50 protein-coding genes are annotated in these 57,173 nt (G+C 75.1%); 35 read left to right on the top strand and 15 right to left on the bottom strand.

Annotation, left to right across the window (positions count from 1 at the left end; translation table 11 throughout):
• Positions 1-147: 147 nt before the first annotated feature.
• Positions 148-2,529 carry a M28 family peptidase gene (locus tag LPU61_RS09970; RefSeq protein WP_229404750.1) on the bottom strand — a complete coding sequence of 794 codons (2,382 nt, stop codon included), beginning with the start codon at positions 2,527-2,529 and terminating at the stop codon, positions 148-150.
• A 295-nt stretch (positions 2,530-2,824) separates the two neighbouring features.
• On the opposite strand from LPU61_RS09970, the gene LPU61_RS09965 reads away from it, so the two are divergent.
• From LPU61_RS09965 to LPU61_RS09935, 7 genes are all read left to right on the top strand, one after another.
• Positions 2,825-4,033 carry a PP2C family protein-serine/threonine phosphatase gene (locus LPU61_RS09965; RefSeq protein WP_229404749.1) on the top strand — a complete coding sequence of 403 codons (1,209 nt, stop codon included), beginning with the start codon at positions 2,825-2,827 and terminating at the stop codon, positions 4,031-4,033.
• Positions 4,030-5,823, top strand: a complete 1,794-nt coding sequence (locus tag LPU61_RS09960; RefSeq protein ID WP_229404748.1) for an ATP-binding protein — start codon at positions 4,030-4,032, stop codon at positions 5,821-5,823. Before LPU61_RS09965 ends, LPU61_RS09960 begins: the two co-directional genes overlap by 4 nt.
• Positions 5,820-6,272 carry a response regulator gene (locus LPU61_RS09955; RefSeq protein ID WP_043965367.1) on the top strand — a complete coding sequence of 151 codons (453 nt, stop codon included), beginning with the start codon at positions 5,820-5,822 and terminating at the stop codon, positions 6,270-6,272. Before LPU61_RS09960 ends, LPU61_RS09955 begins: the two co-directional genes overlap by 4 nt.
• On the top strand, positions 6,265-7,113 hold the full coding sequence (locus LPU61_RS09950; RefSeq protein WP_229404747.1) for an inositol monophosphatase family protein: 849 nt from the start codon (positions 6,265-6,267) through the stop codon (positions 7,111-7,113). The genes LPU61_RS09955 and LPU61_RS09950 overlap by 8 nt, the downstream gene beginning before the upstream one ends.
• Before the next feature lie 145 nt (positions 7,114-7,258).
• Positions 7,259-8,272 carry a hypothetical protein gene (locus LPU61_RS09945; protein WP_043966486.1) on the top strand — a complete coding sequence of 338 codons (1,014 nt, stop codon included), beginning with the start codon at positions 7,259-7,261 and terminating at the stop codon, positions 8,270-8,272.
• 36 nt (positions 8,273-8,308) lie between these two features.
• Positions 8,309-9,883, top strand: a complete 1,575-nt coding sequence (locus LPU61_RS09940) for a fused MFS/spermidine synthase (protein ID WP_043965372.1) — start codon at positions 8,309-8,311, stop codon at positions 9,881-9,883.
• A gap of 70 nt (positions 9,884-9,953) precedes the next feature.
• On the top strand, positions 9,954-11,639 hold the full coding sequence (locus tag LPU61_RS09935; protein WP_229404746.1) for a serine/threonine-protein kinase: 1,686 nt from the start codon (positions 9,954-9,956) through the stop codon (positions 11,637-11,639).
• Positions 11,640-11,674: 35 nt separating this feature from the next.
• On the opposite strand, the gene LPU61_RS09930 is transcribed toward LPU61_RS09935, so the two are convergent.
• Complete coding sequence (locus LPU61_RS09930; RefSeq protein WP_229404920.1) at positions 11,675-12,307, bottom strand: TrkA family potassium uptake protein; 633 nt, start codon at positions 12,305-12,307, stop codon at positions 11,675-11,677.
• A 25-nt stretch (positions 12,308-12,332) separates the two neighbouring features.
• Positions 12,333-13,667 carry a TrkH family potassium uptake protein gene (locus LPU61_RS09925; protein WP_043965376.1) on the bottom strand — a complete coding sequence of 445 codons (1,335 nt, stop codon included), beginning with the start codon at positions 13,665-13,667 and terminating at the stop codon, positions 12,333-12,335.
• A gap of 105 nt (positions 13,668-13,772) precedes the next feature.
• On the opposite strand from LPU61_RS09925, the gene LPU61_RS09920 reads away from it, so the two are divergent.
• The 8 genes from LPU61_RS09920 (at position 13,773) to LPU61_RS09885 (ending at position 23,681) form a co-directional block, all read left to right on the top strand.
• On the top strand, positions 13,773-14,933 hold the full coding sequence (locus tag LPU61_RS09920) for a glycerophosphodiester phosphodiesterase (protein WP_077938238.1): 1,161 nt from the start codon (positions 13,773-13,775) through the stop codon (positions 14,931-14,933).
• A gap of 771 nt (positions 14,934-15,704) precedes the next feature.
• Positions 15,705-16,910, top strand: a complete 1,206-nt coding sequence (locus tag LPU61_RS09915; RefSeq protein WP_043965378.1) for a substrate-binding domain-containing protein — start codon at positions 15,705-15,707, stop codon at positions 16,908-16,910.
• Positions 16,911-16,913: 3 nt separating this feature from the next.
• Complete coding sequence (locus LPU61_RS09910) at positions 16,914-17,657, top strand: ABC transporter ATP-binding protein (RefSeq protein WP_043965379.1); 744 nt, start codon at positions 16,914-16,916, stop codon at positions 17,655-17,657.
• Complete coding sequence (locus LPU61_RS09905; RefSeq protein WP_229404745.1) at positions 17,654-18,385, top strand: ABC transporter ATP-binding protein; 732 nt, start codon at positions 17,654-17,656, stop codon at positions 18,383-18,385. The genes LPU61_RS09910 and LPU61_RS09905 overlap by 4 nt, the downstream gene beginning before the upstream one ends.
• Positions 18,382-19,272 carry a branched-chain amino acid ABC transporter permease gene (locus tag LPU61_RS09900; RefSeq protein WP_043965382.1) on the top strand — a complete coding sequence of 297 codons (891 nt, stop codon included), beginning with the start codon at positions 18,382-18,384 and terminating at the stop codon, positions 19,270-19,272. The genes LPU61_RS09905 and LPU61_RS09900 overlap by 4 nt, the downstream gene beginning before the upstream one ends.
• Positions 19,269-20,384 (top strand): branched-chain amino acid ABC transporter permease, encoded by a 1,116-nt coding sequence (locus LPU61_RS09895; protein ID WP_229404744.1) that lies wholly within the window; start codon positions 19,269-19,271, stop codon positions 20,382-20,384. The genes LPU61_RS09900 and LPU61_RS09895 overlap by 4 nt, the downstream gene beginning before the upstream one ends.
• A gap of 56 nt (positions 20,385-20,440) precedes the next feature.
• Positions 20,441-22,579, top strand: coding sequence for a RecQ family ATP-dependent DNA helicase (locus tag LPU61_RS09890; protein ID WP_229404919.1), 2,139 nt, complete (start codon positions 20,441-20,443; stop codon positions 22,577-22,579).
• Between the two features lie 145 nt (positions 22,580-22,724).
• Positions 22,725-23,681, top strand: a complete 957-nt coding sequence (locus LPU61_RS09885) for a hypothetical protein (RefSeq protein WP_229404743.1) — start codon at positions 22,725-22,727, stop codon at positions 23,679-23,681.
• 61 nt (positions 23,682-23,742) lie between these two features.
• Here the strand turns inward: LPU61_RS09885 and LPU61_RS09880 are convergent, their stop codons facing one another.
• Positions 23,743-24,159, bottom strand: a complete 417-nt coding sequence (locus LPU61_RS09880; RefSeq protein WP_043965390.1) for a helix-turn-helix transcriptional regulator — start codon at positions 24,157-24,159, stop codon at positions 23,743-23,745.
• Between the two features lie 276 nt (positions 24,160-24,435).
• Here LPU61_RS09880 and LPU61_RS09875 point away from each other — a divergent pair, with 276 nt between their 5' ends.
• Positions 24,436-24,897, top strand: coding sequence for a hypothetical protein (locus LPU61_RS09875; RefSeq protein WP_043965391.1), 462 nt, complete (start codon positions 24,436-24,438; stop codon positions 24,895-24,897).
• A gap of 98 nt (positions 24,898-24,995) precedes the next feature.
• On the opposite strand, the gene LPU61_RS09870 is transcribed toward LPU61_RS09875, so the two are convergent.
• The 4 genes from LPU61_RS09870 to LPU61_RS09855 all read right to left on the bottom strand — a co-directional run bounded on the left by LPU61_RS09870 (position 24,996) and on the right by LPU61_RS09855 (position 29,295).
• A complete protein-coding gene (locus LPU61_RS09870) occupies positions 24,996-26,150 on the bottom strand; it encodes an SAM-dependent methyltransferase (protein ID WP_043965392.1) in 1,155 nt (384 codons plus the stop codon).
• Between the two features lie 166 nt (positions 26,151-26,316).
• A complete protein-coding gene (locus tag LPU61_RS09865; RefSeq protein WP_043965393.1) occupies positions 26,317-27,978 on the bottom strand; it encodes a DEAD/DEAH box helicase in 1,662 nt (553 codons plus the stop codon).
• Positions 27,979-28,363: 385 nt separating this feature from the next.
• On the bottom strand, positions 28,364-28,591 hold the full coding sequence (locus LPU61_RS09860) for a DUF3107 domain-containing protein (protein ID WP_007073114.1): 228 nt from the start codon (positions 28,589-28,591) through the stop codon (positions 28,364-28,366).
• Positions 28,592-28,656: 65 nt separating this feature from the next.
• Positions 28,657-29,295: a TetR/AcrR family transcriptional regulator gene (locus LPU61_RS09855; protein ID WP_043965396.1), complete on the bottom strand. Its 639-nt coding sequence runs from the start codon at positions 29,293-29,295 to the stop codon at positions 28,657-28,659.
• A gap of 147 nt (positions 29,296-29,442) precedes the next feature.
• Here LPU61_RS09855 and LPU61_RS09850 point away from each other — a divergent pair, with 147 nt between their 5' ends.
• From LPU61_RS09850 to LPU61_RS09820, 7 genes are all read left to right on the top strand, one after another.
• Positions 29,443-32,328, top strand: coding sequence for a hypothetical protein (locus tag LPU61_RS09850; protein ID WP_229404742.1), 2,886 nt, complete (start codon positions 29,443-29,445; stop codon positions 32,326-32,328).
• A 44-nt stretch (positions 32,329-32,372) separates the two neighbouring features.
• Positions 32,373-33,347 carry an alpha/beta fold hydrolase gene (locus LPU61_RS09845; RefSeq protein ID WP_043966488.1) on the top strand — a complete coding sequence of 325 codons (975 nt, stop codon included), beginning with the start codon at positions 32,373-32,375 and terminating at the stop codon, positions 33,345-33,347.
• Between the two features lie 86 nt (positions 33,348-33,433).
• Positions 33,434-34,288, top strand: a complete 855-nt coding sequence (locus tag LPU61_RS09840) for a DUF3152 domain-containing protein (protein WP_374199637.1) — start codon at positions 33,434-33,436, stop codon at positions 34,286-34,288.
• A 160-nt stretch (positions 34,289-34,448) separates the two neighbouring features.
• On the top strand, positions 34,449-35,351 hold the full coding sequence (locus LPU61_RS09835; RefSeq protein ID WP_229404741.1) for a DUF3152 domain-containing protein: 903 nt from the start codon (positions 34,449-34,451) through the stop codon (positions 35,349-35,351).
• Positions 35,352-35,391: 40 nt separating this feature from the next.
• On the top strand, positions 35,392-36,639 hold the full coding sequence (gene moeZ / locus LPU61_RS09830) for an adenylyltransferase/sulfurtransferase MoeZ (RefSeq protein ID WP_229404740.1): 1,248 nt from the start codon (positions 35,392-35,394) through the stop codon (positions 36,637-36,639).
• A gap of 210 nt (positions 36,640-36,849) precedes the next feature.
• On the top strand, positions 36,850-37,731 hold the full coding sequence (locus tag LPU61_RS09825) for a prenyltransferase/squalene oxidase repeat-containing protein (RefSeq protein WP_052503867.1): 882 nt from the start codon (positions 36,850-36,852) through the stop codon (positions 37,729-37,731).
• Positions 37,732-37,792: 61 nt separating this feature from the next.
• Entirely contained in the window at positions 37,793-38,041 is a 249-nt protein-coding gene (locus LPU61_RS09820; RefSeq protein WP_043965407.1) for a hypothetical protein, read from the top strand.
• A gap of 80 nt (positions 38,042-38,121) precedes the next feature.
• Here LPU61_RS09820 and LPU61_RS09815 read toward each other — a convergent pair whose 3' ends face one another.
• Entirely contained in the window at positions 38,122-39,366 is a 1,245-nt protein-coding gene (locus LPU61_RS09815; RefSeq protein WP_229404739.1) for a glutamate-5-semialdehyde dehydrogenase, read from the bottom strand.
• Between the two features lie 69 nt (positions 39,367-39,435).
• The gene (gene proB / locus LPU61_RS09810; protein WP_043965410.1) at positions 39,436-40,593 is read right to left on the bottom strand and encodes a glutamate 5-kinase; all 1,158 of its coding nucleotides are present in this window, start codon (positions 40,591-40,593) and stop codon (positions 39,436-39,438) included.
• 13 nt (positions 40,594-40,606) lie between these two features.
• On the opposite strand from proB, the gene LPU61_RS09805 reads away from it, so the two are divergent.
• From LPU61_RS09805 to LPU61_RS09790, 4 genes are all read left to right on the top strand, one after another.
• Entirely contained in the window at positions 40,607-40,921 is a 315-nt protein-coding gene (locus LPU61_RS09805; RefSeq protein WP_229404738.1) for an MGMT family protein, read from the top strand.
• Between the two features lie 32 nt (positions 40,922-40,953).
• Positions 40,954-42,369 carry an MFS transporter gene (locus LPU61_RS09800; RefSeq protein WP_043965414.1) on the top strand — a complete coding sequence of 472 codons (1,416 nt, stop codon included), beginning with the start codon at positions 40,954-40,956 and terminating at the stop codon, positions 42,367-42,369.
• Positions 42,366-43,886 carry an aminotransferase class V-fold PLP-dependent enzyme gene (locus LPU61_RS09795; RefSeq protein ID WP_229404737.1) on the top strand — a complete coding sequence of 507 codons (1,521 nt, stop codon included), beginning with the start codon at positions 42,366-42,368 and terminating at the stop codon, positions 43,884-43,886. The genes LPU61_RS09800 and LPU61_RS09795 overlap by 4 nt, the downstream gene beginning before the upstream one ends.
• 87 nt (positions 43,887-43,973) lie before the next feature.
• The gene (locus LPU61_RS09790) at positions 43,974-44,555 is read left to right on the top strand and encodes an NADH-quinone oxidoreductase subunit B (protein WP_043965418.1); all 582 of its coding nucleotides are present in this window, start codon (positions 43,974-43,976) and stop codon (positions 44,553-44,555) included.
• 52 nt (positions 44,556-44,607) lie between these two features.
• On the opposite strand, the gene LPU61_RS09785 is transcribed toward LPU61_RS09790, so the two are convergent.
• Entirely contained in the window at positions 44,608-44,853 is a 246-nt protein-coding gene (locus LPU61_RS09785) for a hypothetical protein (protein WP_229404736.1), read from the bottom strand.
• Between the two features lie 679 nt (positions 44,854-45,532).
• On the opposite strand from LPU61_RS09785, the gene LPU61_RS09780 reads away from it, so the two are divergent.
• A complete protein-coding gene (locus LPU61_RS09780; protein ID WP_043965420.1) occupies positions 45,533-46,849 on the top strand; it encodes a DUF2252 domain-containing protein in 1,317 nt (438 codons plus the stop codon).
• Positions 46,850-46,890: 41 nt separating this feature from the next.
• On the opposite strand, the gene LPU61_RS09775 is transcribed toward LPU61_RS09780, so the two are convergent.
• Positions 46,891-47,937 carry a glucose 1-dehydrogenase gene (locus LPU61_RS09775; RefSeq protein WP_043966497.1) on the bottom strand — a complete coding sequence of 349 codons (1,047 nt, stop codon included), beginning with the start codon at positions 47,935-47,937 and terminating at the stop codon, positions 46,891-46,893.
• A gap of 126 nt (positions 47,938-48,063) precedes the next feature.
• On the opposite strand from LPU61_RS09775, the gene LPU61_RS09770 reads away from it, so the two are divergent.
• Complete coding sequence (locus tag LPU61_RS09770; RefSeq protein ID WP_229404735.1) at positions 48,064-48,711, top strand: NADH-quinone oxidoreductase subunit C; 648 nt, start codon at positions 48,064-48,066, stop codon at positions 48,709-48,711.
• Positions 48,711-49,673, top strand: a complete 963-nt coding sequence (locus LPU61_RS09765; RefSeq protein WP_043966499.1) for a complex I subunit 1 family protein — start codon at positions 48,711-48,713, stop codon at positions 49,671-49,673. The genes LPU61_RS09770 and LPU61_RS09765 overlap by 1 nt, the downstream gene beginning before the upstream one ends.
• 84 nt (positions 49,674-49,757) lie before the next feature.
• On the opposite strand, the gene LPU61_RS09760 is transcribed toward LPU61_RS09765, so the two are convergent.
• Both LPU61_RS09760 and LPU61_RS09755 read right to left on the bottom strand, forming a co-directional pair.
• Positions 49,758-51,020 (bottom strand): S8 family peptidase, encoded by a 1,263-nt coding sequence (locus LPU61_RS09760; protein ID WP_199486094.1) that lies wholly within the window; start codon positions 51,018-51,020, stop codon positions 49,758-49,760.
• 167 nt (positions 51,021-51,187) lie between these two features.
• Positions 51,188-52,267, bottom strand: coding sequence for a glutathione S-transferase family protein (locus LPU61_RS09755; RefSeq protein WP_374199636.1), 1,080 nt, complete (start codon positions 52,265-52,267; stop codon positions 51,188-51,190).
• A 155-nt stretch (positions 52,268-52,422) separates the two neighbouring features.
• Here LPU61_RS09755 and LPU61_RS09750 point away from each other — a divergent pair, with 155 nt between their 5' ends.
• A complete protein-coding gene (locus tag LPU61_RS09750; protein WP_229404734.1) occupies positions 52,423-52,863 on the top strand; it encodes an ester cyclase in 441 nt (146 codons plus the stop codon).
• A gap of 54 nt (positions 52,864-52,917) precedes the next feature.
• Here the strand turns inward: LPU61_RS09750 and LPU61_RS09745 are convergent, their stop codons facing one another.
• Positions 52,918-53,493: a Uma2 family endonuclease gene (locus LPU61_RS09745; protein ID WP_043965431.1), complete on the bottom strand. Its 576-nt coding sequence runs from the start codon at positions 53,491-53,493 to the stop codon at positions 52,918-52,920.
• Positions 53,494-53,597: 104 nt separating this feature from the next.
• Between LPU61_RS09745 and LPU61_RS09740 the strand changes: the two genes are divergently transcribed.
• Genes LPU61_RS09740 through LPU61_RS09725 form a run of 4 tightly spaced genes read left to right on the top strand, consistent with a single transcriptional unit; the run spans position 53,598 to position 57,077 of the window.
• Complete coding sequence (locus LPU61_RS09740; protein WP_229404733.1) at positions 53,598-54,212, top strand: NADH-quinone oxidoreductase subunit I; 615 nt, start codon at positions 53,598-53,600, stop codon at positions 54,210-54,212.
• The gene (locus LPU61_RS09735) at positions 54,209-54,775 is read left to right on the top strand and encodes an NADH-quinone oxidoreductase subunit J (RefSeq protein ID WP_229404732.1); all 567 of its coding nucleotides are present in this window, start codon (positions 54,209-54,211) and stop codon (positions 54,773-54,775) included. Before LPU61_RS09740 ends, LPU61_RS09735 begins: the two co-directional genes overlap by 4 nt.
• Entirely contained in the window at positions 54,772-55,137 is a 366-nt protein-coding gene (nuoK, locus tag LPU61_RS09730) for an NADH-quinone oxidoreductase subunit NuoK (protein WP_043965438.1), read from the top strand. Before LPU61_RS09735 ends, nuoK begins: the two co-directional genes overlap by 4 nt.
• Positions 55,134-57,077 (top strand): NADH-quinone oxidoreductase subunit L, encoded by a 1,944-nt coding sequence (locus tag LPU61_RS09725; protein ID WP_229404731.1) that lies wholly within the window; start codon positions 55,134-55,136, stop codon positions 57,075-57,077. Before nuoK ends, LPU61_RS09725 begins: the two co-directional genes overlap by 4 nt.
• Positions 57,078-57,173: the final 96 nt, after the last annotated feature.

The raw sequence follows: 57,173 nt of genomic DNA, 5'->3' as shown, positions 1-57,173 counted from the left end.
CCCAGGTCCGGGCCCGCCGCCGCCGATGCGGGCGGACCGGGACGACATGAGGGGTTCGCCGGGGCCCGCCCGCGGAGGGATCAAGCCTGACCGCCCGGAGCGGGCGGGCACCGGCGAACCTCACCGCAAACCGGCGAACCCCAACCCCTACAGCGGGTACGTCCGCGCCACCGCCAGCATCTCCGAGCTGTGTGAGCCGACCACCCCGACGTCCGCCGGGCGGGGCCGGAACCCGGGGACGGCGTCCAGCCCGTCGCTGGCGTCCATCGCGCGCAGCGCCGCCGGCCCGGAGCCGCCGGCCAGCACGAGGATGACCTCGATCCCTTCCGGCGGCGGGGCGTGGAACACGATCCCGAAGCCCCAGGGGGTGCCGGTGGCGCGTCCGCCGGGGACCGGCCGGCCGGCCACCACCGCCGACTCGACCTCGGTCGCGCCGTCGACGTGCAGGGTGAGCAGGCGTACCTCGCGCTGCGGGGTGACCCGCACCCGCACGGTCCGCTGTTCCGTGGACCTGGTGTCGGCGAGGACCTCCAGCTTCGGCGCGGGCAGGTTCGCCGCCTGCGCCGGCCCGGAGCGCAGCTCGGTGTCGCCGAGCCCGGGGAAGTCCGCGACGGTCGTGGCCCCGTCGACGAACTGGGCCGTCCACGGCTGGGGGGCGGTCTCGTGGCTGAGCCAGCGGGCCTGGCCGGTGCCGGCGTCGAGGGCGTACATCAGGTGGGTGGGCACGGGGTGGGCGGCGTCGAAGCGGTCGACGGCGAGCCCGACCCCGGCGAACACCGCCGCCGCGAGCCCGGCGGCCACGGCCGGGAGCGCGCCGGCCCGGCGGGCGCGGGCGGCGACCAGGCCGCGCTGGCCGCCGGCCTCGGGGTGCAGCAGGTCCACCACGGGCAGCGCGGCCAGGCCGAGCAGCACCGCGAACAGCGCGGCGACGCCGCCCATCGCCATGCCGAGCGCCGGGAACAGCAGCACCACGGTCGGCAGCAGGATCACCACGGCGACCGCGCCGGCCGCGGTCGCCGCGACGACGGGCCACGGGCCGTCGATCCGCACGGTGAGCGCGATGAGCCCGGCCGCCGCGCCGGCCAGGGCGGGCAGGGTCGTCAGGTACGCCCCGCCGGGCACCAGCACCGCCAGCACGATGCCGAGTACGGCCAGCCAGCCCAGCCCGCCGATCGCGAGGGCGGCGGGGCCGACCCGGCGGCGGGTCAGGGCGTACCAGGTGAACAGGGTCGCGGCGGCGAGCGCCACCACGGCGAGCTGGTACCAGGTGGGCCGGTACGGGTCGAGCAGCTCGGCGTAGCCGGGCCGGACGGCGGTGACGCCCGCCCAGAGCAGCTGCGCACCCAGCGGGGCGACGACGATCGGCACCAGGCCCAGCGCGAAGCCGGCGGCGAGCCGCCCGTACGTGGTCCGGCCGCGCCGCCGGGCGAGCCAGCCGAGCGTGGCCACGGCCAGCAGGGCGGCGACGGCCAGCGGCAGGACCAGCCAGCCGGGGTAGCGGGCGAGCCCGCCGGGGACGGGGAAGTAGGTGGCGTCGTGCCCGGCGTCGAGGGCCTTGAGGTCGGCCCGGCCGAACTCGCGGGCCAGGCCGAGCGCGTTGTCGCCGTGCTGCTGGAGGCTGGCCCGGTCCATCGCGGCCGGGGTGTCCAGCGGCGTGTGGTAGACGGCCCCGCCGTCGATGTAGGCGGAGTTGAGCCCGACGAAGCCGGCCCGGTCGAGGAACGCGGTGAAGTCGGTGTCGTTGGGCAGCGCCCGGTAGATCTCCACGGCGAACGAGGTGCCGACGGGGTGCGGGGCGGCGCGGCCGAACACGTCGACGAGCTTCGCGTTGTCCCGGGACGTCTCGAACATGATCACCGGGCCGGTCGAGCCGCGTGCCTCCAGGTTGAGCACGACCCCGCCGTCGGCGGCGAGCGGATGGTCGGCGGCGAACGCGGACGCCCCGCAGAGGCACGCCTCCTCGGCGTCGGTGAGCACGAACACGACGTCGTTGCGGGGGCGGGGGCCGGCGGCCAGCGCGCGGGCCACCTCCAGGATGGTGGAGGTGCCGGCGGCGTCGTCGTTGCCGCCGGGGCCGGACTGCACCGAGTCGTAGTGCGCGACCAGGAACACCTTGCCGGTGGGGTCGGTGCCGGGCAGCCGGGCGACGACGTTGCGGACCCGGGCCAGGGTCGACCCGGCGGCGGCCCCGCTGAGCTGGCCGGCCTCCCGGGCGACGGTGTCCTGCACGGTGGTCTCCAGGCCGAGGCCGCGCAGCACGCCCTCCAGGTGGGCGCGGACCTGGTCGTTGGCCGGGCTGCCGGCCGGGTGCGGCCGGGCCGCGATCGTCTCCACGTTCCGGTACGCCCGCGCGGCGCTGAACTCGTCGGCGGGGGCGTCGGCGGGGCGCGGGGCGGGGGTGTCCAGGTCGTACGCGACGGTGCCGCCGACGGCGAGCAGGGCGGCGAGCGCGGCGAGGGCGGCGAGCGGGCGGCGGCGGGGGCGGGCCAGCGCCCGGTCGGCGGCGCGGGTGGGGGGCGGTGCGCCCACGGGTACTCCTCGGGGTGGGGCCGGGCCGGGCCTCGGGGTGGTGGGCCAGGGTGGGCACCATCCTGCACCGTCGGGCCCCGCGGCGGGACTCCCCGCGGCACTTGTTCCCTTTGTCCGCGCTGGGTGGTGACCGGCGGCATCCCGTCCGTGCCGGACCCGTCGTGTTGTGTGGGAGCGTTGTCTAATACAGGATCAGCAGGGCACTCGGAAGGAGCCCGACATCACCAGCGATCTCCCTCGTCCCGGTGCGGTGACGCGGCCGCCCCGGGGGGCCGGCCCTGCCGGTTCCCCCGTCGTGCCCCGGGCGTTCCCGGCCGCCGGCGGCCTGGGTCACCACCCGGTGCTGCCGCCCGGCGAGCGGCTGCGGGTGCTGCTGGTCGAGGACGACGAGGGCGACGCCTTCCTGGTCGGCGAGCTGCTCGCCGAGACCAACTCGTCGATCGACCTGCTGGTCGCGACCAGCCTGAGCGAGGCCCGGCAGCGGGTGATGGGCGTCGACTGCGTGCTGCTCGACCTCGGCCTGCCCGACGCGCAGGGGCTGGACGGGCTGCGCCAGGTGCTGGAGATGTCCAGTGGCGCGGCGGTCTGTGTGCTGACCGGGCGCTCCGACGAGCACCTGGGCATCGTCGCGGTCGCCGAGGGCGCGCAGGACTACCTGGTCAAGGGCCAGGTCGACGGGGTGCTGCTGACCCGGGCGCTGCGCTACGCGGTGGAGCGCAAGCGGGCCGACGAGAACGCGCGACGGCTGCGCGAGGTGGAGCTGCGCCAGGCCGAGTCGGCCCGGTTGGAGCGCGGCCTGCTGCCGCAGCCGTTGATGTCGACCGACGAGGTCGCGGTGCACACGTTCTACCGGCCCGGCCGGCACGCGGCGCTGATCGGCGGCGACTTCTACGACGTGGTGCAGACCCGCCCGGACCGGGTGGACCTGATCGTCGGCGACGTCTGCGGGCACGGCGTGGACGAGGCGGCGCTGGGGGTGGAGCTGCGGGTGGCGTGGCGGGCGCTCGTGCTGGCCGGGGTGCCCGACGACGAGGTGCTGCCGGCCCTGGAACAGGTGCTGATGAGCGAGCGCCGGCTCCAGGAGATCTTCGCCACCGTGGCGACCGCCCGGCTCGACCTGGCCGGCAACGCGGCCACGGTGCGCCTCGCGGGGCATCCGCCGCCGCTGCTGCTGTCCGGGGGTAAGGTCGCGCCCGTGCCGGCGCCGGGCGGCCTGCTGCTGGGCGTCCGTCCCCGCCGTCCCGTGGCCTTCGACCTGGAGTTCGACACCGATGACTGGTCCCTGTTGATGTACACCGACGGCCTGATCGAGGGGCGCGTCGGCGACGGCGACGAGCGGCTCGACGTCCCCGGCCTGACCGAGCTGCTCGGCGACCGGGACAATCTCGCCGTGCCGCTGGCCGAGCTGCCGGCGTGGCTGGTCGGGCGGGCCGAGCAGATCAACGGCGGCCCGCTCGCCGACGACGTCGCCATGCTCCTGGTGACCCGGGGCGGTGGCCGGTGACGGCAGGATTCGCCGGCTGGACCCTGCGCCGCCGGGTCGTCGCGCTGCTCACCGTCGTGGGCGTGCTGCTGGGCGCGTCGGTGGCGGTCGAGATCGCCGTGGCCGCCAAGAACCGCGACTACACCCACTCGGTGCTCGACCGCACCGGCCCGCTGCGCGCCCAGTCGCAGGAGCTGCTCAGCGTGCTGGTCGACCAGGAGACGGCGATCCGGGGGTACGCGCTGACCGGCGACCGCCGGGACCTCGAACCGTACGTCCAGGGCGGCGAGCGCGAGCAGCAGCTCTACCGGAGCATGCGCGGCCTGATCGGCGTCTACCCGGCGCTGGCCCGCCAGCTCGACACGGTCGAGGCGGAGGCGGGTCGGTGGCGCAGCACGGTCGCCGAGCCGGTGATCCGCACCACCGAGGAGCAGGGCACCACCGCCGGGCGGGCGCTGATCACGGAGGAGTCCCGGCAGCGCTTCGACGTCATCCGCAACTCGGTGAGCCAGCTCCAGGAGGGCATCCTCGTCGAGCGCGAGAAGGGCGCCGACAACATCTACCGCACCAGCAGCATGCTGGTGCTGCTGCTGGTCGGGGCGGCGCTGGTGGTGGCGGTGGCCGGGGCGGTGCTGCTGATCTCGCTGGAGCGGATGGTGGTCCGGCCGCTGACGGGCCTGGCCGAGCAGGTCCGCGAGGTGGCCAAGGGCGACTTCCAGCACCGCATCGCCGGGTCCGGGCCGCCGGAGTTCCTGCGGCTCGCCGACGACGTGGACGCGATGCGCCAGAAGATCGCCAAGGACCTGGCCGAGGTGCGGGAGGCCCGGGAGCGCATCGAGTGGGTCAACAGCCAGCTCCAGAAGCAGGCCGAGGAGCTGGTCCGGTCCAACCGGGACCTGGAGCAGTTCGCGTACGTCGCCTCGCACGACCTGCAGGAGCCGCTGCGCAAGGTGGCCAGCTTCTGCCAGCTCCTGCAGCGCCGGTACGCGGGGCAGCTCGACGAGCGCGCCGACCAGTACATCGCGTTCGCCGTGGACGGCGCGCAACGGATGCAGCGGCTCATCAACGACCTGCTGGCGTTCTCCCGGATCGGGCGGCTCACCACCGGCTTCACCGAGGTCGACCTCAACGAGGTGATGGGCGACGTGGCGGGGCAGACCGAGGCCGCCCGGCAGTACGCCGACGGCGAGCTGACCTGGGACGCGCTGCCGACGATCCGGGGCGAGGAGCCCCTGCTGACGAACCTGCTGGCCAACCTGGTCAGCAACTCGATCAAGTTCCGCCGCCCGGACGTGCCGCCGAGGGTGCACGTCTCCGCGCGGCTGGTGGGCGACGAGTGGGAGATCAGCTGCCAGGACAACGGCATCGGCATCGAGCCGGAGTTCGCGGACAAGATCTTCGTGATCTTCCAGCGGCTGCACTCCAAGGACGCGTATCCGGGCACCGGCATCGGGCTGGCGATCGTGAAGAAGATCGTCGAATACCACGGCGGCCGGGTCTGGGTGGACACCGACACCGCCGAGGGCACCGCGATCCGGTTCACCCTCCCGGCGCTGCCCGAGGACGTGGAGGCCGCCGCGCGGGCCGCCGAGCAGCCGCCGGCCGGCGAGGCGACGGGCGACGAGGCGACGGCGGGCGACGAGCCGGCGACCGGCGAGGCGGCCGGGGCCGACCCCGTGGAGGGCGGCGCGCCGGTCGAGCCGGCCGACGACGGCGGGGCCCGGGTGGAGGTGCCCCGGCCACGCGGCGCGCGGGCGGAGGGGACCGACGGGACCCAGGACAGCGACGGCACGAAGGAGGCGGTGGGATGACCGCGCCCGCAGACGGCAAGAGCCCGATCGAGGTCCTGCTGGTCGAGGACGACCCGGGCGACGTGTTGATGACCCAGGAGGCGTTCGAGGAGCACAAGCTCCGCAACCGGCTGACCGTCGTCTCCGACGGCGCGGAGGCTCTGGCCTACCTGCGCCGGGAGGGCAAGTACGCGGACGCGGTGGTGCCGGACCTGATCCTGCTCGACCTCAACCTGCCCCGCCGGGACGGCCGGGAGGTGCTGGAGGAGATAAAGCAGGACGAGCAGCTCTGCCGCATCCCGGTCGTGGTGCTGACCACCTCCCAGGCCGACGAGGACATCCTGCGCAGCTACCAGCTGCACGCGAACGCGTACGTCACGAAGCCGGTCGACTTCGAGCGGTTCATCGCGGTGGTCCGGCAGATCGACGAGTTCTTCGTCAGCGTGGTGAAGTTGCCGCCGCGTGGCTGACCTCACCGACACCCTGACCGACGACGTCGCCGAGCTGCTGCACCGCGCGGCGACGGACGTCGTGCTGCCCCTGTTCCAGCAGCTGGACGACGCCGACGTGACGGAGAAGGCCCCCGGTGACCTGGTCACCGTCGCCGACCAGCGGGCCGAGGAGCTGATCAGCGCCGGGCTGCGCCGGCTGCGCCCCGGTTCCGTGGTGGTCGGCGAGGAGGCGGTCGCCGACGACTCGTCCCTGCTCGGGCATTTGCGCCCCGGCGGGGCCGGCGGCGGGCACCTGAGCGGCGGCGGCGACGTCTGGCTGGTCGACCCCGTCGACGGCACCGCCAACTTCGCCGCCGGCAGGCGCCCGTTCGCGCTGATGGTGGCGCTGCTGACCGGCGGGGAGCAGGTCGGCGCGTGGGTGCTGGACCCGCTGGGCGGGACCCTGGCCGTCGCCCGCGCGGGCCACGGCACGACGGTGAACGGCGCGCCGGTGCGCATCGGCGACGCCGTGCCGCCGCCCGGCGAGCTGCGCGGCACGGCGATGACCCAGTTCCTGCCGCCGAAGCTGCGGCGGCGGGCCGAGGCCGGCGGGGAGCGCATCGGCGCGCTGCTGCCCGGCCAGCACTGCGCCGGTCGGGAATACCTCGACATGCTCGTCGGCGAGCAACAGTTCGTGCTCTTCTGGCGCACCCTGCCGTGGGACCATGCCCCCGGGGCGCTGCTGGTCCGCGAGGCCGGCGGGGTGGCCCGCCGGTTCGACGGCAGCGACTACCACCCGGCCGAGGACGCGCCGGGGTTGCTGGTCGCCGCGAACGAGCGGGTGTGGACCGAGGCCCGCGAGGCATTGATCCTCGACTGACATCCGTGGGAGCATCCGCCGGGGCGTCCGCCGCTGCCCGGTCCGGTATCCTGACCGGCGGTCTCCGCCTGCGGGCCGCCGCCCGGCGTCGGTGGGGGCCGCCGCGCACCACCGGGAGCCGGTGGTCGAGGGAAGGGACGCCGCCGTGCCCAGGACCAGCCTCATCCGGCGTCGCGGCCGGGGGCCGCTGACCGTGCTGCTCGTCGCCGTGGCGCTGCTGCTCGGCGTGGGCGCCGTGCCGGCCGCCGCCGAACCCAACGAGGGCGGCACGAAGAAGCTCCGCGAGGCGTTGGAGTCCGCCGCCAAGGGACACATCGAGGCCAAGGCGAAGCTCGACAACTCCAAGCGCCGGCAGCAGCTGCTCACCGCCCAGCTCAAGACCGTCGAGACCCGGCTGGTGGGGCTGACCGCGCAGGTCGGCGAGGTCGCCGCACAGTCGTACCGGCTGGGCCGGATGACCGCGCCGGCGCTGCTCATCCAGTCGGTGTCCCCGGAGGCGTTCCTGAACCGCGCCGTCGAGCTGGACGTGATGGCCCAGCGGGACAGCCGCCGGCTGCGCGAGATGATCGAGACCCGGGACGAGGCGAACCGCGCCAAGATCGCCATCGACGCGGAGGTGCGGGAGCAGCAGAAGCAGCTCGCGGCGCTGGCCAAGAAGAAGCGGGAGGCCGAGACGGCGCTCGCGGCGGTCAGCTCCGGTGGCGGCTCCGGGTTCAGCGGCGGTTCCGCCTCGGCCAAGCCGGCCCCGCGCAACTCCGACGGCAGCTGGCCGTCCGAGTCCTGCTCGGTGAACGACCCGACCACCTCCGGCTGCATCACCCCGCGCACCCTGCACGCCCTCCAGCAGGCCAAGGCCGCCGGCTACAAGCGGTACGTCTCCTGCTACCGCAGCGGCGGCAGCGGCGAGCACCCCAAGGGGCGGGCCTGCGACTTCTCCGCCGCCACCAACGGCTTCAAGGACGAGACGGCCACCGGCGGCGACAAGGCGTACGGCGACAGCCTGGCCAACTACTTCAAGAACAACGCCAGCCGGCTCGGCGTGCTCTACGTGATCTGGTACCGGCAGATCTGGATGCCGAACACCGGGTGGCGGGCGTACAGCGGCAGCGGCAGCCCCGCCGCCGACCACACGAACCATGTTCATCTCTCGATGTACTGACCCGGGGGCCCAGCTTCGCTGCGTACCATCGCGACGGTGAGCAGCTCATCGTCGCCCGCCGCCGTCGCGCAGGCGCGGCCCGCGCCGCCCCCCGCCCGCGCCCTGCCCAACGGCCTCGCCGCGTTCCTGGTCTTCTTCTCCAGCGGGGCGGTGCTCGTGCTGGAGACCGTCGCGCTGCGCCTTGTCGGCCCGTACGTCGGGGTCACCCTGGAGGTGACCAGCTCCGTCATCGGCATCGCGCTGGGTGCGATCGCGTACGGGGCGTGGACGGGCGGCTGGCTGGCCGACCGGCGGGACCCGCGCGCCCTGATCGCCCCGGCGCTGGTGCTGGCCGGCATCGCCACGGCCGTCACCCTCCCCGTCGTCCGGTACGCGGGCGAGGTGCTGCGCGGCGGGGCGGCCAGCGCCGTGCTGCTGCTCACCGCGCTCGCCGTGTTCGTGCCGGCGGCGCTGCTCGCGGCGGTCACCCCGCTCGTGGTGAAGCTCCAACTCGCCGACCTGCGCCGCACCGGGCAGGTCGTGGGCCGGCTCTCCGGCATCGGCACGCTGGGCGGCATCACGGCGACCCTGCTGACCGGCTTCGTGCTCGTCGCCGCGCTGCCCAGCAGCGTCATCCTGCTCGCCCTCGCCGTGCTGCTCGGCGGCACCGGGCTGGGGCTCGGCGCGTACCTGCACCGGCAGGGGCGGGCGGGGCTGGCCGGGGCGGGGGCGGGGCTGCCCGGCCCGGGCCGGACGAAGGCCGTCCTCGCGGTGCTCGGGCTGGCCGGGGCGGGACTGACCACCATCGCCCCGAACCCGTGCGACGTGGAGACGGCGTACCACTGCGCGTCGGTGGAGACCGATCCCGGCCGGCCGTCCGGGCGGACGCTGCTGCTCAACTCCGCCCAGCACTCGTACGTCGACCTGGCCGACCCCACCCACCTGGAGTACGCGTACACGCAGTGGATCGGCGCGGCGGCCGACGTGGCCGCCCCCGCCGGGCAACGCCTGGACGCCCTGCACCTGGGCGGCGGCGGCTTCACCGTGCCGCGCTACCTGACCGCCACCCGGCCCGGCACCGACAACGCGGTCTTCGAGATCGACGGCGGCCTCGTCGAGCTGGACCGCCGGGAGCTGGGCGTGCGCCCCGGGCCGGGCCTGCGCACCGAGGTCGGCGACGCCCGGGTGCTGCTCGACGCGGAGCCCGCCGACAGCCGCGACCTGGTGGTCGGCGACGCGTTCGGGCACCTCGTGGTGCCGTGGCACCTCGCCACCCGGGAGATGGCCGCCGGGATCAACCGGGTGCTGCGCCCCGGCGGGATCTACGTGCAGAACGTCATCGACTACCCGCCCGGCCGGTTCGTCCGCAGCGAACTGGCCACCGTCGCCGCCGCGTTCCGGCACGTCGCCCTGGTCGCCCCGCCCGACGCGGTCGCCGGCCGGACCGGCGCGAACTTCCTCATCGTCGCCTCCGACGCGCCGCTGCCGCTGGCTCCGCTCGCGGGCCGGGTCAACGCGCTGCCCGAGGCGGCGATCGTGCTCGCCGGCGACGTGCTGACGTCCTTCGTCGGGGACGCGCTGGTGCTCACCGACGACTACGCCCCCGTGGACCAACTGCTCGCTACCGCCTGAAAGGGTGAAACCCTGACCGATTCTGACCGTGCGGGGTTAGGACGGCGCGGGTCGGGCAAAACCTCCGACCATGGGTGGAGCGGTCCGTAACGGCGCGCAGTTGCTCGGCGAGCGCTACCGGCTCGTTGAGCAGCTCGGCGCGGGCGGCATGTCCGTCGTGTGGCGCGGCTACGACGAGGTGCTGGGCCGGCAGGTCGCGGTGAAGGTGCTCGCCTCCCGGCTGGCCAGCGACCGGGCGTTCCGGCACCGGCTCCGCGCCGAGGCCCAGGCCGCCGCCCGGCTCTGCCACCCCAACATCACCAACGTGTACGACTACGGCGAGTCCGAGCAGGTCGGGCTGACCGTCCCGTACGTCGTCATGGAGCTGGTCGACGGCGGGCCGCTCAGCGCCCGGCTCGGCCGAGACGGGACGCTGCCCTGGCGGGAGGCCGTGACCATCGGCGCTGAGGTCACCTCGGCGCTGGCCACCGCACACGCCCGGGGCGTGGTGCACCGCGACGTGACCCCGGGCAACGTCATGCTCACCTCCACCGGCGTGAAGGTCGTCGACTTCGGCATCTCGGCGCTGGCCGGGGAGAGCGAGAAGGGCGCGGAGGGCACGCTGCTCGGCACCCCCGCCTACCTGGCCCCGGAGCGGCTGGACAACGGCCAGGTCTCCCCGGCCACCGACGTGTACGCCCTCGGCCTGCTGCTCTACCGGATGCTCACCGGCCGGCTGCCCTGGCAGGCGAGCACCACCACCCAGATGCTGCGCGCCCACATGTACGCCGAGCCCGAGCCGATGCCGGACGTGCCGGGGCTGCCCGTCGAGGTGGCCGAGCTGGTGCACCGCTGCCTGGCCAAGCGCCCCGAGGACCGCCCGGCCACCGCCGAGGTGGCCCGCACCCTCGCCGAGGCGGCCGGGATGCTCGCCACGGTTCCGGTGCCGTCCGCGCCGCCCGGGGGCGACCCGGCCCGGCTCGACCCGGACGTGCTCGCCAACGCCGGCACCACGATCCTGCCCTGGTCGACGGAGACCGGCGCGCTGCCCTTTCCCGGCCGCACCCGCGCCCGGCGGGCGGTGGCGCGGCGGCGTCGGGTCGAGGCGGGGGTGGCGGCGGCCGGCCTGGTGGCGGTCACCGCGACGATGTGGGGGCTGACGTCCCGCAGCCCGGCCAGCGGCGGCATCGACCGGCCCATCGAGGCCCGGATGGGGCTGACCGGGCCGCCGCCCTGCGCCGTCGACTACGCGCTGCGCAAGGACTCCGGGAAGGACTTCACCGCCGAGCTGACCCTCACCAACACCTCCGAGCGGGAGCTGCGCGACTGGACGATGAGCTTCGCGTTCCCCGGCCAGCAGACCGTGACGAAGACCGACCCGGCCGTACGCCAGCAGGGGCGTACGGTCGAGGTGCGTCCCGCCGCCGGGCAGCCCGCGCTGGCACCCGGCGCGGCCCGGAAGGTCGCGCTGACCGGCCGGTACACCGGTACGAACCCGCTGCCGCTGGAGTTCCGCCTCGGCGACGCCGAGTGCCGGGTACGCGTCTCCGGCGTCGCCGGGACCGTGCCCACCGCCAAGCCGACCGCCAAGCCGACGAAGGCACCGGCGAAGCCCACCACGAAGAAGGCCACGGTCGCGAAGGCCGGCGGCCCGGGCGGCGGCGCGAACAGTGGCTCGGGCGGCGGCGCGAAGGCCCAGCCCGACAAGCCGGACAAGCCCTCGAAGCCTGGCCCGCCCGCCAAGCCCGGTGCGCCCGGCAAGGGCAAGGGGAAGTAGCCCGGCCCGGCCCAACGCGGCGCGGCGCAGCTGGCTCAGCTCAGCTCGGCGAAGCGCTGCACCTGGGCGATGCTGCCCTCCACGATCAGCACGCTGCCCGGGGCGAGGACGGTGCCCGGGTCGGCGTACCGGAACCGCTCGCCGGGCAGCTTCGCCCCGACCACCATCACCCCGTAGCGGTCCGCCGGGGCCAGCTCGCGCAGCGGCCGCCCGACCAGCGCGTCCGGCACCCGCACCTTGGCGATGGCGAAGTCGTCGCCGAACTCGATGAAGTCGAGCATCTTGCTGACGATCAGGTGCGCCACCCGTTCCCCGGTCTCCGCCTCCGGGAAGATCACGTGGCGGGCGCCGACGGAGCCGAGGATCTTGGCGTGCTTGTCCGAGGTGGCCCGCGCCCAGATCTGCGGCACGCCCAGCTCGGCCAGCGCGAGGACGGTCAGCACGCTCGCCTCCACCGACGCGCCGATCGCCACCACCACGCGCGGGAAGTCCGTCACGCCGAGCTGCCGCAGCGCCCCCTCCTCGGTCGCGTCGGCCTGCACGACCCGGTCCAGGTACGGCGACCAGCGCTGCACCCGTTCGCCGTCGCGGTCGATGGCCAGCACCTCGTGGCCGAGCTGGGTCAGCGAGCTGGCCAGGTGGCAGCCGAACCGGCCCAGCCCGATCACCGCGATGCCCCCGCCGTCCGTGTTCCTAGCCGACAATGGGTTGCTCCTCCGGGTAGCGGTACAGCCGTCGTCGGGTGTTCAACGCGATCGCCGACCCGAGGGTGAGTGGCCCGACCCGACCGACGTACATGAGCACGGTCAGCACGAACTGGCCCGGCTCGGCGACGGTTTGCGCGACGCCCGTGGACAGCCCGGTGGTGCTGAACGCCGAGGTCACCTCGAACAGCGCCCGGTGGTAGGCCAGCCCCTCCGTCAGCAGCAGCAGGACGACCGTGCCGCCGACCACCAGCGCGACGCTGAGCAGGGCGACGGTCAGGGCCTGCCGCAGGCTCGCCGTGGACACCCGCCGCCGGCCCACGATGACGTCCGGCTCGCCGCGCAGCTCCGCCCAGATGGCGAAGCCGAGCAGGAAGAACGTGGCGACCTTGATCCCGCCCGCCGTGCTGGCGCTGCCGCCGCCGATGAACATCAGCGCCACCAGCAGCGGGACGCTCTCCTCGTCCAGCCCCGCCGTGTCGAGGACGGCGAAGCCGCCGGTGCGGACCAGCGCGCTCTGGGTGAAGGTGGCCAGCACCTTGCCGGCGACGTCGTACCCGCCGATGGTGCGCGGGTCGGGCCACTCGGCGGCGAGCAGGCCGACGAAGCCGACGACCAGCAGCACCACGCTGCCCCACACGGTGAGCTTGGTGGCGATCGCCCAGCGGCCCGGCGTCCGCCACTCCCGGGACGCCTCGAACAGCGCGGGGAAGCCCAGCCCGCCGACGATCGTGCCGAACGCGATCGGCAGGCAGATCCACGGGTCCCGGGCGAACCCGACGAGGCTGTCGGAGAAGAGCGCGAAGCCGCCGTTGTTGAACCCCTGCACGGCGTGGAAGAAGCCGTACCAGAGGGCCCGGCCCGGCGGGTAGTCGTAGCCGAGCCAGAACCGGCCGGCGAGCACGGCGGTCATCACCAGCTCGCAGCCGACCATGGTCCCCGCGATGCGCAGCAGCAGCCCGCGTACGTCGCCGATGCCGAACTCGGCGGTCTCGGCCTGCACCAGCAGTCGGTTGCGCAGCCCGAGCTGCCGGGCGACCACGAGCACCACCAGGGTCGCGCCGCTGAGGATGCCGAACCCGCCGACCTGGGTCAGCACGGTGATCATCACCAGCCCGAACCCGTTCCAGTACGTCGGGGTGTCGACCACGGACAGGCCGGTGACGGAGACCGCCGAGGTGGCCGTGAAGAACGCCGTGCTGAACGGGGTGAACCGGTGCGCGCTGGTCGCCGCCGGCAGCATCAGCGTGCCGGTGCCGAGCAGGATCGCCGCCAGGAACCCGAACGGCACCAGCCGCACGGGGTGACGGAGAAACCGGTGCACCAGACAATCTTCCGTTCCCCGCCGACCGTCGGTGCCGAAACGGCCATCTGTCCGTCAACCCGCCCCGGTCTGCTGGGCGCGATCCCTCGACGACAGGAGACGGCGTTGCGACGTACCCTTTCCGCCCTCGGCCTGGCCGGCGCGCTGCTCGCGGCGGCCGTGGCGGTGCCGGCCATGAGCGCCTCGGCGAAGCCGGAGGCCGCCCCCGGCACCGCCCCGGACGCCGCCCCGCCGGCCGCCGCGGACCGGTCCCGGGCCGCCGACCGGCCGCTGGTCATCGGCCACCGGGGCGCGAGCGGCTACCGGCCCGAGCACACCCTGGAGGCGTACCGGCTGGCGATCCGGATGGGCGCCGACTACATCGAGCCGGACCTGGTCCCGACGAAGGACGGCCAGCTCGTCGCCCGGCACGAGAACGAGATCTCCGGTACGACCGACGTGGCGGCCCACCCCGAGTTCGCCGCCCGCAAGGCCACGAAGACCATCGACGGGGTGTCGGTGACCGGCTGGTTCACCGAGGACTTCACCCTCGCCGAGCTGAGGACGCTGCGGGCCAAGGAGCGGCTGCCCCAGGTGCGGGTCGCCAACACCGCGTTCGACGGCAAGCTCCCGGTGCCCACCCTCCAGGAGGTCATCGACCTGGCCCGCACCGAGAGCAAGGCCCGGGGCCGCACGATCGGCGTCTACCCCGAGACCAAGCACCCGAGCTACTTCGCCTCGATCGGGCTGCCCCTGGAGGAGCGCCTCGTCGCCGTGCTCAAGGCGAACAAGCTCACCCACCGCAACGACCCGGTGATCATCCAGTCGTTCGAGACGGCCAACCTGCGCAAGCTGGACAAGCTGACCGACGTGAAGCTGGCCCAGCTCCTCGACGCGTCGGGCCGCCCCTACGACTTCACCCTCGCCGGTGACCCCCGCACCTACGCCGACCTGGCCACCGCCTCCGGCCTCAAGTGGATCGCCGGGTACGCCGACGGCGTCGGCGCGAACAAGAACCTGATCGTCCCCCGGGACGCCGCCGGCAAGCTGCTCGCCCCCACCGCCCTGATCCGGGACGCCCACCGGCTCAAGCTGGTGGTGCACGCCTGGACGTTCCGGGCCGAGAACCAGTTCCTGCCGGCCGACTTCCGCATCGGTGCCGACCCGAACGCCCGCGGCGACATCACCGCCGAGTACGAGCTGTTCTACGGCCTCGGCCTGGACGGCGTCTTCGCCGACCAGCCGGATACCGCCGTCGCCGCCCGCGCCGGCCTGCCCCGCCACTGACCGAACTCGCACGAACGCGGCCCGCCCCCTCCGCCGGGGGCGGGCCGCGCTGGTTGGGCAGGCCGCGCTGGTTGGGCGTGCCGCGCTGGTTGGGCGTGCCGCGCTGGCTGGGTGCGTTGCGGCTGGCGGTGCGGCTCCCTGTCCTGCCGACCAGGGAGCTGATGTCGTAAATGGATCGGGCCCGCACCGTCACGTTCCGAGCGCAAGTGGATCGGGCCCGCACCGTCACGTTCCGAGCGCAAGTGGATCGGGCCCGCACCGTCACGTTCCGAGTGCAGGTTGGTCAGGCCGCGTGACCACACCTGTCACCTGCCGGTGCAGCAGACCTGTCCGACCCGGGTCGAGCAGCCCGGCTTTCGGTGCCGAGTCATCTGCGACATCAGCTCCCTAGCCGGCGAGAACGAGGCCCGAGCCCAGGCGCAGCCCGTCATGTCGGGCAGGTGGGGGTATCGGCGAGGCAGGACAGGCCCATCTCCCCGACATGGAGTCGATCATCGCCGACAGCCGACAGCCGACAGCCGACAGCCGACAGCCGACAGCCGACGGGTGGCAGGTGGCGGTGGCGGGCGGCGACACACCGGCCAGTTGCCGGCGTGGCGATCGGCCCCCGGCACGTGCGGGGCGGCCGTGCTGCCATCGCGTGACTGTCCGGACGGGCCACCCATTCATCGTTACTTGTGTGTTTCCGCCACATGGCTCGTGGGTGACGTCACTTCTAGCGTGATCCGACACATGATGTTAACTTCCTCCGAGTCCTCACGTGGAGTCGCAATGACGGTCCGGACGACGCGGCGGGTGTTCCTCTCCGCCGCCACGATGATGGCTGCGGCGCTCGCCGCCACGGCCTGTGGCAGCCCGCAGGACACCGCCTCCGGCGGCGGCGACGGTGCCGCCCCGGTGAAGGTCGGCCTGGTCTACTCCCAGTCGGGAGCGCTGGCCAGCTACGGCAAGCAGTACATCGAGGGGTTCCGGGCCGGGCTCGACTTCGCCACCAGGGGCACCGGCAAGGTCGGCGACCGGGCGATCGAGGTCACCGAGGTCGACGACGCGGGCGACCCGGCGAAGGCGGTGTCGGCGGCCAAGGACCTGATCGGCAAGGGCACGAAGATCATCGCCGGCTCGACGTCGTCGGGCGTGGCCCTCCAGGTGGCCCCGATCGCCGCCCAGAACAAGGTCCTGTTCATCTCCGGCCCGGCCGCCACCGACGCCGTGACCGGGGCGAACCGGTACACGTTCCGCTCGGGGCGGCAGTCCTACCAGGACGTGGTGACCGCGAAGTCGTTCATCGGCGACCCGACCGGCAAGAAGGTCGTCGTGTTCGCCCAGGACGGCGCGTTCGGCGACGCCAACGAGGCCGCCGTCAAGGCCGTCATCGGCGGTGCCGGGGCCACGGTGAGCAGCGTCCGCGCGCCGGCCAGCGCCACCGAGTTCACCCCGTTCGCCAGCCAGATCAGGTCTGCGAAGCCCGACCTGCTCTTCGTCGCCTGGGCCGGCACCACCGCCCCCGCCATGTGGCAGACCCTCGACCAGCAGGGCGTGCTCTCCTCGACCACGGTCGTGACCGGGCTGGACATCCGCGCGTCCTGGCCCACGTTCGGCGCGGCCGGCACCAAGATCTCCTTCCTGTCGCACTGGTTCGACGGTGCCGCCGACACCGAGGCCGCGAAGGCCGCCAAGGCGAAGGTCCCCGGCGGCACCCTCGACCTGTTCCACCCCGACGGCTTCGCCGCCGCCCAGATGGTCGTGCGCGCGGTCGAGCAGGGTGGCGACGACGTGGACAAGATGATCAAAGGGCTGGAGGGCTGGAGCTTCGAGGGCGTCAAGGGCACCATGACGATCCGCGCCGAGGACCACGCCCTGCTCCAGCCGATGTTCCAGGCGAAGCTGACCGGCAGCGGCAGCGCGTACACGGCGACCGCGCAGAAGAGCCTGACCGGCGACGAGACCGCGCCGCCGGTCGGCCAGATGAAGGGCTGACCCGTGCTCGCCACCCGCGCCCTGACCTGGCGCATCGGTGAGGTCGCCATCGTCGACGGCGTGCACCTCGACCTGGCGCCCGGCGAGTTCCTCGGCGTGATCGGGCCGAACGGCGCCGGCAAGACCTCCCTGTTCAACCTGATCACCGGCCTGCGCCCGCCGACGGCCGGCCAGGTGCTGCTCGACGGCGAGGACGTCACCGCCCTCCCGCCGCACCGGCGGGCCCGGCGCGGGCTGGGGCGTACCTTCCAGTCGTCGTCGGTGTTCGGGTCGCTTACCGTGCGGGAGAACGTGCGGCTCGCCGTACAGGCGCACCGGGGTGGCTCGATGAAGCTGTGGCGGCGGGCGGCGGCCGACCGGGGGGTGGCCGCCGCCGCCGACGCGGCGCTCGACCGGGTCGGCCTGCACCACCGGGGTACGGCGCTCGCCGGCACCCTCGCCCACGGCGAGAAGCGCAAGCTGGAGATCGCCCTGCTGCTCGCCGGGGAGCCCCGGGTGATGCTGCTCGACGAGCCGATGGCCGGCGTCAGCGCCGAGGACGTGCCCGAACTGGTCGCGGTGATCCGGTCGCTGACCGGCGACAGCGGCCGGTCCGTGCTCATGGTGGAACACCACATGGACGTGATCCTCGAACTGGCCGACCGGATCGCCGTGATGCACCACGGCGCGCTGCTGGCCTGCGACACCCCGGAGACCGTGATGGCCGACGCCACCGTCCAGGAGGCGTACCTGGGGGAGGCGCTGTGACGGGCGAACCGATCCTCTCGGTGGAGGACCTGTCGGTGCGCATCGCCGGGCTGCACATCCTCCAAGGGGTGTCGTTCACCGTCGCGCCGACCGGCGTGACCGTGCTGCTCGGGCGCAACGGCGTCGGCAAGACCACCACCCTGCGCGCCGTCCTCGGGTTGACGCCCCGGGGCGGCGAGGCGCGCGGCACCGTGCGGATGGGCGGGCGGGACCTGCTCGACCGCCCCACCCACCGGCTCGTCCGCGCCGGGCTCGGCTACGTGCCGGAGGACCGCGACGTGTTCGCCGGGCTCACCGTCGCCGAGAACCTGCGGCTCGCCGAGCGGCGGGGCAGCACCCCGGCGTACGACCGGGTCTTCGCGCTCTTCCCGGAGCTGGACCGGCGCGGACGGCAACGGGCCGGCTCGCTCTCCGGCGGGCAGCAGCAGATGCTCGCGATCGGCCGGGTGCTGCTCAACGACAACCGGCTGCTGCTGGTCGACGAGCCGACCAAGGGGTTGGCGCCGAAGGTGGTGACCGAGGTGGCCGAGGTGCTGGAACGCGTCGCCGAGACGGTGCCGGTGCTGCTGGTCGAGCAGAACCTCGCCGTGGTCCGCCGGCTCGCCACCGACGCGATGGTGCTCTCCGCCGGCCGGGTCGCCTGGGCCGGCGGCGCGGGCGAGCTGCTGGGCTCGGCGGAGCTGACCCGCTCGCTGCTGGGCGTGGGGACTCCGGAGGTGCGGGCGTGAACACGATCGTGCTGCTGACGCTGACCGGGCTCGGCCTGGCGGCGCTCTACTTCCTCGTCGCGTCCGGGCTGTCGCTGGTCTTCGGCCTCGCCGACGTGCTCAACTTCGCCCACGGGCTGTTCCTCGGCGTCGGCGCGTACGGGACGTGGTGGGCGGCGGGCAACCTGCCCGGGGCCGGCGGTGAGGGGCTCGGCTTCGTGCTCGCCGTCGCCTTCGGGGTGGCCGCCGGCACGCTCGTCGCCGTGCTCGTCGAGCTGGTGCTGATCCGGCCGCTGTACTCGCGCACCATCGAGCAGGTGCTCGTCACCGTCGGCCTGTCGCTGGCCGGGGTGGCGCTGCTCCAGGCCACCTGGGGCGCGGACGCCCGCCCGTTCCCCCGCCCCGCCTGGACCCGGCAGGTCACCGGGATCCTCGGCGCGCAGGTGCCCAACGGCGGGCTGCTGCTGATCGTCGCCGCCGCGGCGGTGCTGGGCGCGCTGCTGGCGTTCCTGCGCTGGACCCGGTACGGGCTGATCATCCGGGCCGGCGTGGAGAACCGGGAGATGGTCACCGCGCTGGGCATCGACGTGCGCAGGGCGTTCACCCTGGTCTTCGCCATCGGCGGGGCCGCCGCCGCGCTGGCCGGAGCGCTGGGCGGCGTCTACTTCGGCACCGTCTCGCCCGGCCAGGGCGGCTCGTTGCTGATCTTCGCGTTCATCGTGGTGGTGATCGGCGGCATGGGCTCCGTCGTCGGCTCCGCGTACGCGGCCGTCGCCGTCGGCCTGCTGCAACAGTTCGTCAACTACTACGGCGCGTCCGGCGTCGGCGACCTGTGCGTCGTCGCGCTGCTGGCCGTGGTGCTGCTGCTGCGCCCGCAGGGCATCGCCGGAAAGGTGGCTCACGCATGACCGACTCGATGGTCGAGGCGCCCCCGGCGCGGGTGCCGGACGAGCTGACCCCGCACCGGCGGGGCTGGCACGGGCTGCGGCCGTACCTGCCGCTGGTGGCGCTGGCCGTGGCGGCGGTCCTGCCGTACTCGACGCTGGAGCTGCCCGGGGTCTTCGAGGGGCCGCTGAACTCGCCCGGCACCCTGCAACTGCTCGCCGTCTGCCTCGTCTTCGGCGGCCTCGCCGCCGGCTACGACCTGCTGTTCGGGCGCACCGGGATGCTCTCCTTCGGGCACGCCCTCTACTTCGCCGCCGGCGTGTACGGCAACGACATCCTGGTCACCCGGGCCGGGCTGCCGCTGTGGCAGGCCGCGCTGCTCACGATCGTCGGCGGGACGATCCTCGCCGGGCTGCTCGGCGCGGTGGCGCTGCGTACGGCCGGGATCGCGTTCGCCATGGTCACCCTCGCCTTCGCGCAGGTCGGGGCGATCCTGGTGGCCCGGGACTTCGGCGGGCTCACCGGCGGCGAGGAGGGGCTGCCGCTGGACGTGTCGGGGCTGCCCGCCGGGCTGGTCGGGGTGGCCAACACCGTCAACCTGTACTGGCTGGCGCTGGCGTACCTGGCCCTGGTGGTGTTCGTGGTGCACCGGGTGTCCGGGTCGCCGACGGGGCGGGTGCTCGCCGGCCTGCGCGACGACGAGCGGCGCATCGGGGTGCTCGGGCTCGACCCGTACCGGTTCAAGCTGGTCGCGTTCACCCTGGCCGGCGGGCTCGCGGCGGGCGGGGGAGTCGTCTACTGCCTGATCGTCGGCGGCGCGTCGCCGCACATCACCTCCAGCGAGCTGACCCTGTCGCTGCTGGTGATGGTGGTGCTCGGCGGCCCCGGCACCCGCTGGGGGCCGGTGCTCGGCGGCGTCGGCTACATGTACCTGGACCACCGGCTCACCGCGTTCGGCAGCAGCGACGCGGTGGAGTCGCTGCCGGCGTTCCTGAGTCGCCCCCTGAGCCAGCCGCTGTTCGTGCTGGGCACGGTGTTCATCCTGGCCGTCTACTTCTTCCCCGGCGGCCTGGCCAGCCTCCGCTCCCGCCTCGGCCCGCTGACCCGCCACCTGCCCGCCCGTCGCACCCCTTGATCGACGGGGCGGGGGGCCGGGGCTGGTAGGAATGGGGGGTGGATCAGCAGGGACGGGTGGCGGTGCGGGATCGGGCTGAGGCGGTGCTGCGCCGGCTGGCCGGCGACCACGCCCGGCTGCGGGAGGACCAGTGGCGGGCCATCGAGGCGCTGGTGGTGGACCGGCGTCGGGTGCTCTGCGTGCAGCGCACCGGGTGGGGCAAGTCGGCCGTCTACTTCGTGGCCACCGCCCTCCTGCGCGACCGTGACGGGGAGGGCCCACCCGCCGACTCCGGAGCCGCCGTCGTCGGGCCGACGGTGATCGTGTCGCCGCTGCTGGCGCTGATGCGCAACCAGGTCGAGGCCGCCGCCCGCGCCGGCATCCGGGCCCGCACCATCAACTCGGCCAACCTCGACGAGTGGGACGCGATCACCGCGGAGATCCACGACGGCGCGGTGGACGTGCTGCTGATCAGCCCCGAGCGGCTCAACAACCCCGACTTCCGGGACGCGGTGCTGCCTCAGCTGGCCGCGACCACCGGGCTGCTCGTCGTCGACGAGGCGCACTGCGTCTCCGACTGGGGGCACGACTTCCGGCCCGACTACCGGCGGCTGCGCACGTTCCTGGCGAACCTGCCGGAGCGTACGCCGGTGCTCGCCACCACGGCCACCGCGAACGCCCGCGTCACGGCCGACGTCGCCGAGCAGCTCGGCGACGCGCTCGTGCTGCGCGGCACGCTGGACCGGGAGTCGCTGCGCCTGGGGGTGCTCGACCTGCCCAGCCCCGCGCACCGGCTCGGCTGGCTCGCCGACCACCTGGACCAGCTGCCCGGCTCCGGGATCATCTACACGCTGACCGTGGCGGCGGCCGGCGAGACCGCCGAGTTCCTGCGTTCCCGGGGCTACCCGGTCGCCTCGTACACGGGGCAGGCCGAGGACGCCGACCGGCGGGCCGCCGAGCAGGACCTGCTCGACAACAAGATCAAGGCGCTGGTCGCGACGTCGGCGCTGGGCATGGGCTTCGACAAGCCCGACCTCGGCTTCGTGGTGCACCTGGGCGCGCCGCCGTCGCCGATCGCGTACTACCAGCAGGTCGGCCGCGCGGGGCGCGCCGTCGAACACGCCGAGGTGCTGCTGCTGCCCGGCGCGGAGGACGCGGCCATCTGGCGCTACTTCGCCTCGCTGGCGTTCCCGCCGGAGGAGCAGGTGCGCGCCGTGCTGGCCGCCCTGCACACCGACCGGCCGCTGTCCACGCAGGCCCTCGAACCGATCGTCGACCTGCGCCGGGCCCGCCTCGAACTGATGCTCAAGGTCCTCGACGTGGACGGCGCGGTCCGCCGGGTGCGTGGCGGCTGGCTCGCCACGGGCGAGCCGTGGGTCTACGACGAGGCCCGGTTGCGCCGCGTCGCCCAGGCGCGCACCGCCGAGCAGCAGGCCATGCGCGAGTACGCGACGACGCCCGGCTGCCGCCTGCGGTACCTGCGGGAGTGCCTGGACGACGCCGGGGCGGGCGACTGCGGCCGGTGCGACCGCTGCGCGGGCCCGCTGTTCACCGCCGACGTGTCCTCGCCGGCGCTGGGCGCGGCCCAGGGCTTCCTCGGCCGCCCCGGGGTGGACGTCCCGCCGAAGAAGCTGTGGCCGACAGGGCTGGACGCGGTGGGCGTACCCCTGAAGGGCCGGATCCCCCCGGCGGAGCAGGCGCTCCCGGGGCGGGCCGTGGGGCGGCTGTCCGACCTGGGCTGGGGTGGCCGACTCCGGGAGCTGGTCGGCCCCGGCGCGGCGGACCGGCCGGTCCCCGACGACGTGGCCGGCGCGGTCGTCGAGGTGCTCAAGGCGTGGGCGCACGGCGACGACCCGTGGCCGCGCCGCCCGGTCGGCGTGGTCGCGGTCGGCTCCCGGCGGCGGCCGGAGCTGGTCGGTTCGCTCGCGGAGCGGATCGCCGCCGTGGGCCGGCTGCCGCTGCTCGGCGCGGTCGTTCCCACGGGCGCCGCCGGCCCGGACGGTCCGCGCGGCAACAGCGCCCAGCGGGTACGCGCGCTGCACGACGCCTTCGCCCTGCCGGACGGGCTGGCGGACACTCTCGCCGGGCTGGACGGGCCGGTGCTGCTCGTCGACGACCTGGTCGACACGGGCTGGACCCTGACGATGGCGGCCCGGCTGCTGCGTCGGGCGGGCGCACCCGACGTGCTCCCCCTGGCGCTGGCCGTCGCCGGCTGAGGCGTTAGGAAGGGCCCCCTGTACAACAGAATGCGTTGACCGGGGGCCCTTCCTTGCAAAGTTCCCGGGCGCGGCGGATTGCGACCAGGGCCACGCCGCGCGGTCGCTGACCAGGCTGGGCGGGGCCCGACGGTACGGTGGGCGGATGACCGATCAGCTTCCCGACGGCGGGGAGCCGCAGCAGCCCGGGTTGCTGGTCGACCGGGGCACGCTGCGGCTCGCGCTGGTCGTCGGCGGGCTGGTGCTCGCGGTCCTGCTCGGGTTCGGCCTCGGCCGGCTCAACCCGCCCCCGGCGGCCGGCGGCTACGCGCTTGCCCCGGCCGGCGCGGACCACACCCATGCCCCCGGCACCGGGGCGCACGACCACGGCGGCACCGCCGACGGGGGCGACCCGACGGGTGTCGGCGGCCTCGCGGTCAGCTCCGGCGGCTGGACGCTGGCCCCGCTGGCGGCCGACCTCGCCGCCGGGCGGGCCGGCGAGTTCCGGTTCCAGATCCGGGACGCCCAGGGGCGGCCGGTGACCCGGTTCGCGGTCGTGCACGACAAGCCGATGCACATGATCGTGGTGCGCCGCGACCTCACCGGTTACCAGCACCTGCACCCGACGATGGCGACGGACGGCACCTGGTCGGTCCCGCTGACCCTGCCGCAGCCGGGCGTCTGGCGGGCGTACGCCGACTTCACGCTGGTCACCGACGACGGCGGGCAGAGCGCCCGGACGTTGGGCACCGACCTGGCCGTCCCGGGGGAGTACGCTCCCCGGCCGCTGCCGGCGGCGTCCCGCACCGCCACCGTGGACGACTTCGCGGTGAGCTGGTCCGGCGAGCCCGGCATCGGTGTGACCCGGCCGCTGCGGTTCGAGGTGCGCGCCGCCGACGGCACCGCCGCGCCGCTGGAGCGCTACCTGGGCGCGTACGGGCACCTGGTGGCGTTGCGCGAGGGCGACCTGGGATATCTGCACGTGCACCCGGAGGCGGGGCCGCCGACGGCGGGGGTGAGCTTCCAGGTGACCGTGCCGGGGCCGGGCAGTTACCGGCTCTACCTCGACTTCCAGGTGGCCGGCGTGGTGCGGACGGCCGAGTTCACCCTGATCGTGCCCTGACCCGCTCGGCGGCGACGGCCAGGGGCCGGTGGGCCGGGTGACCCGCCAGGGCCGGGGCGGCTCAGCCGGCGCGGCGGACCGGGCGGCGGGCCAGGTAGCGGAGCAGGTCGCGGATGTGGTGCTTCTCCTCGGCCGGCACGGCCGGGTCGGCCAGCCGCTGGAGGATGACCCGGACGTCGGCCTCGACTGGCCCCTCGTCGCCGCGCCGCCGGGGGACGGGCCCGGAGTCGGGCAGCCCGAGGGCCCGGAAGGCCGCCGTCACGGGCAGGTCGAGCGCGGCGCAGAAACCGCGCACCTTCGCCAGCTCGGGGTAGTCCTGCCAGTCGCCGGCGAGCCAGCGGAAGACGGTGGACCGGCCCACGCCGGTGTGCGACGCCAGGTCGCTGACGGTCCAGCCCCGTTCCTCGCGGGCGTCGTCGATGGCGCGTCGCACGAAACGCGCGAACGCCATCTGCGGCGAAACCTCTGGCGAAGCCATTCCTGCGCGGTCTTCCTTCGGGCCGGAGCACGGGGCGATGCCCCCTGAGGGTAGTCCCACCGATGGCGGAAGCAAGCGTTTGCTCGCCCCCTTCGTCCCGATCGGTGCCGTCCCGGGGCGGCTACCTGCGAATATCCCTCATGTTCTTTCCCGCCGAGTGGGAACGTTCCCACGGGAAGCGTATCGGTCGCTGCGGGTGATTGCCGTACGTCAACTAAGCTCGATGCTCGTCCGCCCACCGTCCGTGGCCGTCCGTGACCGCCGATGAGGAGCCGCATGACCGAGCCGAGCCGTCCGGTGCCGCACCGTCCGGGTGCGGTGAGTCTCTTCTTCGTCGCCAAGGCCGGCGTCTTCGCCGCCGGCTTCTGGGGCTGGTTGCTCGTCCTGGTGGTCCACGCCGACCGGGTGACCGGGGCGCACGTCCTGGCCGCTGCGGGCGCGGTCACCACGACGCTGGTCGGCGTGGTGCTCGGCGTGCGCCTGGCCCTGCAACGCAACGCGGCGGTGCGGCACGCCGAGCTCAAGCGGCTCCTGGTCGACATCTCCTGGAACGCCTTCGCCGCCGCCGGCAACGCGGAGACCCCGGCCAAGGTGGTGCCGTTCCCGACCGTGTCGCCCGACGCCGAGCGGCCCGGTGGCCGGGGGCGCGGCGACCGGTTCTCGGCCTTCGACCGCAGCGCCGGCAACGAGCGGCCCCCGGGGCGGGACCGGGGCGGCAGCGGCGACCGCCGCCGCTGAGCGGACCGGCAGGAGAACGGCCCCGGGCCGGACCGGCGCGGGCCGCGGCCACGGCAAGGGCGGGCCGGGGTTCGGGCGGCGCCCGAGGATGGGCCGGGTCAGCCGGTCGGCGGCGTGGCGAGCAGCGTCTCCAGGCGCGGGGTCACCCGCCACTGGTCGACCAGCGCCCGGTAGTCCGCCCGCTGCTCGGCCGTCGGCGGACCGCCCGCCCGGCGCGCCCGGATCAGCAGGTTCCGGGGCGTGTGCCGGGAGTCGACGAACTCGACCACCTCGGTCCGGTACCCGTGCAGCCGCAGCAGCGCGGCCCGCAGCGAGTCGGTCAGCACGTCCGCGAAGCGCTCGCGCAGGATGCCCTGCCGGGTCAGCAGGTCGTACGGGGCCGGAGCCGGCCGGGTCCGCAACTGGGCGGCGAGGTCGTGGTGGCAGCAGGGCGCGGCGAGCACCCAGCGGGCGTCCCAGCGCACCGCCCGGGCCAGCGCCTCGTCGGTGGCGGTGTCGCACGCGTGCAGAGCCAGCACCAGGTCGGGGGCGGGGTCGACCACCGCGTCGGCGATCGTGCCCGCCACGAAGGTCACCCGGTCGGCCCAGCCGAGCCGCCCGGCCAGCTCGGTGTTGCGCTGCCGCTGGTCCTCCCGCACGTCGACGCCGACCAGCCGCACGTCCAGCCCGCGCTGCGTGAGATACCGGTACGCGGCGAAGGTCAGGTACGCGTTGCCGCAGCCCAGGTCGACCACCCGCAGCGGCCCGGCGAGGTCGTCCGGCAGGGTCGCGGCGAGCGCCCGCAGGAACGCGTCCACCTGCCGGCGCTTCGCCGCCGTGCCGCCGATCTCGGCGAAGATCGGGTCGCCCGGGTCGAGCAGCCACTCCTTGGCCCGGTCGTGCCCGCCCGGCTCGGCGGCGGGCCGGGCGGCGGCGGCCCGGTGCACCTGCGCCTCGCCGGACTTGGTCACCCGGAGTTGGAGCGTCACGTCGGTCGTCTCCACGTGCCAGTTGCCGAACGGCTCGGCCAGCAGGGCGTCCACGGCCGCGCCGGCCTCCGCGCCGGGCGCGAGATTGCGCGTGTGCGGGCGGGCCCCGTCGGAGGTGGCGAGCTGCAACCTCGGGCCCGCCTTGAGGACGACGGGGCGCAGCTCGGCGCGGACCACCGAGGGGCGGTGCCCCTTGCGGCGGCCGGCGGCGACGGCCCGGGTCAGCGCGGGGTCGAGCAGCAGGGCCCGGACCTCGGTCAGGGCGGCGTCCAGGGGTTCGGGCATCTCTCCATCTTCCTCGCCGGGATTCTCCCCGGCGTGGCGGGCGGTGGGCGGTGATCTTCCGGCGGGACGCCGTGCGTGCCCAGCGCTCCGCCCGGTCGGCCGCCGCCGGAAAGCGACATCCCCCGCGCCGGTGGGACCGGGCGGGGGATGTCGACGTTGCGCGTGGTCAGTCGGCGGTCGCCTCGGCGGGCGTACCCGGGCCGGAACCGCCACCCCGGCGGCGTCGGCGGCGGCGGGGCTTGGCCGGATCGCCGTCGGCCGCCGTCGCGGCGGGCTCGGCGCCGGACGGCTCGGCGGAGACCACCGCGGTCGGCTCGCCGGCCCCCGCCTCGCCGACCCGGCGGCGACGCCGGCGGCGCGGGGTGCGGGCCTCGCCCTCGGCGGCCTGCTCGGCCGGGACGTCGGCGGCGTCGCCGTCGGGCCGGGCGCGACGGCGCTCGCCGCGACCACGGGACTCGCCCCGCTCACCGCGCCGGGGGCCCCGCCCGCCGGACTCGCCGCGCCGGGACCGGCCGCCGAGGTCCTCCTCGACCTCCGCCGACAGCCCGGCCCGGGTCCGCTCCGCCGTCGGCAGGGTGCCGGTGACGTCGCGGGAGATGGCCAGGTCGGTGTAGAGGTGCGGCGAGGTGTGGTAGGTCTCCGGGGGCTCCGGCATCTCCAGCCCGAGCGTCTTGTCGATGATCCGCCAGCGGGGCATGTCGTCCCAGTCGACGAAGGTCACCGCGACGCCCGTGGCGCCGGCCCGGCCGGTGCGGCCGATCCGGTGGGTGTAGGTGTCCTGGTCCTCGGGGCAGTCGTAGTTGATGACGTGGGTGACGCCGCTGACGTCCAGGCCCCGGGCGGCCACGTCGGTGGCGACCAGGATGTCGATCTTGCCGGCCCGGAACGCGCGCAGCGCCCGCTCCCGGGCGCCCTGGCCGAGGTCGCCGTGCACGGCGGCCACGGCGAAGCCGCGGAAGTCGAGGTCCTCGGCGACCCGGTCGGCGGCCCGCTTGGTGCGCGTGAAGATCATGGTGAGGCCGCGCCCCTCCGCCTGGAGGATGCGGGCCACGATCTCGATCTTGTTCATCGAGTGGGTGCGGTAGACCAGCTGCTCGGTCTGCGGCGACGGCCCGGTCTCGGCGGTGTGCCCGGCGTGGATCGTCATCGGCTGGCGCAGGAAGCGCCGGGACAGCGTGACGATCGGGTCCGGCATGGTGGCCGAGAAGAGCATGGTCTGCCGGTCCTCCGGCAGCATCGCGAGGATCTTCTCGACGTCGTCGAGGAAGCCCAGGTCGAGCATCCGGTCGGCCTCGTCGAGCACCAGCGCGCGCACCCGGTCGAGGCGCAGGTGCTTCTGCTTCTGCAGGTCCATCAGCCGGCCCGGCGTGCCGACCAGGATCTCGACGCCCTTGCGCAGCGCGTCGATCTGCGGCTCGTACGCCACGCCGCCGTAGATCGGCAGCACCCGGACGCCCCGCGTGCGCCCGGCGGCGTCGAGGTCCTTGGCGACCTGGATGCCCAGCTCGCGGGTGGGGACGACGACGAGGGCCTGCGGCACGCCGTCGCCGCCCTCGGCCGGGGCGAAGACGCGCTCCAGCAGCGGCACGCCGAAGCCGAGGGTCTTGCCGGTGCCGGTCGGCGCCTGGCCGATCATGTCGACGCCGCGCAGCGCGATCGGGATCGCGTACTCCTGGATGGCGAAGGCGCGGGTGATGCCGGCCGCGGCCAGCGCCTCGACGGTCTCCGGTCGGGCGCCGAGCTCGGCGAAGGTGGGTGCCTCCGGGCGGACCGGGGCGGTCGGTGCCAGCTCCTGGCCGGCTGTGGGATCGAAGATCTGATCGCTCATATGGATTTGGGGGTGCCCTCTCGTGGTGCGCCCCTCAGGTCCTCAGGGCGCGGACGGTAGTGGCGCGGGCCACACGGTCGGGGGCGGAGATCGCCGAGCCGGACCGGGCCGCACGCGCGCCGTGGTGCAGGGCTTCGGGCCGGAATCGACCCTTCGCCAGATCGGCGCCCACGGCAACTGCCCCATACTACCTGAGCCGCCCCGGTGTCGTCCCTGTTCAGGACAGGGTCCCCACAGTCGGGGTCGGTGATTGTGACCTGGGTCACTTCAGCCCTACCCGATTGCGCCCGCTGCGACGCGTTTCGGATGGGTGGAGAGGTCCGGCCGGCCGACCTGCGCGGTCGGGCCGGCCAGCACCTCTGGCCGCCGGTCTCCCGCAGGGAGATCAGCGAACGGTGAAACCGACCGCCCGGGGCGAGGCCTCGGCGATCTCGACGTAGGCGACCTTGTTGACCGGAACGATGACCCGCCGGCCCTTCTCGTCGGTCAGGGAGAGCGTCCCTTCGTCCTTCGCGAAGGCGTCAGTCACGATCTGCTCGATCTCGGCCGGCGACTGCGCGCTCTCCAGAACCAGCTCGCGCGGCGCGTACTGCACGCCGATCTTGACCTCCACGGTGCCTCCTCAACTGGGGCGAAAAAGCCGCCGTGGGAAGGCTATCCGATCTCACGGCCGGATGTTCAGGCTGACTCACCCTGCAGCGGGAAGCTGGCGATGCCCCGCCAGGACAGCGCCGCCACGAGCGCCTCCGCCTCGGCCTTCGGCACCTGCCGGCCCCCGGCCAGCCAGAACTGCGCCGCCGTCTCCGCCGCGCCGACCAGGCCGGAGGCGAGCAGCTCGGCGTGCGCCCGGCTCACCCCCGTGTCGGAGATGATCGTGTCGGTGATCGCGGCGATGCAGCCCTGCTCCACCCGCTCCACCCGCTGCCGCACGGCCGGGTCGTTGCGCAGGTCGGACTCGAAGACCAGGCGGAACGCCTCGCTCTCGTGGTCGACGAAGTCGAAGTACGCGCGGACCGACGCGCTGACGCGTTCCTTGTTGTCGTTGGTGCCCCGCATCGCGTCGTGCACCTTCGCCACGATCGCGTCACAGTGCGTGTCCAGCAGCGCCAGGTAGAGCTCCATCTTGCCCGGGAAGTGCTGGTAGAGCACCGGCTTGGAAACCCCCGCCCGCTCGGCGATGTCGTCCATCGCGGCGGCGTGGTATCCCTGCGCGACGAACACCTCCTGCGCCGCCGCGAGCAGCTGCTTGCGCCGCGCGGAGCGGGGCAAACGCGTGGGCCGGCCGGCGGTCTGGGCACCGTTCCCCACAGCCGTCATGGGAACCTCCGAAACTGGTCGTACGAGCCGGCATATCGCCCGAACCGGTCGGGGTCGACGAACCCCGCGCGGAATTGGCCCGCCGCTGTAACTTATCGCCACTGTCACCACACGGTAGCCTCAGCGGGGGCGACCAAGGAGCGCGCGGTGAGTGAAGCAGGGCAACCCGGTGCCGCCACCCCGGGAGAGCACGGCGACGGCACGGGTCAGCAGGACGACCTCGCCCGTTCCGTCAGCGGGTGGGCGCCCTCGGCGACCGGCTGGTCCAGTGGCGGCGACGCCGGCGCGTCGCGGGAGGCGCCGTCCGGCTGGGGCCGCACCGAGCCGGCGTCCGGCTGGGGCGCCTCGTCGCCCCGCCACGGCGACCTGCCGGCCCCCCTGCCCGGCCCGGCCACCCGGGGCGAGCCCCCGACCCGGGTCAACGGCCACCCGCACGTCAACGGCGTGAGCCACACCGGCGACGAGTCGCGTCCCGGCCGCCCGACGCCGGTCAGCGCGCCGCCGCTGCCCGAGGACGCCGCCTGGGGGACCGACGACGACCGGCTGACCGTCCCCGCGCAGCGCCCGGCCCCCGCCCTGGAGCGCTCGGCCGGCCCGTCGCGCGGCACCGACCCGGACCCCGCCGCCCGGCACTCCTCCGACGACCAGCCGGCCCCTCGCCTGGGCCACTGGCCCGACGGCGACGCCCCGGCGTCCGCGCCCCCCGCCGGTCAGGTCCCGCCGGCCGACGCCGGCTTCGACGCGCCGCGCGGCTACCCCGCCGACCGGTCCGCCCTCGACCAGGGCGCGACGGCCGGCGGGCCGTACGACTGGGCCCACCGCTTCCCGCCCGAGGACGACGATCCGCGCGGCTATCCGGCCGACCCCGGCCGTGCCGGCCATCCCGGCGAGCCCGGCCGTGGCGGCTATTCCGGTGAGCCCGATCGCGGCGGCTATCCCGGCCATCCCGGCGAGCCCGACCGTGGGCCGGTCCGGGGGCGTGACGAGAGCGCCGCGCCACCCCCGCCGGGCTGGGCCGGCCCCGACTGGAACCGCCCGAGCTGGGGCGGGGGGTGGGCCCCGCCGTGGTCCCGCGACCAGGCCGAGCCGGCCGGCCGCCGCTCCCGCGACGACGAGGGCGAGCCCGCCCGCGGGTCCCGCGACGACGGGTCGGCCGGGCGTCGCCTGCGCGCCGACGAGGACACCGCCGACCGCCACGCCGGCATCGACGAGCTGGCCGGGCGCCGGGCCCGCGCAGAGGCCGAGCCGGTCGGCCCGGCACGCGCGGAGACCGAGCAGGCCGGTCCGTCGTCGCGCGAGGGCCGGGCGGCCGACTGGGCCCCCCAGCCCGGTCGAGGCCACCCGCCGGAGCCGGGCCACCCCTACGCCGCCGAGCCGATCCGGCCGTACGAGCCGGTGCGCGCCGAGCCGGTCCGGCCGTACCAGCCGGTGCGGGCCGAGCCGATCCGCCCGTACGAGCTGCCCCGTCCCGGGTCCGAGCCGCGTGCCGGGGCCGACCCGGCCGCCCGACCCGCCCCGGGCCCGGCCGAGCGCCCCGCCTGGGCCGGTGTCCGCCCCGCGTCCGCCCCGCCCGCCGCCGGGCCCGAGACCTCGGCCGCCGCAGCCGTCGACCCGGCCGAGGTGCGGGCCGCCGCCGCCCGGCCCTTCCGGCTCCGTCCGGTCCCCGAGGACGCCCCGCCCACCGACGCACCCGGCCAACCGCCGACCGCCACCGGTGCCGGGCCGACCGCCGCACCCGCCACGAGCGGGATCGGCCGGCTGGTCCGCACCCCACCCGCGCCCGCCCCGACGAGCGCACCCCCGTACGCGGCCCGCCGATCCGCACCCGACCCGGTGACCCCGGCCGCCCCGGCCGACGGGGGCCGGCAGCCGGACCGCACGGCGGTGCTGCCGCAGCGCGTCCCCGCCGAACCGGACGTGCCCGTCGTGCCGGAGCCGCCAGCCGTGGAGCCCCCCGCCGAGACCCCGGAGCTCGCCCGCATCGCCACCCACCTTCGTCGCGACGACGAGCCCGCCCCGCCGCAGGAGCGGCCCGAGGGGTTCGACGTCAACGCCATCCTCGACGCCGTACGCGGTGTCGCCGGGGTGCGGGACGCGGCCCTGCGCCGCACCCCGGCCGGCGCGCACAGCCTGCGGCTCGACCTCGCCGACGGTGCCGACCCCGCCGAGGTGAGCCGCCAGGTGGCCCGCCTGCTGCAGGAGCGGATGGGGCTGGCCGCCGCCCCGCAGGACATTCCGGGGACGCCGAGCGCCCCGCCGCCGCCCGTGCGTCGTCGCTCCGCCGAGGCGCGCCCCGACCTGCGGGGCGCCGCCCCCCGGCCCCCCGAGCGTCGTCCCGCCGACCCCCGGGGAGCCGCCGGCCGGCTGCCGGAGGCCCGACCGCCCGCCGACGCGCCGCCGCCCCGGCTCGACCGCCGGGCCGACCCGGTGGGGGAGCCGCCGCGCCGGCGTCGCCAGGCGACCACGCACCGGGGCCGGGCCGCCGTGGAGGAGCCGGGCCAGGTCAGCGCCGCCCCGGCCGGCCTCGCGACGGGCAGCCCGGCGACGCTCGGCTCCTCGTACTCCGGTGGGCAGATGACCACGACGGAGACCGCGCCGTCGCGACCGCTGGACACCGGCGGCGCGCCGGGGCCCCGCGTGGTGATCGACCACGTCCAGGTCAGCACGTTCGGCCTCGACGCGAACGTCGAGGTCCGCCTCCTCGCCGACCAGGAAACCGCATCCGGGTACGCGACCGGGCCCGCCGTGGACGGCTACGTGCTGCGGCTCTGCGCCGTCGCCGCGGCGGCGGCGGTGGACCAGCTGCTGCGCGGCGGCGAGCAGGAGCCCGACCGGGGCCGGTGCTTCGTCGAGCACGCGGCGGTGGTGCCGTTCGGCAACTGCGAAGTGGCCACGGTGGTGGTGCTGCTGGTCTGCGACGGCTGGGTCGAGCAGCTCGCCGGCTCGGCACTGGTGGCCGGCGATCCCCGGCAGGCCGTCGTCCGGGCCACCCTGGCGGCCGTCAACCGCCGCCTGGAGGCGCTGCTGGCGTGACCGACGGCGGGCGGGACGCCGGCGGCGCGGGCAGACTTGGTGCCATGAAAGCCGCCATCCTCGGGCCGGACCACCACCTGCCCCCGCACGGGACCCCGCCGCCGTGGCCGGGTCGGGAGGTACGCCTCGACGGCTCCGTCACCTACGTCCGGGACACCCCGGCCACCGCCGGCGGGGCCGAGCCGGCGCTCTACGTCCACGGCCTCGGCGGGTCGTCGCAGAACTGGACCGACCTGGCCGGGTTGCTCGCCGACCGGCTCGACGGCCAGGCCATCGACCTGCCGGGGTTCGGGCACAGCGAGCCGAGCCGGCGCTACACGGTCCCCGCGTTCGCCGAGCACGTGGTCCGCTGGATCGAGCACTCCGACCGAGGGCCGGTGCACCTGCTCGGCAACTCGCTGGGCGGGGCGGTCTCGGTGCGGGTCGCCGCGCTGCGCCCGGACCTGGTACGCACGCTGACCCTGATCTCCCCGGCGCTGCCCTTCCTGGACTTCCGCCGCTCGTTGCAGGGCCGGATGCTGCCCCTGCTGGCCGTGCCGCGCGGGGAACGGCTCGTCGGCTGGCAGTTGGCCCGGCTGGACCCGAAGGTGATGGCGCAGCAGGTGATGGAGTCCTGCGTGGCCGACCTGACCCGGATCAGCGAGCAGCGCCGGCAGGAGGCGCTGGAGGAGATCCTGCTGCGCTACCAGGCCGCGCACTACGCCTCCGTGTACGTGCGCACCTTCCGCGGCCTGGTCTCCAGCTTCCTGCGTTCGTACCTGCGGGGGCCGGAGTCGCTGTGGCGGCTCGCCGCGGCGGTGCGGGTGCCGACGCTGGTGATCGGCGGGTCCGCGGACCGGCTGGTCGACGTGCGGGTGGCGCCGCAGGCCGCCCGGGTGATCCCGGACAGCCGGCTGTTGATGCTGCGCGGCGTCGGGCACGTGGCCCAGCTGGAGGTGCCCCGCACGGTGGCCCGCGCGGTGCTCGGGTTGCTCGACGAAGTGGCGAACCCCGTGACGGTCCGTGACGTGGCATCCTGACCGGGATGCCCGGATTCCTGCCTCGTCGCGCTTCCCGCCCGAATTCCCCCGCAGCCCCGGCCGCCCGGCGGCGTACCCTGCTGTCGGTGGCCGCCCTCGCCGGGTGCGTCCTGGCCGGCGCGGTCCTGCTGACGGCCCGGCCCCCGACCGGCGGCGGCCCCCCGACCGACGTCGAGGCGCTGGCCGTCGACCAGGCGGCCCGCACGCCGGCCCCGGCGAACGGCGTGGCCCTCCCGGCGTCGTCGCCGGGCCCCGGCGGCCCTCCGGCGGCGGCTTTCGGCGGCCCCCCGCCCGTCGACACCGGATCCCCGCCGGCGCCCGGCCCGTCCCCGGTGCTGCGGATCCCGGGCCCCGTGCCGTCGGCCGGCGGGGGCGGCTTCCGGTACGACGACCGTCCCGGCGCGGTGCTCGGCACGGCCGGCGCGCTGCGCCGCTACCGGGTGGCGGTGGAACGGGAGGCCGGCGAGGACGTGGGCGACTTCGGCACGGCGGTGCAGGAGGCGCTGGCGGGGCCGGGAAGCTGGGTGGACAGCGGCCGGCTGCGGCTGCAACGGGTGCCCGGCGCGGCCCGGCACGACTTCACGGTCTACCTGGCCACGGCCGGCACGGCGGGGCGGATGTGCGCGGCCGGCGGGGTCGACATCCGGGTGGGCGGGCGGCCCTACACCTCCTGCCGCGCGCCCGGGAAAGTGATCATCAACCTGGACCGGTGGCGGCTGTCGGTGCCGCACTTCGTCGATGCCGGGGTGCCGCTGGCTGTCTACCGGACGTACGTGGTGAACCACGAGGTCGGGCACCAGTTGGGGCACGGGCACGAGCGCTGCCCGAAGCCGGGCCGGCCGGCGCCGGTGATGATGCAGCAGACCCTCTTCCTCAACGGCTGCGTGGCCAACCCGTGGCCGTACCGGGACGGCCGCCGCTACGCCGGCCCGCCGCTGTGACCGGTGCCCTGCCACGGTGACCGGGGCGGCCCCCGTCGCTGCGGCCGGGGCGGGCCGCGCCGCTGTGACCGGGGCGCAGCGCGCCGGGAAAGGCGAGGGCTTTTCGCGCTGAGGGCGGCAAAAGCGCAGTTGGGCGCGTTTTGTCTGTCAGGCTGACGGGGTGACTTCCCTCTCCCCATCCGGGGCGTACCGCCCCCGGCGGCCGGGTCGCTCGCGCCTTCGTACGGCGCTCGGCGGCCTGTCCGCCCTGGTCGCCGTCGTCGCCGCCGCGCTCCTGGTCCTCGGCGCGGTGCCGCCGACCGGGCCGGCGGACCCCGGCGGGGCGGGGGCCGGGGCGGGCGACCACAGCGTCGGGGTCGCGCAGGGAGACCGGGCCGACCAGAACGGCCGGGCCGAGCGGGCCGCCCCCGGGCGGTCGGGCGGCTGGCCGACCAGCGGACCCGGCCGGTTCGCGGCCGCGGCGGGTCAGTCCCCGGTCCAGGGGACGGGCGGGCCGGTGCGCCGCTACCGGGTGCTCGTCGAGCGGGACACCGGCCAGGACCCGGACGCGTTCGCCGCCGTGGTCGACGAGGCGCTGGGCGACCCGCGCAGCTGGATCGCCTCGGGCGACCTGCGCCTGCAACGGGTGGCCGGGCCCGCCGCCCCCGCCGGCCCGGAAGCCGCCGCCGACGCCGCCCCCGACGCCTCCGACGTTTCCGCACCCGAGGTGGACTTCACCGTCTACCTGGCGACCCCCGTCACCTCGGAGCGGATGTGCGCGCTCGGCGGGCTGCGCACCGAGCGGTACACCTCCTGCCGTCTGCCCGGTCAGGTGATCATCAACCTGGCCCGGTGGATGGAGGCGGTCCCGGACTACGGCGCCCCGCTGGACGTCTACCGCGCGTACGTGGTCAACCATGAGGTCGGGCACGAGCTCGGCGAGCTGCACGAGGCATGCCCGGGGCCGGGCGAGCCCGCGCCGGTGATGCAGCAGCAGACGTACGGCCTCGACGGCTGCGTCGCCAACCCCTGGCCCTACCTCGACGGCAAGCGGTACGCGGGGGAGCCGACCCCGGGCACCTGAGTTATTCCCGCTCCCGCATGTCGGGCGGGTGTCCCTGCTCATGGCCGATCGGCGGTTCGGCGAGCGACAATGGCTCGTCACCCACGCCGATCCCGGGGAGTCCACCGTGTCGTTGCCCCCGCTCGTCGAGCCCGCCGCCGAGCTGACCGTTGACGAGATCCGCCGCTACTCGCGCCACCTGATCATCCCCGACGTCGGGGTCGAGGGGCAGAAGCGGCTGAAGAACGCCCGGGTGCTCTGTGTGGGCGCCGGCGGTCTCGGCTCGCCGGCTCTGCTCTACCTGGCCGCGGCGGGCGTCGGGACGCTCGGCATCATCGACTTCGACACCGTCGACGAGTCCAACCTCCAGCGGCAGGTCATCCACGGCGTCTCCGACGTCGGCCGGTCCAAGGCCGAGTCCGCCGCGGCGTCGATCCGCGAGATCAACCCGCTGGTCAACGTGGAGATCCACAACACCGCGCTGGACCGCGACAACGTGCGGGAGATCTTCTCCGGCTACGACCTGATCGTCGACGGCACCGACAACTTCGCCACCCGCTACATGGTCAACGACGCGGCGGTGCTGCTCGGCAAGCCGTACGTCTGGGGGTCGATCTACCGGTTCGACGGCCAGGCGTCGGTGTTCTGGGCCGAGCACGGCCCCTGCTACCGCTGCCTCTACCCGGAGCCCCCGCCGCCCGGCATGGTCCCCTCCTGCGCCGAGGGCGGCGTGCTCGGCGTGCTCTGCGCGTCGATCGGCTCGATCCAGGTCAACGAGGCGATCAAGCTGCTCGCCGGCATCGGCGAGCCGCTGGTCGGCCGGCTGATGGTCTACGACGCCCTGGAGATGAGCTACCGCAAGATCAAGGTCCGGAAGGACCCGAACTGCGTGCTCTGCGGCGAGAACCCGACGGTCACCGACCTGCTGGAGGACTACGAGGACTTCTGCGGCGCGGTCTCCGTCGAGGCCCAGGAGGCGGTGGTCGACGCGACCATCACCGCGGCCGAGCTAAAGGAGTGGCAGGACGCCGGCAAGGACATCTTCCTCATCGACGTCCGCGAGCCCGCCGAGTATGAGATCGTCCGGATCCCCGGCTCGACGCTCATCCCCAAGGGCGAGATCATCTCCGGCGAGGCGCTGGCGAAGCTGCCGCAGGACAGGCAGATCGTGCTGCACTGCAAGTCCGGCGTCCGCTCCGCCGAGGCGCTCGCCGCGCTCAAGGCGGCCGGCTTCCGCGACGCGGTGCACGTCCAGGGCGGCGTCCTGTCCTGGATCAAGCAGATCGACCCCTCGCTCCCCGCGTACTGAGCACGACCGGCGCCAGCGCTGGCGGTGCAAGCGCTGGCGGTGCAAGGAAGGGCCCCTTCTCAACGCTTTCGGCAGAGAAGGGGCCCTTCTCACACCCACCCACCCGCCGGCCGACGGCACCTGCTCGCCCACCGTTGGCACCTGCTCGCCCAGTGTCGCCCGGCCGACCATCCGAGGTGGGATCGCGTCTGCGTCGGTAGCGTTCCTGCCGTGGTCGACTTGGACGCCGCGATCGGGTTCGTGGTGGCGCACGGTGACGCGGTGGAACGGGCCCGGCTGTCCTGGCTGCGGGCCGGCGCGGCACCGTCGCCGGAACTGCTCGACAGCGCCGAGGTGGGGCAGACTCCCACCGGCGGCTGGCCCGCCGTCTGGGGCGCCGACGTCGCCTCGGTCGACGCCACCTGCTTCCGCCTCGCCGAGCTGGACGACCTCGGTGCCCTCGGCCGTCCCGCCGCCCGCCGGGCGCTGGACTGGTTGGCGTCCCGGCAGCAGGCCGACGGCGGCTGGGAGGAGGATCCCGCCCTCGCCGACGACGCCCCCTGGTGGGCCCGGCCCGGCGACCCCGAGGCGCGGCTGTACCTGACCGCCACCGTCACCTTCTGGCTCACCGTCGCCGACCTGGACGCGCGGCACGCCGCGCCCGGCCGCCGCGCGGCACACTCACCCGACCCCCGCTGGCCGGCCGGACCACCCGACCAGGCCGCCGGCGCGTACGCCGGCAGCGCCTACACCGGCGTGGTGCAGACCGCCGTCCAGGCCCTCGCCGGGCAGCTCCAGCCGGACGGCACCTTCCCGTCGTACCTGGCCGTCGGCTGGCTCAGCGCGGCGGTCTTCCACCGGCAGGAGCTGTTCTACGAGTCGGCCCGGATCCAGGTGGCGCTGGCCGACCGGATGCCGAAGCTCTCCCCGGCCAACGCGGCGTCGCTGGCCGCCGCCCTGCGGCGGGTCGGCGTCGACGAGCAGCACTGGACGCTGGTCGCGGCCCGCCGCCGGTTGGCCGAGACCCAGCGCAGCGACGGCGGCTGGGAGAGCGACGACGGCCACCAGTTCGACGTGCACACCACCCTGGCGGCCATCCGTGCCTGCCGCTGACCCACGCCCCGCCCGCAGCGGACGTTTCCGGCGGTTCGTCGGCCGGCGCGGCGGTCCGCTGATGTTCCTGGTGTTCGCGGTGGTGGCCACCGGTCTGCTCCTGGTGTGGCGGACCTGGGACGTGGAGCTGCTGGAGTACGCCTGGTTCCAGCTGCTGGTCTTCCTGGTGGTCGCCGCCCCGCTGGTGGCGATGCGCTTCTGGGGTGAGGGCGCGTTGCCGCCGGACGAGGCGACGCCGGGCCGGCGACGCCCTCGCGGTCAGCGCGAGAAGCCCCGCCGGTCGGGTCGTCGGCCGGGCCGCCGTCGCTGACCCGACCGCCGCCAGCACCGCCCCCGCCACGGCCATCGCCGACGCACGGTCCGCCACCAGCGGTGTCGTACCGTGCCTGCCTACCCCCGCAGGTGGCCGTCGCCCGTCACGACGTACTTCGTGCTGGTCAGCTCCGGCAGGCCCATCGGACCCCGGGCGTGCAGCTTCTGCGTCGAGATGCCGATCTCCGCGCCGAAGCCGAACTCGCCGCCGTCGGTGAACCGGGTCGAGGCGTTGACCATCACCGCCGCCGCGTCGACCCGGGCCACGAACTCGCGGGCCGCCGACTGGGAGTCGGTGACGATCGCCTCGGTGTGCCCCGTGCCGTACCGGCGGATGTGCGCCACCGCCGCGTCGAGCGAGTCGACGACGGCGACGGAGATGTCGGCCGACAGGTATTCCGTGGCGAAGTCCTCGTCGGTCGCCGGCACCACCGCCGACGAGTACGCGGCGACCTCCGGCGAGCCGTGCACGGTCACCCCGGCCTCGGCGAACGCGGCCAGCACCGCCGGCAGGAACGCGCCGGCGACCGAGGCGTGCACCAGCAGCGACTCGGCGGTGTTGCAGGTCGACAGGCGCTGGGTCTTCGCGTTCAGGGTGATCGCGACGGCCTTGGCGAGGTCGGCGGCGGCGTCGACGTACACGTGGCAGTTGCCCACCCCCGTCTCGATCACCGGCACCGTCGACTCCTCGACGACGGTGCGGATCAGCGACGCCCCGCCGCGCGGGATCAGCACGTCGACCAGGCCGCGCGCCCGCATCAGCTCCTTGACCGAGTCGCGGGAGCTGGCGTCGAGCAGCTGCACGGCGTCCGCCGGCAGCCCGGCCGAGGCGATCGCGTCGCGCAGCACCGCGACCAGGGCCGCGTTGGAGTGCGCCGCCGAGCCGGAGCCGCGCAGCAGCGCCGCGTTGCCCGACTTCAGGCAGATCCCGGCGGCGTCCACGGTGACGTTGGGGCGGGCCTCGTAGATGATCCCGACCACCCCGAACGGCACCCGGACCTGCCGCAGCTCCAGCCCGTTGGGCAGGGTCGAGCCGCGTACCACCTCGCCGACCGGGTCGGGCAGCGCGGCCATCTCGCGCAGCGCGTCGGCGATGCCCGCCACCCGCGCGGCGTCGAGCGCGAGCCGGTCCAGGATGGCCGCGCTCAGCCCGGCCGCGCGCCCGGCCGCCAGGTCCGCCGCGTTCGCGGTCACGATCTCGGGGGTACGCGCGACCAGCGCGTCGGCCATCGCCACCAGCGCGGCGTCCTTGGTGGTACGCGTGGCGACCGCCAGGGCCTCCGCCGCGCCCCGGGCCAGCCTGGCCTGCTCGACGACGCTCATCCAGCTCACTCCTCACGGTGTTGGGAAGGGACCCCTGTACAACAGAATGCGTTGACAGAGGGCCCCTGCTTACAGCAGCACCAGGTCGTCGCGGTGGACGACCTCACGTTCGTACGCCGGCCCGAGCGCCGCCGCCAGCTCGCCGGTGGAGCGGCCGAGCAGCCCCGGCAGCTCCACGGCGTCGTAGTTGACCAGCCCCCGGGCCACCGGCGCGCCCCCCGCGTCGACCAGGTCGACGGGGTCGCCGGCGGTGAACGCCCCGTCGACGGCGGTGATCCCGGCCGGCAGCAGCGACTTGCGCCGCCCCACCACGGCGGCCACCGCGCCCGCGTCGAGGTGCAGCCGGCCGCGCGGGGTGGTGGCGTGGGCCAGCCAGAACAGCCGGGCGGTCGGGCGTCTGCGCTCGGCGTGGAACAGGGTGCCGACCTCGTCGCCGGCCAGCGCGGCGGCGGCCAGTCCGGCGGCGGTGAGCACCACGGGGATGCCGAAGCCGGTGGCGATCCGGGCCGCCTCGACCTTGGTGACCATGCCGCCGGTGCCGACGCCGGCCCGCCCCGCCCCGCCGATCTGCACGCCGGCCAGGTCCCGCTCGTCGCGGACGTCGGTGATCCGGGTCGACTCGGGGCGGGCCGGGTCGCCGGTCCACAGGGCGTCGACGTCGGAAAGCAGCACCAGCAGTTCGGCGTGGACGAGGGCGGCGACGAGGGCGGCGAGCCGGTCGTTGTCGCCGAACCGGATCTCCTCGGTGGCGACGGTGTCGTTCTCGTTGACGATCGGCACGGCCCGCAGGTCGAGCAGCTTGCGCAGCGTCCGGTACGCGTTGCGGTAGTGCGCCCGGCGGGTCACGTCGTCGACGGTGAGCAGCACCTGCCCGACGGTGAGGCGGTGCCGGGCGAAGCCGGCCGCGTACCGGCCGATGAGCAGGCCCTGGCCGACGCTGGCGGCGGCCTGCTGGGTGGCCAGGTCGCGCGGGCGGCGGCTGAGCCCGAGCGGGGCGAGCCCGGCGGCGATCGCGCCGGAGGAGACCAGCACCACCTCGCGGCCGTCGGCGGCGAGCCGGGCGAGGGTGTCGACGAGCGCGTCGACGCGGGCGTCGTCGAGGCCCCCGGACGCGGTGGTCAGCGAGGACGAGCCGATCTTGACGACGACCCGCCGGGCCGAGGTGACTGCGAGACGCACCCGCCCATTCTGCGCGGTCGGGTCGGCGGGCCCCGGCGGCGTTCCCATATCGTGGCAGCTCGTGACACCTGCGGAGTACGTCGAGGCGGTCCTGGAGCTGGTCGAGCGCATCCCGCCGGGGCGGGTGATGTCGTACGGCGCGGTCGCCGACGCGCTGGCCGAGCGCTCGGGGCGGGCGTCGGCGCGGCTGGTCGGCTCGATCATGGCCCGGCACGGGGGCGGGGTGCCGTGGCACCGGGTGGTCACCTCGGCGGGCCGGCTGCCGCCCGGCCACGAGGTCGAGGCGCGGGACCGGCTGCGCGCCGAGGGCGCCCCGCTGGGCGGGACCGGGGTGGACATGGGTGCGGCGGCCTGGTCGCCGGAAGAGGGGATGTGACCGCGACCGTAACGTGAGTAACATTCGGCGTCATGACGCTGCCGCCCGCCGGACCCGGCACACCGAAGTCCGGCGGCCACGTCCTGCCCCGCCGGGTGCACGCCGGCTACGCGCTCGGTTCCCTGGTCACCGGGGCGTTCGGCACCGTGCCGGGGCTGCTGCTCCTGCCCTACCTGACCGACACCCTCGGCGTCGCCGCCGGGGTGGCCGCCCTGCTGGTGCTCCTGCCGAAGGCGTGGGACGTGCTGGTCAACCCCGTCGCCGGGCGGATCTCCGACCGGACCAGGTCGCGCTGGGGGGCCCGCCGGCCGTACCTGCTGCTCGGCGGCCTCGCCCTCGCCGTGCTGTTCGCCGCGATCTTCGCCGCCCCGTTCGGCGCCGGCCCGGCCGCCGGGGCGTACGTCGCCCTCGCCTTCCTCGCCACGGCGACCGCGTTCGCGTTCTTCCAGGTCCCGTACGTGGCGATGCCGGCCGAGCTGACCGACGACTACGCCGAACGTACCCGGCTGATGAGCTGGCGGATCGCGGTGCTGGCGGTGGCCATCCTGGTCTCCGGCGCGGTGGCCCCCGCCGTGGTGACCGCCGGCGGCGACGGCGTCGCCGGGCACCGCTGGATGGGCCTGTTCGTCGCCGCGCTGATCGTGCTCGGCACCCTCGGCGCGTTCCTCGGCACCCGGGGCGCGCCCACCGGCACGGTCGGCGAGAGCGAGCCGACGCTGCGCGCCCAGCTCGCCGTCGCCGCCCGCAACCGGCCGTTCCGGGCGCTGCTGGTCTGCTTCGTGATCCAGTCCGCCGGGGTCGCCACCATCCTGGCCGGGGTCAGCTACTTCGCCGACCAGGTGCTGCGCGACCCGACCACCGGCCCCACCGTGCTCTTCGCCTGCTTCGTCGGGCCGGCGCTGCTGGTGATGCCGCTGTGGACCCGCGTCGGCGCGCGGGTCGGCAAGCGGTCCGCGCTGGTCGCCGCGTCCGCGCTGCTCACGGCGGGGGCCGCCGGCCTGGTTGCCGCGCCGGTGCTGCCGGCCGTCGCGGTCTACCTCGTGGTCGCGGTCATCGGCGTCGGGTACGCCGGCCAGCAGGTCTTCGCGCTGGCCATGCTGCCCGACTGCATCGCGTACGACACGGCGCGCACCGGCCGCCGGCAGGCCGGCGTGTTCACCGGCCTGTGGACGGCGGGGGAGACCCTCGGCCTCGCCCTCGGCCCCGGCATCTACGGCCTGGTGCTCCAGCTCAGCGGGTACGTCTCCTCCGACACCGGCACGGCGGCCGTCCAGTCCGACGCGGCCCGCCTCGGCGTGCTGCTGGGCTTCACCGTGCTGCCGGCCCTGCTGGTCGGCCCGCCCCTGCTCCTGCTGCGCCACTACACGCTCACCCGGGACGACCTGCTGACCGTCGCCGCCGGCCACCACGAGACCGGCCACCACGAGAGGAACGTCACCGCCGCATGAGTGACGACCAGGACAACGGCCAGGACACCGGCCGGGCGCTGCCGGAGCGCGGGCTGCCGGCCGAGCGGGTGCTCGGCGACATCGGGGCGCTGCGCGCGGGGGACCGGCCCACCCACGGGGGGCGGCTCTTCGCGTACGTCTACGACCCGGCCGTGCCGGGCCTGGACGAGCTGTCCGCCGCCGCCCACGCGAGCAGCGCGCACGTCAACGGCCTCGACCCGACGGCGTTCCCGTCGCTGCTGGCGATGGAGAACGCGCTGGTCGGGGCGGCGTCCCGGCTGCTCGGCGGCGGCCCCGGCGGCACCGCCCCCGACGTCGTCGGCAGCGTCACCAGCGGCGGCACCGAGTCGCTGATCCTCGCCGTGAAGGCCGCCCGCGACGCCCGCCCCGACGTCGCCGCGCCCCGCATCGCCGTGCCGGTGACCGCCCACGCGGCGTTCGCCAAGGCCGCCCACTACCTGCGGGTCGCCCTCGACCCGGTGCCCGTCGACCCGGTGACCCTGCGGCCGTCCGCCGCCGCCGTGGCCGCCGCGATCGGCCCCGACACGGTGCTGGTGGCCTGCTCCGCCCCCTCGTACGCGCACGGCGTCGTCGACCCCGTCGCCGAGATCGCGGCGGTGGCCGCCGAGGCCGGGGTGCGCTGCCACGTCGACGCCTGCTTCGGCGGCTGGACGCTGCCCTGGCTGCGCCGCCTCGGCGAGCCGGTGCCGCCGTTCGACTTCGCCGTCGCCGGGGTCACCTCGATCTCCGTCGACCTGCACAAGTACGCGTACGCCCCGAAGGGCGTCTCCGTGCTGCTGCACCGCACCCCGGCGCTGCGCGCCCCGCAGTTCTTCGCGTACGCCGACTGGCCCGGCTACACGATGGTCAACCCAGTGATCGCCTCCACCCGCTCCGGCGGCCCGATCGCCGCCGCGTACGCCACGCTGCGCCACCTCGGCGAGGACGGCTACCTGCGGCTCGCGGCGGCGACCCGCGACGCCGTGGCCGGGCTCGCCGACGCGGTACGCGGCACCGACGGGCTGCGGCTGCTGGCCGAGCCCGAGTCGACGGTGGTCTGCTTCACCTCCACCGACCCGACGCTGGACCTGTTCGTGCTGGTCGACGAGCTGACCGCGCGCGGCTGGCACACCCAGCCCCAACTCTCGTACGCCGACCTGCCGGCCAGCGTGCACCTCACCGTGACCGCCGCGGTGGCCCCCCGGGTGGCGGAGTTCGGCCCTGACCTGGCCGACGCGGCGGCGGCGGCCCGCGCCGCCGGCCCGGTGAAGCTGCCCGCCGAGCTGACCGCGCTCGCGGCGACGCTGACCCCGGACGCGCTCACCCCAGAACTGGTCGCCGGCCTGGCCGCCGCCCTCGGCCTCGGCGGGGTGGGAGCCGGCCCCGGCGGCGCGGCGGCCGGTGGCGGCTTCGCGCCGGACGCCACCGTCAACGCCCTGCTCGACGCCGCCCCGCCGGCCCTGCGGGAGCGGCTGCTGGTCGAGTTCGTCGGCCTGCTGCAACGCCCCACCTACTGAGCTGCCCCTGAGCCGCCGCCCCGAGCTGTCCCGTTCGGGGCGGGCGGCGGCTGTGGTTGACTGGCGCGGGAGAGAGAGGAGGCGGTCGTGCAGCTGCCGGCAGTGCTCGGGGAGCCGATCCGGTTCGTGCTGAACTGGGGCCGCCGCTACTCGCTGTGGGTGTTCAACTTCGGCCTCGCCTGCTGCGCGATCGAGTTCATCGCCACCAGCATGGGCCGGCACGACTTCATCCGGCTCGGGGTGATCCCGTTCGCCCACGGCCCGCGCCAGGCCGACCTGATGGTGGTCTCGGGCACGGTCACCGACAAGATGGCCCCGGCGATCAAGCGGCTCTACGACCAGATGCCCGAGCCGAAGTACGTCATCTCCTTCGGCGCGTGCTCCAACTGCGGCGGCCCCTACTGGGACTCGTACTCGGTGACCAAGGGCGTCGACCAGCTCATCCCCGTCGACGTGTACGTGCCCGGCTGCCCGCCCCGCCCGGAGGCGCTGCTGCACGGCATCCTGCGCCTGCAGGAGAAGATCGCCGCCGAGCAGTCCGGCGTCGGCGGCGTCCCCCGCCCCGACCCCCTGGCCTCCCCGGCCGACGCCGCTCCCGCCGCCGCCCGGCCGCCCCGCCCGGTGGACTCGCTGACGGCCCCGCCGATCCGCCGGCCCACCACCCCCTGAAGCCACCTCCGCGACAGGGGCGCCCCGGGGGGTGGTGGGCGGGGTCAGCCGGTCACTGCGGGGCCAGCCAGAAGTGGTCGGCCGCCGGGCCCGGGTTGGTGATGGTCACCGGGAGGCTGCCCCGGTAGCCGCGCTCGGTCGGGTCCAGGACGAGCCGGCCCACCGAGACGGTGGCGGTCCCGGTCGGGCGGGCCGATGCGGGTTCGGCGGTGCGGGCCATCGCCGCTCCGGCCGGTGCCAGCGCGGCCGTGCAGCCGAGCAGGGCGATGGCGAGCAGGCCCGCCGTGCGTTCGATCATCGGTGCGGGTCCTCCGTGGGGCGCGTCCGGCGCAATGCGCCGGGCGACGAAGCGGCACCACCGGGACGGCCCCGGCGATGTCGGGAGTGGTCCGTCCCGGGTGTCGCCGCGCCACGGCGTCGCCGCCGCGCGTGACCTTCCCGCGTCGCCACGTACCCCCGTACCGTGGCCGCGTCATCATCATCGACCCTCGGCCGGCCCGCCACCCCGCGTCCGGGTCCCGTCCGGCGGCAGCTCCGGGAGGCGGCCGGCGGTCCACCCCGGTCGGCGCGGTCTCAGCGTCGAGCGGCCACATCCCGCGGACGGCACCCGCACCCATCGGCCGGAGGCGCGACAGAACGTGACCCCCGCGCCTGCGGCACAAGCCTCACCCCACCCCTTTGCTCTGCACCCGCATACGCAACGGCCACGCAGTGCAACCGGTTGCCGCACCCGCCGGCGGTCCGCGATCTTGCAGGCGGCCAGCTCCGTGGCGTGTTGCGTGGGTGGGTGCAGAGCAAAGGGGAACGCAGGTGTCCTTCGCGGCCGGGGAGACGTGACGCAGAGTCAGGTCCCGCAGCTCTTCGCGGCCGGCAACCCCTGCCCAATCGGTTCGCACCGGGCCGCCGTGCTGGACCTCACCGGCTGGCGCGGCCCAGGGGTAGGTGGGACGGTGGCGGGCTGGGATTAGCCTGCGGCCATGAACCAGTCTGCGGACAAGCGTTCCGCTTTCATCGTCGACGTGCTGACCGAGGAGTTCGGCGCGTCGATGGCGCTCGACCCGGCGGCGTTCCGCCGCAAGTTCCGCAAGATGGCCGCCTCGCCGTTCGCCTTCTACCGGGGCAGCGCCTCGCTCTTCTACGCCGACCAGCGCGGCGACTTCGCCGACGACGCGTTCCTCGACGAGCGCACCAGCCGGGTGTGGATCCACGGGGACCTGCACGCGGAGAACTTCGGCACCTACATGAACGCCTCCGGGCGGCTCGTGTTCAACGTCAACGACTTCGACGAGGCGTACGTCGGGCCGTTCACCTGGGATCTGCGCCGCCTCGCCGCCAGCGTCGCCCTGCTCGGGTACGCCAAGGCGCTCTCCGACCGCGCGATCGGTGACCTGGTCGCCGGCTTCGCCCGGTCGTACCTGACGGAGCTGCGGGCCATCGCCGCCGGCGGGGACGACGCGATCGGCTCGATCACCCTCGACAACGCCGACGGCGTGCTGCGCCGGGTGCTCCAGCAGGCCCGGCTCAACACCCGGGTGGAGCTGCTCGCCGCGCAGACCACCGTCGACAACTACGAGCGCCGGTTCTCCCTCGGCGACGGGGTGTTCGAGATCGACGGCGACACCCGGGAGAAGGTCTGCGCCGCGTTCGCCGAGTACCTCGGCACGCTGCCGGAGTCCTCGGCGAACCTGCGCCCGGTCTCCGCGCACATCAAGGACGTCGTCCTGCGCAAGGGGGTGGGCATCGGCTCGGCCGGGCTGCCGTCGTACAACCTGCTGCTGGAGGGGCACACCGAGGCGCTGGAGAACGACGTCGTCATCTACATGAAGCAGGCCCAGGTGCCGGCGGTCGCCCGGCACATCGACGACGAGCGGGTGCGGTCGTACTTCCGGCACCAGGGGCACCGGACGGCGGAGTCGCAGCGGGCGCTGCAGGCCCACGCCGACCCGTGGCTGGGCTTCACCGAGCTGGACGGGGCGGGCCAGCTCGTCGCCGAGGTCTCCCCGTACGCCGCCGACCTGGACTGGTCGGACGTCAACGAGCCGGAGGAGCTGGCCGGGGTGCTGGCCGACCTGGGCCGGGCGGTGGCCCGGATGCACTCGGTCGCCGACGACGAGTCCAGCCACGACCTGGTCGACTACTCCACCGAGGAGGCGATCGTCGCGGCGGTCGACACGGACCCCGACGGGTTCGTCGCGGGCCTGGTGGAGTTCGCCCACGCGTACGGGCTGCGGGCCCGCGAGGACCACCAGCTCTTCGTCGACCTGTTCCGCAACGGCCGGCTCCCCGGCATCTGAGCGGACCCGGGGCGGACCCGGGGCGGGCCAGGGCGGGCCGCTCAGGCGGTGAAGTCCAGCACCACCTTGATGTCGTCGCCGGTGGGGGTGTACGCCTCCGCGTACGCCGCCACCGGCACCCGGCGGGTGATCAGCGCGTTCAGCCAGGACTGGTCGGCGCGGGCCAGCGCCGCGGCGGCGAGGTCCCAGTGCCGCCGGTTGGCGTTGACCGAGCCGAACACCACGTTGTTCTCCAGCACCAGCTCCCGGTTGAGGGCCCCGGCGTCGAAGTCGAGGGTCCGGCCGCCACTGGACACGCCGGTGAGGCAGACGATGCCGGTCGGCCCGGCCTTGCACATCGCGTCGAGCACGACCGACGGCGCGCCGGTGCACTCCACCACCACGTCCGGCACCAGGTCGAGCTGCCCGACCGACCCCGTGTGGTACGTCGCGCCGAGCGCCCGGACCAGGTCCGGTTTCGGCCCGGTCTCGGCGCGGTCCAGCACGTGCACGGCGAACCCGCGCTGGGTGGCCAGCAGCGCCGCCAGCAGGCCGATCGGCCCGGCCCCGGTGACGAGCGCGGTCTGTGGCTGCCACTCGGCGCGGGCCCCGATGCGCTCGATGTGGTCCCACGCCTTCGCCACCACGCTGGTCGGCTCCAGCAGCATCCCCACCGGGGCGAGGGCGGGGTCCAGCCCGACGGCGAAGCGCGGCTGCACCCGCCACCTGTCCCGGGCGAAGCCGGGCAGCCCCTTGATGCCGTGCTCCGTGTACTCGCCGTTGCGGCACATGTCCCACTCGCCGACCGCGCAGTTGGCGCAGGGCACCGGGTCCGGGTGCCGGACGATGCCGACCACCAGGTCACCGGGGTGCAGGGTGCCGCTCGGGTCCTCCAGCACCCGGCCCAGCGACTCGTGCCCGAGCACCAGGGCCGACGCGCCGGGCGGGGCCTCGCCGAAGGTGCCCTCGACGATCTCGTGGTCGGTGCCGCAGATTCCCACGGCCAGCGCCTCGACGAGGATCGCCCCCTCCTCGGCGTGCGGCTCCGGGTAGTCGTCCACCAGCCGCAGCGAGTCGCGGACTCCGGGGTTGACGGTCACGGCGCGCACGACCCCCATCCTTCCCCGCCGGGCGCGCCGCCGCTCGGCGAATCCGTCATCCGGCCCGCCGCCCGCCCGGCAGAACCGGCATCCGGCCCGCCCCGGCGGACCGGCGTCGGTCATAGGATCAGCGGCATGACTCCCGAAGAGGTCGGCCAGCGGCTGGTCGCGCTGCTCGCGCCCGTCGAGGCCACCGCGTCGGTGTCCGGCGGCCAGGCGTACGCGCGGGCCACCGTCGACGTACCCCCGGCGAGCTGGCGGGACGCGCTGCGCGCGGCCCGCGACGACGCCGACCTGGGCTGCGACTTCTTCGACTGGCTCTCGGCCGTCGACCAGCTCGCCGACGGCTGCGAGGTGGTCGCCCACCTGTGGTCGACGGGGCGTCGGCACGGCCTGCTGCTGCGCACCCGGGTGCCGTGGGACGCGCCCCGGGTGGACTCGGTCGTCGACCTCTACCCGGGCGCGGCCTGGCACGAGCGGGAGACGTTCGAGATGTTCGGCGTGGACTTCCCCGGGCACGGCGAGCTGCGCCCGCTGCTGCTGCCGCCCGAGTTCGAGGGGCACCCGTTGCGCAAGGAGTTCGTGCTCGCCTCCCGGGTGGCCAAGCCGTGGCCGGGCGCGAAGGAGCCGGGCGAGTCGACCGCGGCCGGTGGCCGCCGGGCGGTGCGCCCGCCGGGGGTGCCGGCCCCGGGCGAGTGGGGGCCGGCGTCGCCGCCGGCCGCCGGGCCGCCCGCCGGCGCGACGCGGGGCGAGGGTGTCGCGGGCGACGGGGGCGCGGCCTGATGCCCGACTGGTTGGAGGCCGTGCTGCGGGTGGTCGGCGTGCTGGTCGCCTTCCTCACCCTGCCGCTCGTCGTCGGGCAGGCCGAGCACAAGGTGATGGCGCACATGCAGGGCCGGCTCGGCCCGATGTACGCGGGCGGCTTCCACGGCTGGGCGCAGCTCGTCGCCGACGGGGTCAAGTTCGTGCAGAAGGAGGACGTGACCCCCCGCGAGGCGGACCGGGCGGTGTTCCGGCTGGCCCCGGTGGTGGCCCTGGTGCCCTACCTGCTCGCCCTGCTGGTGATCCCGCTCGGGCCCGGCGACCTGGTGGGCCAGCCGCTGGACATCGGCCTGTTCTTCGTCCTGGCCGTGGTCGGGGTGGGCGTCGTGGCGGTGCTGATGTCGGCGTGGGCGTCGGCCAACAAGTACAGCCTGCTCGGCGGGCTGCGCGGGGCCGCCCAGCTGCTCGGCTACGAGCTGCCGCTGGTGCTGGCCGCCGCGTCGGTGGCGATGGCGGCCGGCACGCTGAGCCTGCCCGGCATCGTCGAGGCGTGGCGGCCCTGGTGGCTGCTCTGGCAGGCCCCCGCGATGATCGTTTTCTTCGTCGCGGGGCTGGCCGAGATCCGCCGGCCCCCGTTCGACATGCCGGTCGCCGACTCGGAGCTGGTCTTCGGCTACATGACGGAGTACACGGGACTGCGCTTCGCGTTCTTCCTGCTCGCCGAGTACGTCGGCATCGTGGTGATCGCCGCGCTGACCACCGTGCTCTTCCTCGGCGGCTGGCAGGGCCCGTTCGCCGACGCGCAGCTCGGCTGGCTGTGGACGCTGCTGAAGGTCTTCGCCGTCTCGTTCGTGATCATCTGGCTGCGGGTGTCGTACCCCCGGCTGCGCGAGGACCAGCTCCAGCGGCTGTGCTGGCTGGTGCTGGTGCCGGCCTCCCTCGCCCAGCTCGTCCTCACGGCCGCCGTCCGCGTCGCCCTGTAGGTGGGTGCAAGGAAGGACCCCCTGTTAACGCTTTCTGTTGTACAGGGGGCCCTTCCTGACACTCCGAGTAGCCGAGCCCGGCGGTTACGGGGCGGCGTAGAGCAGGCGGTTCGGCGAGCCGGGGCCCGGGTTGATCACCACGCCGGTGGTGGCGGCGGCGATCAGCGCGCTCTTGGCCTGCGCGAGCGTGGCCGTCGGGAACTGCTGCCGGTAGCGCGCCATCCACCCCGTGACGTGCGGCGCCGCCATCGAGGTGCCCGACCAGCCGGAGGCGACGGCCGTGTTCGAGGCGATGCCGGCGGAGGTGATGTTGACGCCGGGGGCGAAGACGTCCACGCAGGTGCCGTAGCTGGAGAACGAGGCCCGGGTGTCCGTGACGTCGGTCGCGGCGACGGTGACGCCCCGGGACGACCGGGGGCCGTTGGTGCAGGCGTCGGTGTTGAAGTTGTTGGCGATGAAGACGGTGTGCACGCCCGAGTCGATCAGGTTCTCGGCGGCGGTGTTGGGGGTGGTGCCGTACCCCTGGAGGCTGAAGTTCGCCACCGACACCGGGTCGTGGTTGGCGGCGATCCAGTCCATGCCCTCGATCAGGTCCGTCGTCCAGCCGGAGTTGTCGCACTGCAGGACGCGTACGGCCTTGATGGTGACGGCCTTGGCGACCCCGTACGTCGCGCCGCCGACGGTGCCGGCGACGTGCGTGCCGTGGCCGTGGCAGTCGTTGGTGCCGTTGCCGTCGCCGACCGCGTCGTAGACGCCGCTGGCCCGGCCGCCGAAGTCGACGTGGGTGGCCCGGATGCCCGAGTCGACCACGTAGACGGTGACGCCGGAACCGGTCGACGTGTAGCCGAAGCTGTTGTTCAGCGGCAGGTAGTGCTGGTCGATGCGGTCCAGCCCCCACGACGGCGGGTTCGACTGCACGGCAGACGCCGAGAAGTCGTCGGTGCCGCCGCCGTGGATGCGGCTGTCCCGCTCGACGTACGCGACGGCGGGGTCGGCCCGCACGGCGGCGAGGGCGGCCGGGGTGAGCTGGGCGGCGTACCCGTCGAGGACCCGGGTGTAGCGGTTGAGCACGGTGCCGCCGGCGCGCTCGGCGACGGCGGCGGCCCGGCTCGTGCGGGCGGTGCGCGTGGCGCGGTCGGTGCCGGCGGGCGGATCGGCGAGCACCACGATGTACCGGTCCGGCGCGGCCTCCGGCCCGCCCGGGCGCAGCGGGGCGGGCGCGGGACGGCCGGGCTCCACCGCGCCGGGAGCGGCCGACGCGGGTACGGCGAGGGTGGTGACGAGCGCTCCGGTGAGCATGCCGGCCAGCACGCCGAGGCGTACCGTTCTGCGACCTGGCTTCCGCAAGGCTGATCTCCTCAACTGTGGACAGCCTGCGCCGAACACCGGCGAAAGGCCGGCGGCGCAGGCCACTCAAGTCGATCAGTCTGAATTGAAGCGAGTGTTAACCAGTGAAGATTATCGATTAATTCGAGGTGCCCTTCGGGGCGCGCGGGCCCCGGACAACCCCCCGTTCAGCCCAGCGGGGTGTGGGCCGGGTCGACCCGCTCGGCGGGCGGCGGGGGCGGCGGCGGGGTGCCGTCGCCGAAGGGCCGGCCACCGAGGGCCTCCCGGCCGTGCGGGGTGAGCCAGTTCGCCAGGTCCGGGCCGAGCGGGACGACTCCGGTCGGGTTGATGTCCCGGTGCACCTCGTAGTAGTGCCGCTTGATGTGGTCGAAGTCGATCGTGTCGCCGAACCCGGGGGTGGTGAACAGGTCCCGGGCGTACGCCCACAGCACCGGCATCTCCGACAGCTTGCTCCGGTTGCACTTGAAGTGACCGTGGTAGACCGGGTCGAAGCGGACCAGCGTCGTGAACAGCCGCACGTCGGCCTCGGTGATCGTGTCGCCGACCAGGTACCGCTGCCCGGACAGCCGCTCGGTCAACCAGTCCAGCCGGTCGAACAGCCGCCGGTACGCCGACTCGTACGCCTTCTGGCTGCCGGCGAACCCGCACCGGTACACGCCGTTGTTGACGTCGGCGAAGACCACGGCGTTGACCTCGTCGATCTCGTCGCGCAGCCCGGCCGGGTACAGCTCGGGCGCGCCCTGCCGGTGGTACGCCGTCCACTCCGTCGACAGGTCCAGGCTCATCCGGGCGTAGTCGTTGGTGACCACCTGCCCCGTCGGCACGTCCACCATCGCCGGCACGGTGATCCCCCGCTCGTAGCCGGGGAACCGCCTGAAGTACGCCTCCTGGAGGCGCTCGATGCCGAGCACCGGGTCCCGCCCGCCCGGGTCGAGGTCGAACGTCCAGCTCCGGGCGTCGTGGGTCGGCCCGGCCACCGCCATCGAGATGGCGTCCTCCAGGCCGAGCAGCCGGCGCACGATGATCAGCCGGTTGGCCCAGGGGCAGGCGCGGCTGACCGCCAGCCGGTAGCGACCCGGCTCCACCGGCCAGCCGTCCCGCCCGTCGGCGGTGATCCGGGTGGCGATGTACCGCTGGTCCCGGGTGAACTCCCCACCGGGCTCGACGTACTTCCCGCCGGGCTCCGCACCGCTCGCGCCGGATTCCGAGCCCTTGCCGCCGGTCGTCGCGCCCGCCTCGTCGCCCACGTCGCCCCCTGCTGTCCGCCTCGCCGTCTCCGTCCGTCCCATCTTGACCGATCCGCCGCCCCGGGGCCCGCCGAGCCCCGATCGCCACGCTCCGGGCCCGCCGAGAGCGCCGCACCCCGCGTCGTACGGGAGGGCCGGCTGGCTAGGCTGCCCCGGTGAGCGACAGGGAGGAGGCGGCGGTGCACGACGTGGAGGCGGCAGCCCGGCGCTTCGTCGCCGACGTGTGGAACGCCGGGCGCGAGGAGTCCGCGTACGAGCTGGTGGCGGCGGGCTGCCCCGGGCTGGGCGGGACGGGCCCGGAGGCGGTCCTGGCCTGGCACCGGGAGCGGCGGGCGGCCTTCCCCGACCTGCGCTACAAGCTCGTCGACGTGGTGGCCGCCGCCGACCGGGTGGCGGTGCGCTGGCGGGCCGCCGGCACCCAGGCCGGCCCGTTCGGGCCGGTGCCGCCCACCGGGCGGGTGGCGAGCTTCTCGGGGGCGACGTTCCTGCGCTTCGACCCGGCGGGGCGGATCGTCGACGTGTGGCACGCCACCGAGCTGTTCCAGCTCCTCCAGCAGCTCGGCGTCGAGATGCTCCCGCCGCTCACCGGCCCCTGACCCCGCCGCCGGGTCACCGACTCGGCACGCCGCCGCCCCGTCGGGCGGGACCGCTCACAGGTGCCGGGGCGTGATCCGGGCGATCGACAGGTTCACCGGGAACGGCTCGCCGGTGTCGACGAACTTCGTCCAGCGGCCGGTCTCCGTGTAGACCTCGTCGACCGGGTCGATCCGGTGGGTGTGGACGACCAGCTCGCCGTCGCCGGTCTCGATCCGCCAGTAGAACGGGATGCCGGCCTGCGCGTAGAGGGCCGGCTTGAGCACCCGGTCGATCGAGCGGGTGCTCGGGGAGACGACCTCGACGGCCAGCACCACCTCGTGCGGCGCGTACCGCGACGGCGAGCGCCGGGCGGCCTCCGCCGTGGTGACCAGCACGTCCGGGACGAAGGAGCGGGTCCGGTTGATCCGCACCTCGACGCCCTGGGTCACGTCGTATTCGTCGGGGCACTGCTCTTCGAGCGCGACGCCGAGCCGCATGGCGATGGTCTGGTGGATGCGGGTGGGGGAGGGGGACACGAGCAACACTCCGTCGAGCAGTTCGCGGCGGCGACCGTCCTCGGGCAGCCCGTCGAGGTCGTCGGTCGTCCACCCGCCCTCGGGCGGGAGGTCGCTCTGCAACGCGGCGGTCATGGGACAGGTCCTTCCCGGCGTGTCGTTCTCCCCGCCGTCACCGTACCGCGCGAAGGGCCGGGTGGTGGTCGCGCGCGCCGGGGGCACAGGGCAGGATGGGCGGCATGGGCGAGACGAGTGGGCGGGGCGTGCCCGGCGAGGGGCTGGCGAAGGGGCTGGCGGTCACGCTGCGCACGATGACCCGCCGCTCGACCACCCAGCAATATCCGGACGTCGCCCCCGAGCTGCCGCCCCGCTCGCGGGGCGTGATCGCGCTGCTGGCCGAGAACTGCACCGTCTGCATGCTCTGCGCCCGCGAGTGCCCCGACTGGTGCATCTACATCGACTCGCACAAGGAGGAGGTGGCGGTGCCCGGCGCCGCCCGCCCCCGCCAGCGCAACGTGCTCGACCGGTTCGACATCGACTTCTCGCTCTGCATGTACTGCGGCATCTGCGTCGAGGTCTGCCCCTTCGACGCGCTCTACTGGTCGCCCGAGTTCGAGTACGCCGAGTACGACATCCGCGACCTGCTGCACGACAAGGACCACCTCGGCGAGTGGATGGCCACCGTCCCGCCGCCGCCCGCGCACGACCGCAACGGCGAGCCGGCGAAGGAGGAGACCACCGCCGCGCGCAAGGCCGCCGCCCCCGCCGGGTCCGCCGCCCGGCCGACCCCCTCCCGGGTACGCCCCGCCGCCCCGGCGGATGGCACCCCCACCGACCCGGGTGCCGCCCCGTGACCGGTGCGGACGTGCTGCTGCTGGCCCTCGGCGCGGTGGCGGTCGGCGCGGGGGCGCTGGTGGTGACGACCCGCCACCTGGTCCGCGCCGGCCTCTACCTGGTGGTCTGCCTGGGCGCGCTGGCCGGCGTCTACCTGGTGCTCGCCGCCGAGCTGGTGGCCTGGGTGCAGGTGCTGATCTACGTGGGTGCCGTGGTGGTGCTGCTGCTGTTCGCGGTGATGCTGACCCGCGCCCCGATCGGCGCGTCCGACGACCTGGACCGGCCGGGCTGGCCGGCGGCCCTGATCGGCGGCGGCGCCGGCCTCGGGCTGGCCGCCCTGCTGGTCGACGCCTACCGCTGGACCCGGGTGGACCTGCCCACGCCGGGCACCGCCGAGCGGCTCGGCGAGCAGGTGTTCCGCACCTGGGTGCTGCCGTTCGAGGTGCTGTCGGTGCTGCTGCTGTCCGCCCTGGTCGGCGCGGTCGTGCTGTCCCGCCCCGACATCGGCCGCCGCCCGGCCGAGGGCCGGGGCCCCGCAAGGGCGGACAACCAGGGGCCGGGCGCGGCGGGAGGCCGCCCGTGAGGCCCGTCGTCCCGTACGTCACCGCCGCCCTCCTGTTCGGCCTCGGCGTCTACGGCGTGCTGCGCCGCCGCAACGCGGTGCTCGTGCTGATGGCGGTGGAGCTGATGCTCAACGCCGTCAATTTGATCCTGGTCACCGCCGACGCGACGGTCCGGGCGGCGCTGCCGCACGCGGGTCAGGTGTTCGCGTTGTTCGTGATCGTGCTGGCCGCCGCCGAGATCGGCGTGGGGCTGGCCATCGTGCTTCAGCTCTACCGGCTGCGGGCGAGCGTCGCCGTCGACGAGGTGCCGCTGACGGAGCCGCCGACCGAGGGGCTGGCCCAGGCGACGGTCAGCACGACCACCGGCGAGGTGACCCCGTGACCGGCCTGCTCGGGGCGCTGCTGCCGGCCGTACCCCTGGTGGCGGGTCTGGTGGGGTTGCTGCTGCCGCCCGTGTCGCGCGGCGGGGGCGCGCGGGCCGGGGCGGATCCGGCCCGCCGGGTGGCCGTCGGGCTCGGCGTGGCCGGCGCGGCCGGGGCGCTGCTGGTCGCGGTCGCGCTGCTGGCCCGGGTCGGCGCGCCCGTGGAGACGTCGACCAGCTGGGTCGACCTGGGCGGCCTGCGGGTGACCCTCGGCGTCCGGCTCGACGGCGCGGCGGCCCTGGTCGCCGTCGCGGTGGCGGCGGTGGCCCTGGCCGTGCAGGTCTACTCGGTGGGCTACCTGCGGGCGGGCCCGCACGACGAGGCCGGCGTCGACGTCGACCACCGCTACCCGCCGTACGCGGCGCAGATCAGCCTCTTCACCGCCGCGATGCTGCTGGTGGTCGTCGCCGGTGACCTGGTCATGCTGCTGGTCGGCTGGGAGGTGATGGGCCTCTGCTCCTACCTGCTCATCGCCCACGACCGCCGGCTGCCCGGCGCGCCGGCCGCCGCGATGAAGGCGTTCCTGGTCACCCGCGTGGGTGACGTCGGCTTCCTGCTCGGCATCGCCCTGCTCGGCGTCTCGGCGGGTAGCTTCCGCATCGCCGACGTGCTCGCCCACGACCACTCCGCCGGCACGCTCACCGCCGCCTGCCTGCTGCTGCTCGCCGGGGTGGCCGGCAAGAGCGCCCAGTTCCCGCTGCACACCTGGCTGCCCGACGCGATGGCCGGCCCGACCCCGGTCTCCGCCCTGATCCACGCCGCCACCATGGTCGCCGCCGGGGTGTACGCGGTCACCCGCCTCTTCCCGCTGTTCGAGCGGGCCCCGGCGGCGCTGGCCGTGCTCGGGGTGCTGGCCTCGGTGACCCTGCTGCTCGGCGCGCTCGCCGCGACCGCCCAGGACGACCTGAAGCGGGTGCTGGCCTGGTCGACGGTGTCCCAGCTCGGCTACATGACGGGCGCGCTGGCCGTCGGCGCGCCCGCCGCCGCGCTGTTCCACCTGCTCACCCACGCCGCGTTCAAGGCGCTGCTGTTCCTCGCCGCCGGCGCGGTGATCCACGCCCTCGGCACCCCGCTGCTGTCCCGCATGGGCGGGCTGCGCTCGACGATGCCGGTGACGTTCTGGTGCACGGCGGTGGGCCTCGGCGCGCTGGCCGGCGTCCCCCCGCTGGCCGGCTTCTGGAGCAAGGACGGCGTGCTCGCCGCCGCCGAGGCCGCCGCGTTGGACTCCGCCGGCCTGGCCCCCGCCTGGGTGGGCTGGCTGGTGTGGCTCGCCGGGTTGGCCGGCGTCGCCGTCACCGCCTGGTACGCCACCCGGCTGCTGCTGCGCGCGTTCCTCGGCGCGGCCCGGCCGCCGCTGCCCCCGCACGACCGGCCGATCGCGCTGCACCCGCACGACCCGCCGGCCGTGATGCGGGTGCCGATGCTGCTGCTCGCGGTGCCGGCCGCGCTGCTCGGGCTCGCCGCGTTCTGGCCGGCGTTCACCGGCCGGCTCGGCGCAGCCGAGGGGGAGTGGACCCACGTCGGCCCGGCGCTGCTGCTGCCGCTGGCGCTGCTCGCCGCCGGGGCCGCCCTCGCCTGGGCCGGCTGGCGGCGGGACCGTGCCGCCGACCCGGCCCGCGCCCTCGGCCCGCTGGGGCCGGTGTTCGCGGCGGGCTTCCGGCTCGACGACGTGCAGCACGCCCTCGTCGTACGCCCGGTGACCGCCCTCGCCCGGTTCGCCCGCGCCGCCGACGAGCGGGTGGTCGACGGCGCGGTGGAGGGCACCGGCCGGGGCGCGACCGGCCTCGGCGGGGCGCTGGCCGGGCTGCACCGGGCCGCGCTGCCCCGGGCGGCGGCCGGGGTGCTGGCCGGGGCGCTACTGATCGGCCTGGCCGCCGTGCTGATCGGGGGCATCGCGTGAGGGCGATCGAGGAGCGTCGCGTGGCGGCGATCGAGGTGCGTCGCGTGGCGGCGATCGAGGTGCGTCGCGTGGCGGCGATCGAGGTGCGTCGCGTGG

Origin of the sequence: Micromonospora sp. NBRC 110038, from assembly GCF_020884815.1 — a bacterium.
GTDB lineage: Bacteria > Actinomycetota > Actinomycetes > Mycobacteriales > Micromonosporaceae > Micromonospora > Micromonospora haikouensis.
The sequence above is the reverse complement of the archived record's forward strand: the minus strand, read 5'-3'. Positions and strand labels throughout refer to the sequence as shown.

What these genes read in the sequence shown, in the direction of transcription:
- LPU61_RS09955 (WP_043965367.1), top strand. Translation starts at nt 5,820, where the DNA reads ATGACCGCGCCCGCAGACGGCAAGAGCCCGATCGAGGTCCTGCTGGTC.
- LPU61_RS09935 (WP_229404746.1), top strand. Translation starts at nt 9,954, where the DNA reads ATGGGTGGAGCGGTCCGTAACGGCGCGCAGTTGCTCGGCGAGCGCTAC.
- LPU61_RS09915 (WP_043965378.1), top strand. Translation starts at nt 15,705, where the DNA reads ATGACGGTCCGGACGACGCGGCGGGTGTTCCTCTCCGCCGCCACGATG.
- LPU61_RS09895 (WP_229404744.1), top strand. Translation starts at nt 19,269, where the DNA reads ATGACCGACTCGATGGTCGAGGCGCCCCCGGCGCGGGTGCCGGACGAG.
- LPU61_RS09885 (WP_229404743.1), top strand. Translation starts at nt 22,725, where the DNA reads ATGACCGATCAGCTTCCCGACGGCGGGGAGCCGCAGCAGCCCGGGTTG.
- LPU61_RS09880 (WP_043965390.1), bottom strand. Translation starts at nt 24,159, where the DNA reads ATGGCTTCGCCAGAGGTTTCGCCGCAGATGGCGTTCGCGCGTTTCGTG.
- LPU61_RS09875 (WP_043965391.1), top strand. Translation starts at nt 24,436, where the DNA reads ATGACCGAGCCGAGCCGTCCGGTGCCGCACCGTCCGGGTGCGGTGAGT.
- LPU61_RS09870 (WP_043965392.1), bottom strand. Translation starts at nt 26,150, where the DNA reads ATGCCCGAACCCCTGGACGCCGCCCTGACCGAGGTCCGGGCCCTGCTG.
- LPU61_RS09865 (WP_043965393.1), bottom strand. Translation starts at nt 27,978, where the DNA reads ATGAGCGATCAGATCTTCGATCCCACAGCCGGCCAGGAGCTGGCACCG.
- LPU61_RS09855 (WP_043965396.1), bottom strand. Translation starts at nt 29,295, where the DNA reads ATGACGGCTGTGGGGAACGGTGCCCAGACCGCCGGCCGGCCCACGCGT.
- LPU61_RS09845 (WP_043966488.1), top strand. Translation starts at nt 32,373, where the DNA reads ATGAAAGCCGCCATCCTCGGGCCGGACCACCACCTGCCCCCGCACGGG.
- moeZ (WP_229404740.1), top strand. Translation starts at nt 35,392, where the DNA reads ATGGCCGATCGGCGGTTCGGCGAGCGACAATGGCTCGTCACCCACGCC.
- LPU61_RS09820 (WP_043965407.1), top strand. Translation starts at nt 37,793, where the DNA reads ATGTTCCTGGTGTTCGCGGTGGTGGCCACCGGTCTGCTCCTGGTGTGG.
- LPU61_RS09815 (WP_229404739.1), bottom strand. Translation starts at nt 39,366, where the DNA reads ATGAGCGTCGTCGAGCAGGCCAGGCTGGCCCGGGGCGCGGCGGAGGCC.
- proB (WP_043965410.1), bottom strand. Translation starts at nt 40,593, where the DNA reads ATGGGAACGCCGCCGGGGCCCGCCGACCCGACCGCGCAGAATGGGCGG.
- LPU61_RS09800 (WP_043965414.1), top strand. Translation starts at nt 40,954, where the DNA reads ATGACGCTGCCGCCCGCCGGACCCGGCACACCGAAGTCCGGCGGCCAC.
- LPU61_RS09795 (WP_229404737.1), top strand. Translation starts at nt 42,366, where the DNA reads ATGAGTGACGACCAGGACAACGGCCAGGACACCGGCCGGGCGCTGCCG.
- LPU61_RS09785 (WP_229404736.1), bottom strand. Translation starts at nt 44,853, where the DNA reads ATGATCGAACGCACGGCGGGCCTGCTCGCCATCGCCCTGCTCGGCTGC.
- LPU61_RS09780 (WP_043965420.1), top strand. Translation starts at nt 45,533, where the DNA reads ATGAACCAGTCTGCGGACAAGCGTTCCGCTTTCATCGTCGACGTGCTG.
- LPU61_RS09770 (WP_229404735.1), top strand. Translation starts at nt 48,064, where the DNA reads ATGACTCCCGAAGAGGTCGGCCAGCGGCTGGTCGCGCTGCTCGCGCCC.
- LPU61_RS09765 (WP_043966499.1), top strand. Translation starts at nt 48,711, where the DNA reads ATGCCCGACTGGTTGGAGGCCGTGCTGCGGGTGGTCGGCGTGCTGGTC.
- LPU61_RS09745 (WP_043965431.1), bottom strand. Translation starts at nt 53,493, where the DNA reads ATGACCGCCGCGTTGCAGAGCGACCTCCCGCCCGAGGGCGGGTGGACG.
- LPU61_RS09740 (WP_229404733.1), top strand. Translation starts at nt 53,598, where the DNA reads ATGGGCGAGACGAGTGGGCGGGGCGTGCCCGGCGAGGGGCTGGCGAAG.